Source organism: Brevundimonas sp. (assembly GCF_041648115.1).
GTDB lineage: Bacteria > Pseudomonadota > Alphaproteobacteria > Caulobacterales > Caulobacteraceae > Brevundimonas.
Genome location: NZ_JBAZPR010000004.1, coordinates 112,748 through 167,345, shown reverse-complemented (window position 1 = coordinate 167,345; position 54,598 = coordinate 112,748). Strand labels below are relative to the sequence as shown.

Genomic DNA, 54,598 nt, shown 5'->3' with positions numbered 1-54,598 from the left:
TTGGAAAAGCCGATCATGCCGGCCTTGGACGCCGAATAGTTGGTCTGGCCCGGATTGCCGGTCACGCCCACGACCGAGGTGACGCCGATGATTCGGCCCGAACGGCGCTTCATCATCCCCTTCACCGCCGCGCGGGTCAGGCGGAAATAGCTTTCCAGATTGACGGTCAAGACAGACTGGAAGTCCTCGTCCTTCATCCGCATCAGCAGGCCGTCCTTGGTGATGCCGGCGTTGGCCACCAGAATGTCCAGCGGCGCGCCCGCCGCCGTCTCGGCTGCGTTGACCAGATTGTCGACCGATTCCGGGTCAGACAGGTTCGCCGTGGCGAAATGCGCCCGCTCTCCCAGTTCTTTGGCCAGATCGGCCAGCACGGCCTCGCGCGTGCCCGACAGCACTACGGTCGCGCCTTGAGCGTGCAGCGCCCGCGCCACCGCCCCGCCGATCCCGCCAGTCGCGCCGGTCACCAGCGCGGTCTTGCCTGCAAGATTGAACATTCGAATTTCTCCGCTCATCCCGGCGAAAGCCGGGACCCAGTGCTTTCACGCGCAGGATGGCCGGGATCACCGCTCCAGCGCAAACTCAAACGCTCATCGCCCAAAGATCTGGGTCCCGGCTTTCGCCGGGATGAGCGGTAAATTACAGGCTCTTCGCGAACGCTTCCAGCTCTTCCGGCGTGTTCAGCGGCAGGCTCTCGGCGTCCGGCGCGATCCGCTTGGCCATGCCGGTCAGCACCTTGCCCGAGCCGATCTCGACGAAGCGGGTCACGCCGCCCTCACCCGCCATCCACTCCATGCTCTCGCGCCAGCGCACCCGGCCTGTGACCTGTTCGACCAGCAGGCGGCGGATGACCTCGGGGTCGCTTTCCGGCCGCGCCAGCACGTTCGCCACGACCGGCACGACCGGCGCCAGGATGGTCGCCGAAGCCAGGGCCGTCGCCATCTCGTCGGCGGCGGGCTGCATCAGAGGACAGTGGAAGGGCGCCGAGACGTTCAGCGGGATCGCCCGCGCGCCCAGTTCCTTGGCCTTCTCGATGGCGCGATCCACGGCCGCCTTCTCGCCCGAGATGACGATGTTGCCGTTGTTGTTGTCGTTGGCGACCACGCAGACGCCCACTTCCGAACCGGCCGCCGCCGCCGCTTCCGCCAGCGCCAGATCGGTCTTGGGTCCGATCAGTGAGGCCATCGCGCCGCGCCCCACCGGAACGGCGCGCTGCATGGCCTGGCCGCGCAGCTTCAGCAGCCGTGCGGTGTCCGACAGCGAGATCGCGCCCGCCGCCGCCAGGGCCGAATATTCGCCCAGAGAGTGACCGGCGACATAGGCCGCCGTCCCCACGTCGAAACCGAACTCGACCTTCAGCGCCCGGATCGCCGCCATCGACACCGCCATCAGGGCGGGCTGGGCGTTCTCGGTCAGGGTCAGCTGGTCCTCGGGCCCTTCGCGCATCAGCACGGACAGCTTCTGACCCAGAGCCTCGTCCACCTCGGCGAAGACGTCGCGGGCGGATTGGAAGGCGTCGGCCAGCTGCGCGCCCATACCGACGGCCTGGCTGCCCTGGCCCGGAAACAGAAGTGCGAGGGTCATTGACCGCTCCCTGAATCATTGATCAAGGCGCGGACCCGTAAGGCCAGACTTCCGTCAGGGCAAGCGGCGGGTCACGGAGCGCGGCGAGCCGACACCTCGATCCGCACCCCGATCATTTTCGACACCCAGTCGGCCGTGGCGTCCGACGCCATGCCAAGGTCCAGCGCCGTTCGATCAAGTTCCAGCGCGCCCTCGACGCGGGCGACGCCGTTGGTCTCGGTGAAGCGGAAAGGCAGAACCACGGGAATCGTCGTCGCCTTGATGCGCAGCATTCCCGTCGCTTCATAGCGATCACCGCCCAGCGATCGGAAAGTCGCCGCCTCGAAACGTGCGACGGGATACTGCTCGGGATTCAGCCATTCCGGCCCTTGCAGAGACCCTTCCTGCGTCGGATCGCCCGTCCGCGCGGATGCCGTCTGAACGCTCACCACGGCCTTAGACCCTGTCAGGTCGGCCGGATCGAACCAGACCTGACCTTGCCAACGCTCGAAGCGACCCTCGAAGCGCTTGCCGGCATGGGTTCCACTAAAGGCGATGCTCGACGTCGCTGGATCGATGGTCCACGCTGTCGCCGAGCCTGGCGTGACCGGAGCATCGGCAGGGGGAACAGGGGCCGCAACGGGCGTCTTCGCGGCCACGACCTGGCTCTCAGTCAGGGCATAGGGCTGGGCGGCGATGGCGCCTGCGACGGCGATGGCCAGCACCAGTGCGATACCGACGGCCCGTTCGGCCCAGGGCGACGACGGCGCGCGCCCGACCGCCGCATGGCCACCCTTCAGGCCAGGGACCATATGGCTCAGCACGCCGTCTCGATCGATGAACTGATGCTTCAACGCCGCACCGACGTGCGGCACGATCAGAACGACCGCACCCCAGGCCATCAGCGAATGGGCGCCCATGGCCTTGAACGCCAAGGCCCGCCGCATCTGGATCGACAGTTCGGCGACGCCCGGCAAGTGGGGGATCGGGAACAGGCCAAACCAGCTGGTCGCTACCCCCAGCGCCCGATCCTGAGATACGGCCCAACCTGCCGAGACATACAGCCACCCCGTCAGCGGCAAGGCGAGCAGCAGGGCGTAGAAAGCCACATGGGTCGCACCGGCCGCGAAGGCTTCCCAGCGCTTCATCCCTCTGGGCAGTGTCGGCGGACGGTGCGTCAACCGCCACACGATCCGCACCACGGTCAGGGCCAGGATCAGGAAGCCGATCGACTTGTGGATCTGGAACACCCGATAGGCCAAGGCTTGGCTGTCCGGCCGCTCGATCGCTGCCGTCATCCACAATCCCATCGGGATCATCGACAGGATGAGCAGCGCGATAACCCAATGCAGGGCGATGGCGACGGGCGAATAGCGGGTGCTGGCGTGCGACATGACGGCTTTGATCGTTCGATTACGAATAAGGGCGGCGGACACGTCCGCCGCCCTAGGGTCTTGTTCAGTTCGCCGGAGCAGCCGGGGCGACCTTCTGGATGAACTCGCCGTCGAAGCGGATCGTCACCTCGTCGCCCACGGGGCCAACCGCCATGCCGAAGTCGGAGCGCTTGAACTTGCCCTCGGCCGCGAAGCCGATAGCGGGGACCTGGGCAAAGGGATGACGCTCGATCTCGCCGTTGAACGTGGCGTCCAACGTCACCGGATGAGTCTGTCCCAGGAAGGTCAGGTTGCCGGTCACCTTGGCCGTCCGCGCGCCCGTCTTCTCGACGGCCGTCGAGGCGAAGGTGATGGTCGGGAAACCCCTGGCGTTCAGGAAGTTGGGGCTGTTGGCCATGTCGTCGTCCCAACTGGTGAAGCCGGAACCGCCGTGCGACGCCTGATAGTCGGCCGGATAGGCGGCGCTGACCGAGGTCGGATCGATGGTCGCCGTGATCCTGGAGTTTTCCAGATTGGCCGGGTCCAGCGTCAGCTCGGCCTCGAACTTGTCGAAGCGCGCCGTGTAGTGAGAGATCGTGTTGTGCAGCAGCGACCACTGCAGCGTCGCGTGGGTCGGATCCAGGGTGTAGACGCCGGCCGGAGCTTTCAGCGTCACCGGCGCTTCTGCCTGGGCGGCTGGCGAAGCAGGCGCCTCGCCCGCCTTGTTGCAGGCCGCCAGCACGACCAAGGCCGATAATGCCGCGATGTGTGCGATCTTCATCCAGAAACTCCGTTCAACAAATGACGACCCGATCTAGATCGGCTGGATTTGTTTTGCAACAGTTTCGGTTTCTGATTTCGAGACTGTGCCGAATTACAGAACGACGGCAACGATCCGTTTGCGCGCAGGCCAAGCTTAAAGGCGTCCGGTTTTTCTCAGCAGTCGATCACGCGCCGCATTGACGCGAATGGCCAGGCCTTCGGTGCCGCCCTGATCGGGGTGGGCGCGCGCCATGGTCCGCTTCCACGCCTCGCGTATCTCGGCTTCACTTGCGCCCGATCCGACGCCCAGCACCGCGCGGGCGTCGGCCTCGCTGATCGGTTCGGATCGGATCACGGGCCGGATTCGCGAGGACCAGGCCAGATAGAGACCCACCGCCGCCAGGGCGGCAGCTGTCAGCCACGACCCACGAAACGCCGCCAGCGCGCCGCCCGCCAGCATGACCGCGCCCAGCAGCGTCGCCGTGACGCGCCAGTGCGCCCGCCCATGTCGCTCGGTCTGCCGGCCCAGTCGCACCAGCGCCCAGACGGCGATCGCCGCCAAGGCCAGCCAGATCAGGCCCATGGAGAAATCAGGCCGCTACGTCCAAAGGGCTGAGCGCCTGTTCCAGCCCCATCGCCTTCATCAGGTTGCGCATTTCCTGTCGTGCGGCGACGTGAGCCAGCGACACCGCTACGGGCCGTATGTCGTTCGACAGGTCCGCTACCGTCAGGCCGAACGGGAACAACTCGCGATAGATGACCCGGTCGCGCAGGCCGGGCCCGACGCGGAAGCCGACCCGTTTGGCCAGCTTGTTCATCCGCTCTTCCAGACGCTTGCGGTTGCGCGCCTCGGCGACAGCCAGGCGGTTGGTGACGACAAGCCAGTCGATGGTGGCGTGACGCCCCTGAGCGATGGCCCGCTGCTTGCGCGCCTCCCAGACGCTCTCGGAATAGATCGACGGCTTCAGCAGATCCAGCGTCACCGGATCGACCTCGCCCAACAGGTCGAAATCGACAAAACTGTCGTTCATCGGCGTCACGATCTGGTCGGCGCGGGCGTGGGCGGCGTTAGACACCGCCGTGTCGCCGCCGGGGGTGTCGATCAGGATGCAGTCCACCCCTTGCGCCGCCGCCTCGTCGAAAGCGCGGTCGAATACGGCGATCTGTTCGGCGGCACCCGCCTTGGCCAGAGCCTTGCCGTCGCCCATATCGGGGATGAAGGGCTGAGGCAGCGTTTGACCATTCCCCTCCAGCCAGGCCAGGCGATTGTGGAAGAAGCGCTGCATCGAGCGCTGGCGCAGGTCCAGGTCGATGATCGCCACCGTGCGGCCGGCGTGCAGCAGGCCCGTCACGATGTGGATGGCCAGGGTGGACTTGCCCGCCCCGCCCTTTTCGTTGCCGAGGACGATCACATGCGGCTGCGTCATTCGAGGGAATCCTCTGTGCCGACCGCGCGACTCAAACTGCGCGGTCCTAGGTCCGGCGAGATTCGGCCTCCGCGCCGCAAACGTCAACGGAACCTTAACGCAGACCTGTGGACGGCGAGCGGGCGAGCCTCAGCTGTTGCGGGCGCACCATGCATCCGCGACATCGGCGGATCGGCATACGGCGGCGGCGGTTTCGGTCGAGACCGGCCCGACCTTCAAGCGCGTCAGGCTGCGGCCATTGACCTGAACCTCTTCGAACACAGGCGACAGGCCCGACAGATCCGATTTGGCCCTCAGCCGCGCCCACGCCTGTTGCGCGCCGGCGGGACTGGAATAGGCGCCGAGTTGGATCGTGCGCCCCTGGGTCGGAACACTCAGGCTGGCGGGACGCAACAGGGGCGCCTGGATCCGCGCGACCGCCTCGTCCGCTGCGGCCTTGACGACGGCGGACGCCGCCGCCTGGACCACGGGCTGGGTGACGCGGATGACGGCGTCGCGCAAACCCGTGTCCTCAACCTCGTGGCGGATGCCGGCCTGGGCGTCTCGGGCGTCCCACATGGCGTGCGGGTCCATGACAGCCACCTTGACCGGCGTGAACCGGGCGGGACGCAGACCGGCCTGTTCGGCGGCTCGGTGTCGGCCGTCGGGCTTCAACGGAATGTCGATCGCGGCGACGTTCTCGGCCATCGCGCTGAAGCGATGCGGATTGCTGTCCACCGCGCCGCAGCCGGCCAAGGCCAGGCCGCTGGCGCAGGCCAGGGCGATCAGAACTGGACGGGTCGCTTCTGCGGGCGTCATAAGCACGACCCTAGAGCCCAGACTTTGCGGTCTGGTGCATCAACAGGCTTAAGCGGAAAGGTTAATCGCTTCATAATGATAGACGCCGCCCCCCTCCCCGTCGTCCGAACTGTCGCCGAACTGCGTGCAATCGTCCGGGACTGGAAACGACAAGGCCTGAGCGTCGGCATGGTTCCGACCATGGGCGCCCTCCATGAAGGCCACCTGACGCTGGTGCGAGAGGCCGCGCGCCGCACCGACCGCGTCGTCGCCTCCAACTTCGTCAATCCGACCCAGTTCGCCGCCCATGAAGACCTGGGCAAATATCCCCGTCAGCAGGAAGAGGATGCGCGTCTGCTGGCCGGCGCCGGCTGCCACCTGATGTTCGCCCCCTCGGCCGAAGAAATGTATCCCGACGGCTTCTCCACAAGCATCGCCATGACCGGCCCGGCCTTGGGCCTAGAAGGCGATTTCCGGCCTCAGATGTTCGGCGGCGTCGCCCTGATCGTCACCAAGCTGTTCAACCAGGTTCAGCCCGATGTCGCCGTTTTCGGCGAGAAGGACTACCAGCAACTGATGGTCATCCGCCGCTTCGTGCGCGATCTGGACCTGCCGGTCGAAATCGTCGGCGCGCCGACCGAGCGGGACGGCTGGGGGTTGGCCCTGTCCTCGCGCAACGGCTACCTGACCGAGACCGAGCTGGAGACCGCGAGGCGTCTGAACGGCATTCTGGCCGAGGCAGGGGTCCAGGCCGCCAGCGGCCGCCCCCTGCCCGGCGTCGAGTGCGAAGCCTATGCCGCCATCCTGAAAGCCGGGTTCGAGCGCGTCGACTATGTCGTCATTCGCCACGCCGAGGATCTGACGCCGTTCCGCAACGACATCGTCGACGCCCCCGCGCGCATCCTGGCCGCCGCCTGGCTGGGCAAGACGCGACTGATCGACAATATGGCCGTCTGAAAAAGAAGGGCCGCATCCGTTGCTGGACACGGCCCTCCTCTGCGATCCGATCTCCAAACCGCTTCGGCGACAGCCCCAGGTTGGGCGGCGAATTGCACGCGTGAAAAATGGTGCAATGACGTGCAATTGACGCAGCGGATCATTGTTTTCTTTGAAGAAAACAACAGAGCCCGAGTTGCACTGTGCAACGAAGTGCAATTCGGGTCTGAAAGTTGGACTCGGAAAAACAGTCCAACGAGTCCAATTTTCGTGGAAGGATGGCGATGTCAAAGACCGAGCCGGCATCATAACCGCGTTTGAAATCGGACTCAGGAAAAAGCCGATTCCACCCTTCAAGCCACTGAAAAGATGCGGTTTCGCCTAGATGAAAAGGATGGATGGCGACCGTGACACAGCAGCCGCTGGTCGCGAACCCGGAATTCCATCAAATGCGGACAGGTCTAACCGATCGCGCCGACGCAGCCTTCCGCATCGCCCGGCGCCAGATCGGCTTCGGTCAGGGCTATGGTCCAGCCGTGATGGGTGTTCAGACCCCAGCGCCGCGCGCCGCCGCCGTCACCGGCGTCACCACCGGCCGTCACGACGACGCGACGGCCCTTGGGCAAGGCTGGCGGGTCGATCTTGCCCACGGCCAGAGACGTCGGCGTCTCGCCGCCGTAACCGTCGAACACGCTCAGCATCGACCATTCACGACGCAGGCCCATCCACCAGGCGTCCTCGGTGTTGATCGCCAGCACCGCGATCCCGTGGCCTTCGGCGGCGAAGGCCAGGGCCTTCTGCGGATCGCGCACCATCTTGATGTCGGCGGCGGCGCCGAAACGCAGGCGGGCGCCGTCATAGGCGCGGGTCGGTTCGATCGGCGCCCAGACCTGGACCTGAAGCCGGCCCTGGCGGGCCAAGCCCCAGCCGACGATCTCGCGCCACAGATGCTCGACCGCCTCGGCGTTCTCGGGCTGGGCCTTCGCCAGCATGCGCGAGAGCACGGTCTGCTCGCGGTCGGGACGAAGCTTGGTATGCGGGCCGCTGGGCGCATCCTTGGCGCGGCCCACGGTGGCGGCGACGGCGAGGCGCTGCTCAAACAGGGTCAGGATCTGGTCGTCGATGCTGTCGATTTCGGCGCGCAGGGCGGCGAGCGCCTGCTGCTCGGGCGTCAGGTCGGCCATGTCAGGCCACACTTGCTGGACTTTGGAATTGGGCATGGGATTGGGCTTTCGGCATTCTGGATTTCGATATGTGCAGGGGCGAACAGCCGCTCTGGTTCAGAGCGGTCGCCGGTGAGACTGTCAGGGACGGAGTGCGCCCGACGCCTCAGCCGGCGTATCGAAAGCCGTAAAAGCCGTAGCCGAAATAGAGGCCGGAAACCGCGCGCGAACGGTCGAAAGAAACAGAAAGAGCGCGCTGGCGGGACATGGTCCGGTTCCGGTTATGCGGATCGTTTTGCGATCCGTGCAGGTCTTAAGGACGCAAAGACCGTGCGTCGTCAACCCTCAGGAAAGCTCAACAGGACAAAACGCGTCTGATTATCGCTGGAATCCTGCAAGTCGTTGCGCAGGATCGACAGGCCATAGACCTCGGCCGCGCCGACCGGGGCGATGGCCGCCCGCGTCGGATCGCCCGCTTCGGCGACATCGCGCGCTGCGCCGGCGGTGTCGAAATGTTCGATCACCTCGACGTTCAGCCCCGCCAGCGTGCCCTTGCACTGCGCCAGGGCGATGGGGTGGCTTTCGACCGTTCGGATGTCCGATAACCGCGCGCCGGGCACCGCCATGAGCGCATGACGAATGGGACGCCAGACCACGGCGACCGGCTCCACGCCAAGCCCCCCCACCAGCGTCGCCGCCGGCTCTACGACGCCTATGGTCGAGTTCTCGACTGGGATCAGGGCGCAGCCGCAATCCCCGGCCCGCAGCGCATCCAGCGCCTGGGCGAAGGTCTCGAACGCCACCGCCTCGTCCCATGGCCGAAGGGCCAGACAGGCCTCGTGGCTGAACGAGCCGGGCGCACCCTGATAGGCGACCCGACCGGGCTTGTCTTCAATCTGTGCCGCAACTTCCATCGATCACTACCTCGGAATCGTTCCGATCTGGCGCTGCAGAGATGGCGTCACCGTGACCGGATCGGCCCGCATTTGGGGCGCTGACGGCGGCTAGGCCGCCGCCGACTGCGCCACCCGCCCGGCCTTGAGCCGCTCGGCCACCAGGAAGGCCAGCTCCAACGCCTGATCGGCGTTCAGGCGCGGGTCGCAATGGGTGTGATAGCGGTTGGACAGGTCGTCCTCGGTCACGGCCTGGGCGCCGCCGATGCATTCGGTGACGTTCTGGCCGGTCATCTCCAGATGGACGCCGCCGGGGTGGACGCCCTCGGCCTCGGCTACGTCGATGAAGGTGCGCACCTCGCCCAGAATCCGGTCGAACGGCCGGGTCTTGTAGCCGTTGCCGGCCTTCAGCGTGTTGCCGTGCATCGGGTCGATCGACCAGATCACCTTGCGGCCCGAGGCCTTCACTTCGCGCATCAGCTTGGGCAGACGCTCTCCGACCTTGTCGTGACCGAAGCGGCCGATCAGCGTCAGACGGCCCGAGATATTGTCCGGGTTCAGGGCGTCGATCAGCGGCAGCAGGTCGTCGGACGTCATGGTCGGCCCGCACTTCACGCCGATGGGATTCTTGATCCCCTTCATGAACTCGACGTGCGATCCATCGAGCTGACGGGTGCGCTCGCCAATCCACAGCATGTGCGCCGAGGTGTCGAACCATTCGCCCGAACCGCCGTCCAGACGCGTCAGGGCGCTCTCGACGTTCAGCAGCAGGGCTTCGTGGCTGGTGAAGACCTCGACCCGGCTCAGGTCAGGATGGGTCTCGGGCGTGACGCCGACGGCCTCCATGAAGGCCAGGGCCTCGGTGATCTTGTCGGCAAGCTCGCGATACTGGGCGCCGGCGGCGTTGTCGCCAGCGAAGCCCAGGGTCCAGCGGTGGATGTTGTACAGGTCGGCATAGCCGCCGCCGGCGAAGGCCCGCAGCAGGTTCAGCGTCGAGGCCGATTGGTTATAGGCCCGGATCAGGCGCTGCGGGTCGGGCACGCGCTCTTCGGGCGTAAACCCCATGCCGTTGATGATATCGCCGCGATAGCTGGGCAGTTCGACGCCGTCGATCTCCTCCAGCGGCGACGAGCGCGGCTTGGCGAACTGGCCGGCGATCCGGCCGACCTTCACCACCGGCTTGCGGCCAGCGAAGGTCAAGACCACCGCCATTTGCAGGATCAGGCGGAAGGTGTCGCGGATATTGTCGGTCGAGAACTCCTTGAAGCTCTCGGCGCAGTCGCCGCCCTGGAGCAGGAAAGCGTCACCGCGTTCGACCTGAGCCAGTTTCGAGGTCAGGCGACGCGCCTCGCCGGCGAAGACGAGCGGCGGCAGGGCGCGCAACTCGTCCTCGACGAGCGCGAGGGCGTTGGGATCCGGATAGTCCGCCGGCATGTGCAGGGCGGTCTTGGTTCTCCAGCTTTCGGGGGTCCAGCGTGTCATCGTGCAAGAATAGGGCTTTGCGCCTATCCAAACAACGAAAAGACGGATGGATTTTGCCGCAAAACGTCAGTCTTCGGCGGGCGGCGCCTTTTCAGTCGCGGTTTCGGCCTTGCGTTCGGCCTTGGCCGCCGCCTTCTCGGCTGCCTTGATGGCCGCTGCGCGCTCGCGTTCCTGGCGTTCGAAGCTGTAGTTGGGTTTGCGGGCCATTGGCGTCCTCGTCTTGTGTCCTAGTCTGACGGCGAAGGTGGCGATGCATCGCGTTCAACGCAATCGCCAAATCCTGCCGCGCACGGATTGCTCGTCAGAGCAGCCGTTCCTTGCGGGTCAGAATCTTCGTCGTGGCGTCCAGCGTGATCAATATGCGAGCAAGAAGTGTCATGGCCGATAAACGCCTGACGGCATTCCGCGTTCAGTCTCGCGAACCTTCGTCGCACCCAACAGGGGATCAAAAATGACCCATCCCGTCCTGCTCGGCGGCGTCGAGGCCGGCGGCACCAAATTCATCTGCGGCGTCGCGGACGCCAGCGGCAGGATCATCGACCAGATCCGAATCGCCACCACCACGCCTGACGAGACATTGGACGCCGTCTCCGCCTTCTTCGTCGAGGCCCAGGCGCGCCACGGCAAGCTGGCGGCGTTGGCGATCGGCAGCTTCGGTCCTCTTTCCCTGCGCCCCGATGCGGCCGATTACGGCGCGATCACCACGACGCCCAAGCACGGCTGGAGCAACGTCAATCTGCTCGCCCATCTGCGGCGCACGCTGGATGTGCCGATGACACTGGACACCGACGTGAACGGCTCGGCCATCGGCGAACGCCTGTTTGGCAGCGGACAAGGGCTGGAAAGCTTCTGCTACGTCACGATCGGGACCGGCGTGGGTGTCGGCGTGATGATAGAGGGCGCGCCTCATGGCGGGGCGAACCATCCCGAAGCCGGTCATATTCGCCTGCCCCGCGCAAAGGGCGACGAGACATTCGCGGGCGCCTGCCCCTTCCACGGCGACTGCTTGGAAGGCCTGACCAGCGGCCCTGCCCTCCACGTCCGCTGGGGCGCACCGGCCGAGACCTTTGCAACAGACCATCCCGCCTGGGCGATGGCGGCCGAATACATCGCCGGCCTCTGCACCAACCTGACCTACACGCTGCGACCGGAGCGAATCATCATCGGCGGCGGCGTGATGCAGCCGCATATGTATGACTTGGTTCGGCAGGCGCTGACACGGCAGTTGGGCGGCTATGACGCCAGCATCCGCAATCTCGACATGGAAGCCTATGTCGCGGCTCCGAGCGCCGGCGCATCAGCCGGCTTGATCGGCGCCTTCGCCCTGGCCTATCGCTCGGTCACAGGCCAATGGCCGCAAGACTGGGCGACGCAAGGCTAGGTTCAAAATGGGAGAAGATGGTGGACGCGACAGGGATTGAACCTGTGACCCCCTCGGTGTGAACGAGGTGCTCTCCCGCTGAGCTACGCGTCCTTGCCTTGCGGAGGCGGCGACATAGCCCGCTCGCCATCCCTGCGCAAGGGTCCGTTTCAGATTCCGGCTGCCCGAACGCCTTCGGGCGTGTCGGTTTCCGGGTCGCCTGGCAGCCAGGCGACGTGACCGTTGTAGATGTCCTCGTTGAGGATGCCCTCCTCCTTTGCCACCAGCACCGGGACCAGCATCTGGCCGGTGACATTGGTCGCGGTGCGCATCATGTCGATGATCCGGTCGATGGCGACAATATAGCCGATGCCTTCCAGGGGCAGGCCGGCGGTGGACAGGGTCAGGGTCAGCATGACGATACTGGTGCCCGGCACGCCCGCCGTCCCCAGCGAGCCCAGCACCGCCGTCAGGCCGATCAGGACATACTGGGTCAGCGTCAGGTCGATCTTGAAATACTGGGCGATGAAGATCGAGGCGATGGCCGGATAGATGGCGCCGCAACCGTCCATCTTCACGTTCGCTCCTAGGGGCACGGCGAAGGCTGCATAGGCCTGGGGCACGCCCAGCCGTTCGACCGTCTGGCGAAGGGTGATCGGCAGGGTGCCCAGTGAGGACGAGGTCGCAAACGCCGTCTGCTGCGCCGCGAAGGCGCCGCGGAAGAAGCTGGTGACCTTCAACCCGTGAAGCTTCAGCAGGCCCGAATAGACGATCAGGATGTGGAACAGGCAGGCCGCGTAGATAGCGAGAATGAACTTCAGCAGCGGCAGCAGCGCCTCCCAGCCGTAACCGCCGACGACCGATCCGATCAGGCCGAACACGCCGATGGGCGTCAGCTGGATCACCCAGCGGGTGATGCGGAAGATGACGGCAGCGCCCTCGTCCACCAGCCGACGCACGCCTTGAGCCCGGTCGCCCAGCGCCACCAGCGCCATGCCGACAAGGGCCGAGAAGAAGATGATCTGCAGCACCTTGCCCTCGGCCAGGGCCGCGAACGGATTGGTCGGCACGACGCCGATCAAAACTTCCAGCGGTGTCGGGATCACCCGCTCACGCACTTCGCCCAGCGGCAGGTTGGCGAGGCCGACGCCCGGATTGATGATGTGTCCGAACGCGAATCCGACCAGCACGGCCAGCAGCGAGGTGATCGCGAACCAGACAATAGTCCGCACGCCCAGCCGCACGGCGCCCGTCCCCTCGCCCAGCTTTGCGATCGAACTGGCGATGGTGAACAGCACCAGAGGCGCCACCACCATGCGGATCAGGTTCAGATAGACGTCGCCGATCGGCTGCAGCCAAACCTCGGCCCGCTCACGCAAGATCAGCCCGGCGATGATGCCCAGAATGAAGCCGGCGGCGGTGCGCTGCCAAAGCGGGATCTTGAAAAATCGGGCGAGCATGGAGTTGCTTTCAACAGGGGTGCGCCAATCTGTCCATCGCCATGTCGATCCGCAACCGCGCCGGCGATTATTCAGCCGTCAGATTTCCTGTCGGCGCCCCTCAGAATTTCAGCGCCTTCATGACGTAGAAGTCTAACAGTATGCCGTCGATGGCCTCTTCGACGTCCTCGAAATCGTCGATCAGCACGTCGGCCCCCAGCTCCTCGACCGGCACGGGCGTGAAGCCGAAGGTGACGAGGATGCACGGCATGCCTGCATCCTTAGCCGCATCCGCGTCCGGCGCCGCATCCCCGACCATGATGGCGCGTTCGGGATCGCCACCACCCTTGACGACTGCCTCCTTCAGATGCGCCCCCGAAGGCTTGCGCGCGCTGACCCGATCCGGCCCGACGATGGCGGCGAAATGCCGGGTCAGGTCCAGCTTCTCCAGCAGAAGCTCCGACAGGTCCGACCGTTTGTTGGTCGCCACAACGAGTATGGCCCCGCGTTCTGTCAGCCGCTCCAGCGTCTCGACCACACCCTCGAACGGCTGCGACCCGTCGGCGATGTGGTCGGCGTAATCGACCAGAAACCGCTCGAACAGTTCGTCCGATTGCGCCCGCTCGACCGATGCCCCGGCGGCCTCGAAGCCGTGCGCCAGCAGCGCCCGCGCGCCAGACCCGATCAGGGTCGAGGCGGATTCCATCGGCACGGGCGGCAAACCCTCCTCGACCAGCAACCGGTTCAGGGTTCCGATCAGATCCGGCGCGGAATCGACCAGCGTCCCATCCAGATCGAAGGCGATGGTCCAGCCTTCCAGGTCGCGATCGGTCATCCACATCTCCCGCTGGCCCGCATGATGGGCTAGATCGCAGGACGACTAGACCGCGAGACGATTCATGACCAGCCAGACGCGCCCCCGCGCCGCCATCATTCTTGCCGCCGGCCAAGGCACGCGGATGAAGTCGCCCCTGCCCAAGGTGCTGCACCCGGTCGCCCATCGCGCCATGCTGGACCACGCCATCGACGCGGCCGAAGGGCTGGGCTGCGAACGGATCGTCGTCGTCGTCGGCACCCACTCGCCCGAGGTCCGTGCCCATGTGGTCAAACGCCTGGGCGAGGCCGCCATTGCCGTCCAGGACCCGCCGCTGGGCACCGGCCACGCCGTCCGCGCCGCCGAACAGGCGCTGGCCGGTTTCGACGGCGAGGTTGTCGTCACGTACGGCGACGTGCCCCTGCTGAAGGCCGCCGACATCGAGCCGGTGTTCAATGCGGATGGCGTGACCGTGATCGGCTTCGAAGCCCGCGATCCCGGCGCCTATGGCCGTCTGATCCTCGACGGCGAGACCCTGATCGCCATCACCGAGGCCAAGGAAGCGTCGGCTGACGTGCTCGCCATCACTGCCTGCAACTCCGGCGTCATGGCGGCGCCTGCCGCCCTGCTGTTCTCGTTGCTTGCCGATGTGACCAATACAAACGCCAAGGGCGAGTATTATCTGACCGACGTGGTCGAACTGGCGCGCAAGGGCGGCCATCCGACCCGCGCCGTCTTCGCCGCCGAGAACGCCGTCATGGGCGTCAACTCCCAGGCCGAACTGGCCCAAGCCGAGGCCCTGTTCCAGAGCGTCCAGCGCGACGCCTTCCTCGCGGCCGGCGTCACGATGGCAGCACCGGACACCGTCCACTTCGCCTGGGACACCCAGGTCGGCGGCGGGACCGTGATCGAACCCTTCGTCGTCGTCGGCCCCGGCGCGGTGATCGAGGGCGGCGCCCGCATCCGCAGCTTCAGCCACATCGAGGGCGCCCATGTCGCCTCCGGCGCCGAGGTCGGCCCCTACGCCCGGCTGCGCCCCGGCGCGGACCTGGCGACAGGCGTCAAAGTCGGCAATTTCGTCGAGGTCAAGAACGTCAAGATGGCCGAGGGCGCCAAGGCCAACCATCTGGCCTATCTGGGCGACGGATCGGTCGGCGCGGGCGCCAACATCGGCGCCGGGACCATCTTCTGTAACTACGACGGCTTCAACAAGGCCCGGACAGAGGTGGGGGCCGGCGCCTTCGTCGGTTCAAACTCTAGCCTGGTCGCCCCCGTCGTCATCGGCGACGGCGCCCTGATCGCCTCAGGCTCCGTCATCACCGAGGACGTGCCCACCGACGCCATGGCCTTCGGCCGCGCCCGCCAGACCGTCAAACCCGAAGCGGCCGCTGCCTTCCGCGTAGAGGCCAAAGCCAAGAGGCAGAAATCCTGAATCTGTCCGGTAGTCAGATCACCTTCAAGCCGACGCCATCTGCACCGATTGGCGGCGCAACCAACAGATCCAGCGGTTCGCCTCCAAAATCGAGACCCTCGACCGCCGCCTGAACGCGTTCGCGAACTGTGGCTGCATCAATATCTGCACGAACCTCCAGTCGCCATCCCTGAACACCCGTTCCACGGTTAGCAGATCGAGCCAACCATGCAGCCTTGATCGCGTCATCATCCAGAGCGATCTTCAGCCTTGCGACCAAGAGATGAGGTTCAGGATCAGGATTGGTCAAAACGACATCGGCGGAATCGGTGAACGGTTGAGCATCGCCGGCCGCAACCAGGATTGCGCTCATGTCTTCGGGTGTAAGCACCAGGCCCTGAGTCTGACCTGGATTCAGCACCACATACCCGTCACTGAAGCCTTCCAGCAGGTGTCGGCCGCGCATGATCATGCTGGCAGGCTCTCCGAATACGGGAGTGGCGAATTCGGGACGACTGAATACCGCCGTCGCCTTCTGTCCGCTTTTCAGAACTACGCCGTCCAATCGCAACGGCACATCGAAGCCGGGAATGAGATGCGGCGCCGGGGCGCCTCCCGTTGGGCAGACATAAAGCTCTGCCGCCAGAAACGCCGTCTCAAATCCGCCTTGCCGAGCGGGATCCGCCAATGCTGTGGCGAGCGCGACTTCGAGCGCATTGTCCTGGCGCATGATCAAGAATCCTCAGTCTGGTCGAAAACAGCGAATAGCACGGACGCAGTCTGGGCCAAGTCCCAATGCCTCTTCACGCACCATAGCTGACAGCTTATGGACCACGCATGAGCGCAGAAGATCAGAAACGCCTCGCCGGCGAAGCCGCCGCCGCCCACGTCGAGGCCGGCATGGTGGTGGGGCTAGGGACCGGGTCCACGGCCGCCTGGTTCGTCAAGGCGCTGGCGGCGCGCGGCCTGTCTGGGCTGCGCTGCGTCCCGACCTCGGAAAAGACCGCCGATCTGGCGCGCGAGCTTGGCTTGACCCTGTCCACATTGGAAGACACGCCCCGCATCGACCTGACCGTGGACGGCGCCGACGAGGTCGGCCCCGGCCTGGCCCTGATCAAGGGCGGCGGCGCGGCCTTGCTGCGCGAGAAACTGGTGTGGGAGGCCTCGGCCCGCTGCATCGTCATCGCCGACGCGGCCAAGGTGGTGCCGGTGTTGGGAACCTTCCCCCTACCCATCGAAGTCGTCGCCTTCGGTCACAAGACCACGGCGAACCGCATCGCCGACGTGCTGATCGATCACGACATCAACCAGCCGGCCCGCGTGCGCCAGGCGGATCGCGGCCTGGTCCGCACCGACGGCGGCAATCTGATCTACGACGCCGGCTGCAAGGCCATCCATGATCCGGTTCGTTTGGCGGACGATCTGAAGCTGATCACCGGTGTGGTCGAACACGGCCTGTTCCTGGACCTTGCCGACCTGGCCATCATCGGCACGGATGACGGTTTCGAGGAACGCCTGCCCTAATAGACGCCCTTGCGGCTCAACACCGCAGGGATCGTGCGCGCCAGGATCGTCAGATAGACACGCACCGTCCGGTTCCTGACCAGCCAGACATCCATTGCCACCCGACGCGGGTAGTGTACGTTGTTGCGGCCGGACACCTGCCACAACCCCGTCAGGCCCGGCCGAACGGCGCAATAGTCGGCCAGCCGTCGCCCATACAGCGTCGCCTCGTCCATCACGATCGGGCGCGGTCCGACCAACGACATCTCGCCCCTCAGCACGTTCAACAGCTGCGGCAGTTCATCCAGGCTGGAAAGCCGCAAGACGCGGCCGAGGCGGGTGACCCGCGCATCACGTCGAAACTTGCGCGCCGTTTGCCATTCCGCGTTCACGAGTGCTGGCAGACTGGCCTCGGCGTCAATGCTCATGGACCGGAACTTCAGGCAGTCGAACACCTGCCCGCCGCGCCCGATCCTTTGCTGGCGGAACATCGCTGGTCCCCCATCCTGCGCCCTCACCGCCAGGGCGGTCAGCACCAACAGAGGCAGCAGGAACACCAAAGCGCAGAGCGACAAGACCACATCCAGCAGGCGGATCAACCAGGCGTCATCGACTCCACGCCGTACCGCGATGCGACGCGCAGGTTCAACCTGACGCTCGGCAGCCTCCACTGTCGACATTCATCCGCCCTCTCAGGATCACTATTCCTTAGGGTTGTGAAATTATCAACCTCAATGCGCCCACTGCCGCATGAACATTGACCATCTGCGAGCGTGCTACCATAAGTTGATTGTGACCAAGAAATCTTCTCGATCCAGCGAACCTCACCCCAATGACTCCGAACCGCGCTGGTCCGGCCTCCGGTCTGTCGGCTTTATCGCCGGCCTCAGCGTGCTTCTTTGGATCCTGATCGCGACCGGGGTCTATCTGGCCGTCCGCGCCATCCTCTGATCAGTCGCCGCCCCACCAACTCAGGGTGAAAGGCGTGCGCTGCCCGTCCACCGAAACCGTTCCGGTGATGACGGGCGTCTGGTCGCCGAGATTGCGCCGCGCCGTCGCCAGCGCCCCCTGGTCGATCCGCCCCTGCAGGCGCACGACGCCGCCGCCCGGCGCCGAGCCCGTCATCTGCACCGTGTCGTCGGTGATCGCATAGGCGTCGGTCGTCACCCGCATCGGCCCTTGCGGTCCGGTCAGCGACAGTATCAGCGGCGCCGCGTCGCCTCGTCCCGCCTCCCAGGCCGTGAACGCCGCCGCCTGACCGACGAACAGCGACGCCACCTGGCTGCTCCCCTCGCCGACGGGGCGATAGTCGCCCGAGATGTCGGCGCTCAGTCGATGGCTGAACCGTGCGGTTTCAGGCGGCGGCGCGGCCGCCTCGCGACGCTCGCAGGCGCTGAGGGCCAGCACGCCCATGACGACGATCGCTCCAAGACGGCGGCTCATTGATCCAGTGCCTGATCCAAGGCGCGGAAGCCGGCGATGGCGATCTCGGTCGCGCTGGTGAAGACCGACGGCGTGATTCGCTCAAACGTGTCGCTGGGGCGGTGATAATCGGGGTGATAGTCCACGCCCATGTAGAGAAACGGCACGCCCGCCGCGTGGAAGGCGGCATGGTCGGACGCCTCGACCCAGTTGTTCTCGCCCGTATCCTGCGGCGTATCCTTGCCGAAGACGAACGATACCACCCCATTCGGCTGCACGCCCTCCAGAATGGGCCGCAGATTGGGATGCTGATATGTACCTGTGACCCATAGATGGCCGTCGGTCTCCGCCCGCGCCGTCATGTCGAAGTTCAGATTCAGACTGATCGAGGACAGCGGCACCGGCGGCGCCTTGACGAACTCGCGTGCGCCCAACAGGCCACGCTCCTCCCCGTCCAGCGCCACGATCAGCACGCTGTGCTCCGGCGGCTGGGCCTTCAGCCGCGCGGCCAGTTCCAGCAGGGTCGCCACGCCCGAAGCGTTGTCGTCCGCGCCATGGAAAATCTGGCCGTCATTGACCCCGACATGGTCGTAGTGCGCCGTCACGACGATGTAGCGGTCGGCGGCGCGCCGTCCGGGGATCAGGCCGACGATATTGACGCCGCTGAACGTCTTGACGCCTTCGCGCGTGCGGCCGGACGCCTCGAACGGTTGCAAGCGCCCGAACGGCGGCGCCTGCACGCCGATGGCCTCCAGCCGGGCCACGATATAGGCGCGGGCGCGCTCGCCGCCCGGCGATCCGGTGTCCCGCCCCTGCATGTCGTCCGTCGAGAGCATGCGAACATCCTCCAGCAGTTGGCTCGGCCCCGCCGCGATGGGCGCGGGCGCGACAGAAGTCGGGCCAACGGGAACAGCGGTGCAGCCGCCTATGACCAGGGCGGCGCCGGTCAGGACAAGGCAAAGGGTCGAACGATTCATACAGGCTCCAACACAGAACCCGGACCCTAGCGCCCACAGATCGGGCCGTCAGCCTACGGTTCTGTCATCATCGGCTTTGCGCGATGCACGGCCGCCGCGACAGATGATATGACGGCGGACATGGCCCCCGCGATTCCTCTCGAAATCCCCGTTGACGACCTGACGCCTGAAACGGCAGCCGAGGCCCTGGCCTGGCTGGCTGCCGAGATGGCGCGCCACGACGCCCTCTACAACGAGGCGACGCCCGAGATTTCCGACGCCGACTATGACGCCCTGCGCGCGTGGAACCTGGAGATCGAGACCGCCTTCCCCGACCTGATCCGCCCGGATTCGCCATCGCACAAGGTCGGCGCCGTCGCCTCCAGCCAGTTCGCCGAGGTCCGCCACGGCGTGCCCATGCTATCGCTGGACAACGCCTTCGACGAGGGCGAGGTGCGCGACTTCGTGGCCCGCATCGCGCGCTTCCTGAAACTGCCGGCCGACGAACCCATCGCTTTCGTCGCCGAGCCCAAGATCGACGGCCTGTCCGCTAATCTGCTCTATGTGGACGGCCGGCTGACCATCGGCGCCACGCGCGGCGACGGTCGCACCGGTGAGAATGTCACCGACAATCTGAACACTATCGCCGATGTCCAACAGAGCCTAGCCGGCGACGTCTGGCCCGACCGGATCGAAGTCCGGGGCGAGGTCTACGCCCCCAACGACGCCTTCGCCGCCTTCAACGCCGCCGCCGAGGCGGAGGGCCGCCGCACCTACGCCAACCCCCGCAACTTCGCCGCCGGCTCCCTTCGCCAGAAGGACGCCCGAATCACGGGCAAACGCCCGCTGAAATTCTTCGCCTACGCCTGGGGCGAACACTCCACCGACTTCGCCGAGACCCAGTGGCAGGCCCTGCAAAAGCTCAAGGCCTGGGGCTTCCCGGTCAACGCCCGCTCGCGCCGGGTCGAGGGCGCCGAGGGGCTGATCGCGGTCTATCGCGAACTGGAACGCGACCGCGCGACCCTGGGCTATGACATCGACGGCGTGGTCTACAAGGTCGATCGCATCGACTGGCAACGCCGCCTGGGCTTCGTCGCCCGCAGCCCCCGCTGGGCCATCGCCCACAAGTTCCCGGCTCAACAGGCGACCACGGTGCTGGAAGGCATCGACATCCAGGTCGGCCGCACCGGCTCCCTGACCCCCGTCGCCCGGCTCCACCCCGTCACAGTCGGCGGCGTAGTGGTGCGTAACGCCACCCTGCACAATGAAGACGAGATCGAACGTCTGGACGTCCGCATCGGCGACACGGTGCGCCTGCAACGCGCCGGCGACGTCATCCCCCAGATCCTGGGCGTCGTCCCCGACCTGCGTCCCGCCGACGCCGCCCCCTATGTCTTCCCCGACAAATGCCCGGTCTGCGGCTCCGAGGCGGTGCGCGAGGGCGACGAGGTCAAGCGCCGCTGCACCGGCGGCCTGATCTGCGACGCGCAAATCGTGGAACGGCTCAAACATTTCGTCGGCCGCCGCGCCTTCGACATCGAAGGCCTGGGCGAGAAACAGCTGGTCGCCTTCAACGCGCGCGGCTGGATCAAGGAGCCCGCCGACATCTTCCGCCTGGCGCGGGACGAGGCACGGCTGAAGGAACTGGAGAAGGACGACGGCTATGGCGAGACCAGCATCCGAAACTTGGTCGCCGGCATCGACGCCCGCCGCGTCATCGCGCTGGACCGCTTCCTGTTCGGCCTGGGCATACGCGACATCGGCGAACAGACCTCCATCGTCCTGGCCCGCGCCTTCGAGAGCTGGCACGCGCTGAAGACCGCCTGCCTCCAGGCCGCTTCCGGCGTGCCGTCCGACGCCTGGACCGCCCTCGCCGCCGCCCACGCCATATCGCCCCGCGTCCTGACCCTGATGGCCGAGGCGAGGCCCCCCGCCGCCGATCCCTGGCCCGAGGCGACAATGGACATGAAGATCAGCCAGGCCTTCCCCGGCATGGCCGCCCCCGCCCGCCGCTCGCTGGCGACGATGACCGACGATTGGTCCGGCCTGGTCGAACTGGCCCGCGTGGCGCGCGAGGAAGGCCCGTCCGAAATGCTGAACCAGATCGCTGGCGTCACCGGCGTCGGCCCCGTCGCCGCCCTGGCGCTGGCCCACTTCTGCCACGAGCCGCACAATCTGGAAGTCGTCACTGCCCTTGAGGCCGAGATGACCGAGATCATCGACGCCGAACGGCCCAAGTCCGACACCCCGGTCGCCGGCAAGACCGTCGTCTTCACCGGCGCCCTCGAACGCTTCACCCGCGACGAAGCCAAGGCCCGCGCCGAAGGCCTGGGCGCCAAGGTCTCGGGCTCGGTGTCGAAGAAGACCGACTATCTGGTCGCCGGCCCTGGCGCGGGATCAAAGCTCAAGGACGCCGAGAAGCATGGCGTCCAAGTTTTGACCGAGGACGAATGGCTGACGCTGGTTGACGGCCAAAGTTGACTTAAGGTCCGGTTTTCGTTGGCGATACCCGCTGTTTCAGCCTTGTTTTCAACTGAAACCGGGATCAACGTCGCCTTCAACGGGCGGTCAACCGACCCGACGAAAGGGAACGACTATGAAGATCAAGATCATGCTGGCCGCCGCCACGCTGGCGGCCGCCCTCGCCTCCCCGGCCCTGGCTGGCGATCCGACCGGCCTGTGGCAGACGCCCACCAACGGCGGCCAGGTGCGGATTGCGCGCTGCGGTCAGGCCCTGTGCGGGACGCTGGTGACTTCGGATCATATCCGCGCCGACGCCAATGCGCGCGACCAGAACAATCGCGACGCCGCCCAGCGCAGCCGCACCCTGCGCAATCTGCCCATGCTGACCGGCTTCACCGGCGGCCCGACGGAATGGCGCAACGGATCGGTCTACAACCCGGCGGACGGCCGCACCTATCGCGGCACCATCACCATGACCGGGGACAACAGCCTGAACCTGCGCGGCTGCGTCGTTGCCCCCCTGTGCAAGACCCAGACCTGGACCCGCATCCAGTAGGATCGACGCGCCAGACAGACGAAAGGCCCGGCCGGAGCGATCCGACCGGGCCTTTTTCATGTCCGCCTCGGCCTTAGCGGTTCAGGGCCGCTCGCGCCGCCTCGGCGTAGCGATGCCCCGTCGCGGCGCCCTTGGGGAAGACCGCCTCGATCCGAGCCAAATCCTCGGGCGTCAGGGCCACATCCGCAGCCGCCGCATTCTGCTCCAGGGTGGTGATGCGACGGGTGCCGGGGATCGGAACCAGATCCTCGCCCTGCGCCAGGACCCAAGCCAGGGCCAGTTGGGCGGCGGTGACGCCCTTGTCGGCGGCGATGGTCTTCACCGCCTCGACCAGATCCAGGTTTTTCTGGAAGTTGTCGCCCATGAAGCGCGGATTGGTGCGACGGAAATCATCGGCGTCCAAATCATCGATCGAGGTGATGTCGCCCGACAGGAAGCCGCGGCCCAGCGGGCTGTAGGGCACGAAACCGATGCCCAATTCGCGCACGACCGCGAACAATTCGTCCTCGGGATCGCGCGTCCACAGTGAATACTCGGTCTGAAGCGCCGTGATCGGATGGGTCGCATGGGCCTTGCGCAAGGTCTCAGGCGAGGCCTCGGACAGGCCCAGGAAGCGGACCTTGCCCTCCTGGACCAGTTCGGCCATCGCGCCGACCGTCTCCTCGATGGGCGTGTCCGGATCGACGCGGTGCAGATAGTAGAGATCGACGTGATCGACGCCGAGGCGTTGCAGACTGCCCTCGATGGCGCGGCGCACATTGGCGGGGCTGCCGTCGGTCATCAGTTTGGTGCGGTCGGCATTGTAGTTGATGCCGAACTTGGTGGCGATGAAGGCCTGATCGCGCCGGTCTTTCAGCGCCTTGCCGACCAGAACTTCGTTGGTGTGGGGGCCGTACATCTCGGCGGTGTCGAACAGGGTGATCCCCAGATCGAGCGCGCGGTGGATGACGGAAATCGATTGGGCCTCGTCGGAGCCGCCGTAGAAGGCGCTCATGCCCATGCAGCCCAGGCCGATGGCTGAAACCTCGGGACCGTTCGGACCCAGCTTGCGCGTCTTCATGAGGCCTTCTCCTGTCGATGTGGGAGATCGGCCGATGGCCGACGATCAGGAGATGGTCGCTGCGGCGGCCGGCTTCAAGCCCGGCCGCGCTTTGCGATGGTACCGCCTCTCAGGCTTGAACTGAGGACCTCCGGTTCCACAAACCGGCGCTCTAACCAACTGAGCTAAGGCGGCCCGCGCATCGCGAGGCGCGTTCTCTACCGAGGCCTTACCCTCCAATCAAGCATAGAGTTCGGCACGGACAAACAAAAACGCCCCGGCGGATGCCGGGGCGTTCTGTCGGATAGAAGATAAGACCTACTGGAGGCGGAAGCGAACCGTGAAGCGCGCTTGTCCACCTTGAGCGACCCCGTCCACCGTGCCTGGCGCAAAGCGCGCAGACCGCATGGACGCAACCGCTTCGCGACCGAATCCGGCTCCAGACGGAGTTTCGGATACGATGCTGCAGTTTGTGGCCGAACCATTGGCCTGAACCGAGCAAAGCAGAACGACCGTTCCTTCCTCGATCCCACGCTCTTGAGCGCGGGCGGGGAATTCGGGACGCGGTTGACGCGACCACGACACGTTCGTGATGGTCGCCGGCCGAGCCGGAGCCGGCGGCGCGGGTGGAGGCGGCGGTCCAGGAATATTGACGGGCGGACCCGTGTATTCGACGCGGTCTTCCTTCTTCGTCGGCGTGATGTTCACCGGCGGAGGCGGCATGACGTTGGGGACCGGAGCCGGCACTCGCACCTGAAGCTTCGGCGGCGGAGGCGTATCCGTCGGCGGAGGCGGCGGCGGCGGAGGCGGCGGAGGCGGCGGAACCGGCTCGACCAACTCGACCTCGACGGACTCGTCGACGTAGTTGAACTCCTTCAGCTTGAACTTCGACTGTTGCAAGAAGAAGATCAGCAAAGCGAACAGGATGGTGACGACCAGAAGGCAGACGATCAGCACGGGGTAGGAAACCCCCATGAAGCCCTTCTTCTTGGGTACGTCGTAACGACTGCGATGATATTCGACGTCTGTCATACTATCTCCGCACCCTAACTCGTCGCCTGGTCTTCGCCGACCAGTGCAACGCTATAGAAGCCGTTATCCTGAAGCGCGTTCATGACCTGCATGAAGTCGCCGTAACGGGTGTTCTGGTCGCCCCGAATGAAGATCCGCTCATCAGCCGGGTTCCGGGCGCCGATCTGTTCTTTCAGATCTTCACCCAGGGATCCGACGTCGGTCTTGAAGTCGCCCACATAGACGTCGCCGTCGTTCTGGATCGAAATATAGACCGGCTTGGGCGGGTTCGGGGCCGCCTTGGCGACGGCGATTGGCAACTCGACGGGCACCGACACGGACGCAAGCGGAGCCGCGACCATGAAGATGATGAGCAAGACCAGCATGATATCAACGAAAGGCGTAACGTTGATATCGCTGTTGGCCTCGACCTGGTTGCCGCCGCCGCCCGATTTAATCTTGGCGGCCATCCGTCTTACGCTCCCTTGTCGAGCTGACGCGAGATGCCGTTCAGCAGCTCAGCAGCGAAGCCGTCGGCGCGGGTGCCATAGGCGGCGATCCGCGTGTTGAAGTAGTTGTAGAACACAACGGCCGGGATAGCGGCGAACAGACCGATACCGGTAGCCAGCAGGGCTTCAGCGATACCCGGAGCAACGACGGCCAGGTTGGTCGTGTTGGACTGCGCGATGCCGATGAAGGAGTTCATGATGCCGTAAACGGTGCCGAACAGACCGACGAACGGACCGATGGAGCCGACCGAAGCCAGGAACTGCTGTCCGCCCGACAGGCGCAGGGCCAGACCGGATTGAACGGCGGTGACGGCGGCGGCGGCGCGGCCCAGAGCCGAGTCCAGGTGATCGCCCGTGACGGACAGACCGGCCTGACGCGACAGCTCGACTTCCTCGGTGGCGGCGGCGGCCATATCGGCCAGCGGGTTGCCGTCGAACTCTTCCTGGGTCGAGACGGCGCGCATGTCAGCGATGGTGCGGGCGCCGCGGAAGTTTTCGAGGAAGTTGTCGGTCTTACGGTTCAGAGCGCCGAACTCGAACAGTTTGATGAGCAGCAGGGTCCACGACAGGATCGAGGCCAGCAGCAGGCCGGCCATGACGACCTTAACGACGACCGTGGCTTCCATGAACATGGAGATCGGCGTGATGTCGCCGTGACCGCCGCCGACGGCGTCGTTGACCGTTGCGGGGTCGGCTTCCGGGGTCGCCGGGGCTGCGGCGGGGGCCGCAGTCGAGGCAGCCGGGGTGGGCTCGGCCGGGGCCTGGGCCAGAACCGGCGAGCTCGCCATCAGCGCGGCGGCGCCGGCCATGGCGAGAAGGATGTTCGTCTTTTTGCTGTTCAGCATAATTCGCCAGTTCCTGCTTGGTCTGACTCGTGGAACCAAAGGTGCGGCCATAGTCAGCGACCGCCCCCCAACCTGAAATGTTTCCTTCAACGCGTCCCGTCCTTTCGAGGATCAGAACCCGCTGAAATCTTCGGTAGAGACTGTCCGGTCGCCCGCCCAGCCTCTGATGATCGAACCGTCGGAGAACGCGTCTCCTGTAATCCGTATTAACGCCTCCTTGGGAAGGCGTCTCAACCCTTTGACGAACCCTTACCGGAGCGTCAAGGGACAAGAGCGGCTTTTAACCCGCCGCGCGAGGTGGAGAAAAGTTCCACCTAACCTTGTCATTAAAACCTGCGGGCGCGACGTTTTCATGATGATTGCGCATCATTTGGAGCAAGCTTGTCGCAGATCGCTTCGATGTGGCGAAATCTTACCAGATCGTCCAAAACAACGACCAATCAAGCCTCACCCCTCACATAAGATTAGGCGACATCCAGCCGCAGAAGCATCGGATGATGCCTCAAACGCATAACAATCAATATGAGGAGGAGAAGATGGTGCCTGGAGGCGGGTTCGAACCACCGACACGCGGATTTTCAATCCGCTGCTCTACCAGCTGAGCTATCCAGGCGCCGACGCGGCGTCGCGAGAGGCGGGTCTATAGGGGAGGCTTTTCCGCCTGTCCAGCGCCCAATCAGTCCTTTTCGCCATCATCTTCGGCGCCCTCGTCCAGGGCGGCCGGAATGGCATAGCCGCCTGTGAACCAGCGCTGCAGATCGACCTCGGAACAGCGGCGCGAGCAGAAGGGCTTGTACTTGGGATCGGCGTCGGCCTTGCGGCAGATGGGACAGGTCGCCATGGCTCAACTCTCTTCTATACGGCCGTGGCCGACGGGGATTGCGACATCGGCCTGCACATGGGCTCGCGGCCCCAGTCTCACTGCTAGCGGGCCCGCGATGGCGGCTTCCTCCGGCGCGCAGCGTGCGGTGATGCGCGCGGATCCAGTGTCGGACAAAAGTTGTCGCCGCAGCGCCCGCACCAACGACAGAGCGCGCGTCTGGGCCGAGGGGCGTCCATCGACACCGCGTAACAGTTCCTCGATGGGCGTGCGCCGCCACGGCAGCGACAACTGCAGAAGACCGAATCGACTGACCGGTCCGAAGACGGCCTGAGGTTCGTGGGCGAAGGCGGCCCTGGCGCCCTTGAACTGCGCCTCGGCGTCCTGACCGTCGCCGACCAGGTCGATGACGACCAGACCGGCCCAGCTTCGCAGACCAATCAGGCGCGCCGCCTGTATCAGACCCTCGCGATTCGCGACCGCCCTCGCCTGTTTCGGATCGCGTCCCGGCATGGAGGCGAAATCGATATCGACGGCCACCAGGGCGCGGGTGCGTTCGATGGCCAGGTCGATTCCGTGCGAAGCGAAAGCGCTCGACCGGGCCAGGGCCTCCTCCTCCGCCTCGATCACCGCGTCGATGGCTGCGATACCGACGATTGATTCCTCGCCTGGCGCGAGTTCGCGTAACTGTTCGGCGACGCTGGACGCGGCCTCAAGCAGGCGCGGCGCGCCCTCCCCCGGCCCCAGACGGCGAATAACGGCCCCCTTCCCGGCCCGAGGCTCGGCGGTGACGACGACTTCCAATCGTTCGCCCTGGCTCAATTTGTCGTTGCGGGGAAAGGGCAGAAAGGCTGCGGCGTCCGCGCCGATGTCGACGAAGGCGCCGCGCAGGCCCTGATTCACTTCGGTCACCCGCCCGATCGACCGGGCGCCGAGCCGCGTCTGGGCCGGGTCGCCGTCGCGCTGGATCAGAAGATGGGTGTAGCGCCCGTCGCGCATGACCGCGCCGCGCGTCTCGCCCGGCGTCTCGTCGAGGAAGACCTCGACCACGCCGTTCATGCGCGCCAGCCGACGCCGTTCAACAGCTGGACGGCCTCATAGACCGGCAGGCCCATCACCGACGGATGGCTGCCGACGATCCGCTGGACGAAGGCCCCGGCCGGCCCCTGAATGCCATAGCCGCCGGCCTTGCCGCGCCAGTCGCCGGTCGCAACATAAGTCGCGATCTCGTGGTCCGACAGCGGTTTGAAGGTCACGCGCGTCTCGTTGACCCGCGACGACAGCTTGCCGTCGCACACCACGGCCACGCCGGTAAAGACGCGGTGATTGCGGCCGGACAGCAGTTTCAGGAAACGGATCGCCTCGGCCTCGTCCGCCGCCTTCTCCAGGAAGCGACGACCGACCGACACGACGGTATCGGCGGCGATGACCACGGCCTCGGGACGCCGTGCGGCGACCACCTGAGCCTTGGAGGTCGCCAGACGTTCGGCGAGACGCGGCGGCGTTTCGCCTTTCAACGGCGTCTCGTCGATATCGGCGGGATCGATATGGTCGGGCGTGATCCCGACCTGCGCCAGCAGTTCGATGCGGCGCGGGCTGGCCGAGGCCAGCACCAATTCAGGACGCGCCGTCGTCACTTACTTGAAGCGATAGGTGATGCGACCCTTGGTCAGGTCGTAGGGTGTCATTTCGACCAGCACCTTGTCGCCGGCCAGCACGCGGATGCGGTTCTTGCGCATCTTGCCCGCCGTGTGGGCGATGATCTCGTGGTCGTTCTCAAGCGTCACGCGGAAGGTGGCGTTCGGCAGCAGTTCGCTGACGGTGCCGGGAAACTCAAGTAGTTCTTCCTTAGCCATGCGGCCTCTCACGCCCGATTAAAATGCGTTCGACCCCACGCCGGGCGGGCGCGAGGGGCGGAATGGAGGGGCCTAATGCCCGAAAACGCAGAGATAGTCGAGGTCAGCCGCGACGGTAGAGGGCGCACAGCAGCGTAAACAGCCGTCGCGCCGTCTCGTGATCGACGACGATCTTGCCATCCAACCGTGTCTTGAGCTGATCGGCCCCCTCGTTGTGCAGGCCACGCCGGCCCATGTCGACCGATTCGATCTGACTGGGGGACGAGCCGCGCAGGGCCTCATAATAGCTGTCGCAGATCAGCAGATAGTCTTTGATCACGCCCTTCAGCGGCGTCAGGCTGATGGCGTAGGTGCGGCTGAAGTTGTCGCCGTCGATGTCGAACACCAGCCGGTTGTCCTGCAGCGACAGCTTGAGCTTATAGGGCCCGCCCTCGGCCCCGACCGGCTCGAAGCTGTTCTTCTCGACCAGATCGAAGATTGCGACCCGACGCTCGTGCTCGATCTCGGCCGTCGCGGCGGGCAAGGTCACCGCGTCCAGTTCGACAGAGGCCAGCTTGTGGGGACCGCTCATGCCGCATTCCCTTCATCGCGTTTGGGGGCATCCAGGTCCGGGCCGTCGAGGTGGGTCGGCGCCACACGCGCTGGCCACCGCTCTGAAATGTCGGTGACCACGGCGTCCAGGCATTCGACGTCGATACGCAGATCGCCGCCGCCAGCGAACATCAAGATGACCTTGCCGCCGGGCGTCTCCGTCGGGATGAAATCGAGCGCCAGCAATTCCAGCGAGGCGTCCGGGCTGCGCGACAGGCGACGGCTCTTGACCGCCAGCACGTCGCCGAACTGCATGGCGCACATCACCCGCGTACCGCCGCATTCCCAGCAGAAGCGGCTGAAGGCGATGGTCAGCGTCCGCGCACTCTTCTCCCACACGATATCGACCGGCCGCAGGATGGCGTCCTGCAGCGCGGCGGAGATGATCTGAAGATCGTCGGCGTCCTCGGCCAACAGGCGCAGCGGCTCGACCGGCGCCTTGGCTTCAGAGATGACGCCGTCGATCTCAGTGCTCATCACCTGTTCCCTTGATCCGTCGAATGTCCGCGCCGCACGCGCCGAGCTTTTCTTCCAAACGCTCGAAACCGCGATCCAGATGATAGACGCGTCCAACCGTCGTCTCACCTTCGGCGACCAGGCCTGCGATGACCAGGCACATCGAGGCCCGAAGATCCGTCGCCATCACCTGGGCGCCATGCAGCGCCTCGACGCCATTGACGTGCGCTTCGCCGGCATGGACCGATATGTCCGCCCCCAGCCGCGCCAGTTCCGGCACGTGCATGAAACGGTTCTCGAAAATGGTCTCGCGCACCGTGCTGACGCCCTCGGCCGTGGTCATCAGGGCCATGAACTGGGCCTGTAGGTCGGTGGCGAAGCCCGGATAGATGGCCGTCTCCACGTCCACGGCCTTGAGCCGCTGCTTCGGATCGCGCTTGATCAGCACGCCGTCGGCGGTAGGCGACACCTTGACCCCGGCCTCGATCATCTTGTCGGTCAGCGAGCCGATCAGTTCGGCCCGCGCCTTGGTCAGGCGCACCTCGCCGCCAGCCATGGCGGCGGCGACGGCATAGGAGCCCATCTCGATCCGGTCGGGAATCACCGACCAGGTCGTCCCGTTCAGCGACGAGACGCCGGTGATGGTCAGGACGTCGGTATCGATGCCCTCGATCTTGGCGCCCATGGCCGTCAGACAGTGGGCCAGATCGCCGATCTCGGGCTCGCGCGCGGCGCGGCGCAGCACGGTCGTCCCTTGCGCCAGCACGGCGGCCAGAAGCGCGTGTTCGGTCGCTCCGACCGAAACGAACGGAAACTCGATCTCGGCCCCTCGCAGACCCTTGGGCGCACGGGCGGTGACATAGCCCTCGTCCAGCTCGATCTCGGCTCCCAGCGCCGTCAAGGCCTGGAGGTGCAGATCCACCGGACGCGCCCCGATGGTGCAGCCGCCGGGCAGCGAGACCTTGGCCTCGCCGGTGCGCGCCAGCAGCGGCCCCAGCACGTTGAACGACGCTCGCATCTGGCGAACCAGATCATAGGGGGCGAAGGTCGAGGTCAGGTCCTTGGCGTGGAACAGGCTCTCCTGCCCGTCCGCGCCGTCGCGCTCGGTCACTTCTATGCCGAACTGGCGCAGCAGTTGGCCCAGGAACCGGGTGTCCGCCAGGCGCGGCATATTGGTCAGCAGCAAGGGCTGATCCGTCAGGATCGAGGCGGCCATCAGCTTGATGGCGGAGTTCTTGGCGCCACTGACGGGAATGTCCCCGAAAAGCTGGGCGCCGCCCTGAATGGCGATGCTGTCCATGTCGTCCTTGAAGCGCGCCCGAAGGAAACGCCTCGGGGGATGGTTCTCTAGCAAGCCGGCGGGCGCTTGCCAAAGGGCTGGACCGTCGCGGTCCGATGACTTTCCGTTGCGAGGATCAGTTGCTGTCGCGTGGCGTCGCCGGCGTCCGCGCCGGGGCCTTGCGGCGGCGCAGGTTGGCGCGAAGGGCCGAGGCCAGACGGATCGCCTTTTCCGCCTTGGCGCGTTCCCTTTCAGACTGGGCGATCTCGAACTCCGGCCCCGATTCGACGGGCGGCGTCACCGATGCAGCGGCGGAAGGCGTATCGGCGTCATGCGGCGTGCGAGTCATGGCGCGATGATGCCGTGATCGCGGGCCATGTCCAAACTTTCTTTCGGAGGATCAAAAAGGCGCTTCCCTCCCCGGAAGGGTTTGGCTATACGGCCGCTTCCTCAGTCGGGGCCGCCGTAGCTCAGTGGTAGAGCGCATCCTTGGTAAGGCTGAGGTCGTGGGTTCGATTCCCCCCGGCGGCACCATCTGAGACCTGAAAAGGCCCGGCTTTCGCCGGGCCTTTTTGAGTTTGCGGAACAGACTTAGCGGCCGCTCAGTCGTAGCCGTATGACCCACGACGATACGGATTGCGCTGATTTGCGTCGCCGTTCTTGTTCCAGGTGAAGCCCATGGACAGCGACTGGGTGGTGGTGTCCGCGCCATAGCTGTGACCGCGCCAGCCGCCGTACGGCGAATAGGAGCCCGGTCCACGCAGACCGTGGCCGCTGTAGCCATAACCCCAAGGCTCATTGCGGCCCTCACGATAGGCGAGGTTCAGGCGGCCATTCTCGCCGACAGGCAGGGAGACGGCCGCGCCATAGCTGCGATAGCCGCCGGTGCCGATTCCCACCTCGACCATGCTGTATGTCTTACGCTCGGCCGGAGGACCGGCCACAGCGCCTTCGTCGAAACTGGCGCCCGGCGTGCGCGCGCTGATCCAGTTCTGGATTTGCTGTTCTGTGGTCAGGCCGTGGGGAGCGGCATCCTGGGCGGTGGGGGCGGTCACCGACGTCTGTGGCGCCGCCGTCATGGCCTGGGCCAGGGTCGGCGCGTTGAGCGGCGCTGTCGTGATGACGCCGTCGGGATCACCCCCCGCCGCGACCATGGCCGCACTCGCCAAAAGACTTGCGATCAGCATCGTCCACCTCCGTTCGATATCATCCTAGCACAGCGATTGAGGCCAAGGTCAGGCGACGCCGTCGCCACGGTGCAACGGGTCGGGTAGGGCCTCGCCCTCCGCCACGAAACTGAGGGCGACCGAGTTGATGCAGTAACGATGTCCGGTCGGCGGCGGGCCGTCGGGGAAGACGTGGCCCTGGTGGCTGCCGCAGCGTGCGCACTGCGTCTCGATGCGGACCATGCCGTAGCTGGTGTCGCGAATCTCGTGGACGTGGCTCTCGTCCACCGGCTTGGTGAAGCTGGGCCAGCCGGTGCCGCTCTCGAACTTGGTCCCGCTTTTGAACAGCGGCAGGCCGCACTCACGGCAGCAGAACACCCCTGCACGCTTCTCGCCCAGCAGAGTGCCGCAGAAGGGCGCCTCGGTGCCGTGCGACAGCAGGACGCGTTTCTCCTCGGGGCTCAGGTCGGCCTCCAGACGAGCGCGTTCGGCATCGTCGGGCGGGGTCAGGTCGAAGCCCGACGCCGAACGCAGGCTTTCGTGTGTTTGGGCGAGATCGGTCATGGTCTCCAAATGGGAAGGGGCGGGCCGGGGTTCCAGCCCTGCCCGCCCCTCGATCCATCAGACGCAGAAATTTCCTATTGGAACAGCGTACCGACCCAGGCGCGCACGGCAGTCTCGTCGGTCGCCACACCGGTGTAGGCCAGGCCCTGCGCCGGAGTGAAGGGGGCGTCGTTGCCGCGCTGACGCGTCGTCCAGGCCTTGTGGCCATAGCTGAGCTCGGCGTAGTTCGACGGCAGGCGCAGCACGGTGGGCTCGATGAAAATCGAGTCTTCGGCCGTGACCGATCCGGCCAGACGCACGTTCGGCAGGCGGGTCAGCAGGTCCAGCGTATCCAGGCAGCCGCTGGTGCAGCCGCTATCGACCAGCACCACCACCTGGCCCGTGACGGGGTTGGCCGCACCCGTATCCGGCACCGACGCGCGGCCCGGCATGGTGAAGGTCGGCTGGTTGGCCGCCAGCGCCGAATCGAAGGCCGCGACGATGGCCTGGGTCTGTTCGATTACCGGGCCGGACTCAGCGACGAAGCGCGGATCGGCCTGCATCCGGGCCAGGGTGTCGGCGAACCACTGACGGTTCGCCTGGGTGGCGCGATAGGTGATCGAGCCGGCTTCCGGCTGGCGGCTGACGGTGAACTCCGGCGTCCAGATGCGGTTGGCCAGGCCATAGCCCTTGCCCGTGGCGTTCAACGATGCGCCGTTGGCGCCGCGCAGATCGATGACGAGGCCTTGCGCGCCTCGAATGGCGGGCAACTGGCCCTCGACAGCGGCGAAGAAGGCGTCCCATCCGGCATCGTCCGCCAGGGTGTGGACGTTGATCCAGGGACGGCCATCGACCGTCTCGACCGACAGCGGATTTGCGCCCGGCGCATAGACGGTGGCACGATAGGCGGCTTCCAGGCTGGCAGCGTCGGCCGGCTGGGGCTGCATCTGGAAGTCACGGTCGCGACGACCGACCTTGAAGGTGCACAGCGACGGCACACCGCCGGTGAAGGGGTTGTTGCGGTTCCACAGCAGATAGGGGGCGGTGCGCACGCGACCTGCTTCGGTCGTCAGGTCGCCTTCCCAGCGATCCAGCCGCTCATCGGCCAGTTGGGCGGCGGTCTTGTCGCCGCACTTGACCAGGGTCGCGCCGACCGGCGGCACGTTGCGCACGCCCGGCTTCACATAGGAGACGACATATTCACCGTTGCGCCACGCTGTGGCGACGCCTGGCCAGCTGGTCGCGAAGAAGGGACCGAGGCCCTCGTATGTCGGGCGGATCGAGATGTTCGAATCGCGGAAACCGTTGGCGTAGTAGCGCATCAGATAGGCGTGGCTGTCGCCGCTGTTGACGCGACCGACCTTGCCCTTGGCGTCGATCAGGCCGGCGTCGATCCACGTACGGAAGGCCTCGCTAGGCGCGCCGGGGATCACGGCTGCAGGGTGGTTGGCCGCCAGGGCGTCATGCGCCGTCTGAAGGTCCTGTTGCGCCAGGGCGCGAAAATCCTGTGCGACTGCGGCGCCAGCGGCGACGGTCAGCGACAGGACGGCGGCCGATGCGGCGGCGATAATGCGGTTCATGGAGGTTTCCTGCGGCCTTTGATTTTCAAGCTCGTGATGAGGGTTAAACCTCATGCGTCACGCGCTTGCCAACCCCGGCGGACAGGATTTCGCCCGATTGTCACACGACCTGCGGCGATGCGGCGCGCTCAGAACGGCGCGTCAGCCTCGACCGCCGCGCCGAAGATCCGGCCAAAGCTGCGTCTCAGGGCCTCGTCCGCCTCATCGATCGTCGCCAGCACGCCCAGATCGACCAGGCTGGTGACCCCATGCTCCTGAATGCCGCACGGCACGATGCCGCCGAAATGGTCCAGGTCGGGCTCGACGTTCAGGCTGATGCCGTGGAAGCTGACCCATTTGCGGACCTTGACGCCGATGGCGGCGATCTTGTCCTCGCGCGACCAGCCCGGCCCCTTGCGCGCGACCCATACGCCGACGCGGCCCGGCCGGATGTCGGCTTCGATGCCGAACTGGTCCAGCGCGCCGATCAGCCACAGTTCCAGCCCGCGCACGAAACACCGCACGTCCTTGCCGCGCCGGTTCAGGTCCAGCATCACATAGGCCACCCTCTGGCCGGGTCCGTGATAGGTGAACTGCCCGCCCCGTCCCGTCCGATGCACCGGGAACCGGCCAGCATCCAGCAGATCCTCGTCCCTGGCCGAGACACCGGCGGTGTAAAGCGGCGGATGCTCCAACAGCCAGACCATCTCCTGCGCCTCGCCGGCGGCAATGGCGGCGACGCGCGCCTCCATGAAGGCTTCGGCGGCGGCGTAATCGACATAGCCCTGCGACACGGCCCATTCGACGGGCCGCCCGTCGTCGAGACGCAGTTTCTGAAGGGACGGGCTTAACGGCTCAGCAAGCATGACGCTTCAATGTGGTCGGCGAGGCGTTTGCGCAAGGGACGGCCTTTCAGTGATCGAGAGCTTTACGTGACCCAAATCAACGCCGTCGACGTCGAAATCTCCGTGGTTCTAGGTCGATCGGTGCTGCCGATGTCGCAACTGCTGCGCATGGGCCGTGGCGCGGTGATTCCTTTGGACGCCGCAGAGGGCGACGAGGTCTGGATTCTGGCTAACAACTATCCCGTGGCGCGCGGCGAGATCGAGATCCGCGACGACCGAATCGCCATCACCGTCACCCGCCAGGCCGACGTCTATGACTTCATGGCCGGGTCCGCCTGACGCTTGTATCCTCGGCTCTCCACGAACCGTTCAATTCCCGCTTTCCTTTTCCAGCGGCTTCGTCTATTCGCCGCCGCTCCGATGCGAGCGGTCGTGGCGGAATTGGTAGACGCGCAGCGTTGAGGTCGCTGTGGGGCAACCCGTGGAAGTTCGAGTCTTCTCGACCGCACCATCTGGCTAAACAGGGCGATTCATCGGCTAACTACGGCTGGACATACCAAGGGAGGCGACCACGTGAACACCACGGACTCCGCCTTCGCTCCAGCCGAAGCGCCTGATAACGAAGACCACGCCGCCCTGGACGAGGACTATGTCCTCACCCCTCAATTCGTCGAGAAAGTCGTGGACGCCGCCGACGACGGCGATGGGGTGCGACTGCGGTCGCTGCTGGAAGATCTGCACCCCGCCGACGTCGCCGACCTGATGGGCTTCCTGACGGCCGAGCACCGCGCCGTCGTCGTGCTGTGGCTGCCGCCGGAGCTTCTGGCCGAGACCCTGCCCGAGTTGGACGACAACATCCGCGAAGAGGTGCTGGAGCGGGTTCCGCACGGCACGCTGGCCGTGGCGCTTCAGGAACTGGATTCCGACGACGCCGCCGCCGTGGTCGAGGATCTGGAAGACGACCAGCGCGAACGCGTCCTGGCCGCCATGCCCGAGGTCGACCGCGCCGCGATCGAAAGCAGCCTGGGCTATGACGAGGAGTCCGCCGGCCGCCTGATGCAGCGCGAGGTGATGGCCGCGCCCCAGTTCTGGAGCGTGGGCGACACCATCGACCACATCCGCAAACAGGGCGACGACCTGCCCGAGCTGTTCTTCGACATCTATGTGGTCGATCCGGTCAACCGCCCCGTCGGCGGCGTGCCGATCAGCGGCCTGTTGCGCGCCGCGCGCAGCACCGCCCTGACCGAGCTGATGGAGCCGATCAACGAGATCGCCGTCGATCAGGATCAGGAAGAGGTCGCCTACATCTTCGAGAAATACCACCTGATCTCCGCGCCCGTCGTGGACGCGGCCGGCCGTCTGGTGGGTCAGATCACCGTCGATGACATCGTCAACATCATTCAGGAAGAGAACCGCGAGGACATCCTGCGTCTGGCCGGTGTCGCCGACGAGGATCGCGGTTCGTCCGTGTCCGAGATCGTGCGCGGCCGCGTGCCGTGGCTGGCGATCAATCTGGCGACGGCGGCCCTGGGCGCCAGCGTCATCGGCCTGTTCGAAGGTACGATCCAGCAGATCGTCGCCCTGGCCGTCCTGATGCCCATCGTCTCGGCCATCGGCGGCAACGCCGGCACCCAGGCCCTGACCGTGACCGTGCGCGCCCTGGCGACGCGCGAACTGAACAGCTCGAACGCCCCTCGCACCTTCTGGCGCGAGATGGCGGTGGGCCTCGCCAACGGTCTGATCCTGGCGCCCCTGATCGGCATAGCGGCCGGTTTCTGGTTCCGAGATGAAGACTGGAAGATCGGCCTGGTCATCGGCGCCGCCATGATCCTGAACCTGCTGATCGCCGCCTCCATCGGCGTCCTGACGCCCCTGACCCTGTCAAAGCTGAAGTTCGACCCCGCCGTTTCGTCGGCCGTGTTCGTGACAGCGACCACCGACTTCTTCGGCTTCCTGATCTTCCTTGGTCTGGCCACACTGGTGCTGCTCTAGACATCATCCACGCCGATCCGGCGCGGGCCTTGCTGATGATCGTGCGAGCGCCGCGCGCCTGTTTCCAATTGGGTCAACTGTGTCTGACGTCCTCCCCCAACCCGGCCCCAAACCGAGCAAGGTGTCCCGCGAGGGCGTCCTGCTGATCAAGAGCTTCGAAGGTTTCCGCCCGCGCGCCACGCAGCGCAGCGACGGCCGCTGGGTCATCGGTTACGGCCACACCCATTCGGCCCGCGAGGGCGCCACGGTGTCCGAGCAGGACGCCGAACTGCTGATGCAATACGACCTGATCCCGGTCGTGAAGGCGGTCAGCGCCAATGTCACCGCGCCGCTGAACCAGCATCAGTTCGATGCGCTTGCCAGTTTCGCCTTCTCCATCGGCGCCGAGCGTTTTGCGACCTCCGACGTGGTCGAGCGGCTGAACGCCGGTGCAAGCCGCCAGGCGGCGGCGGCCCTCAGCCAATGGGCCGACGACGCCGCCGCCGAAAAGCCGACCCGCCGCCGTTCGGCCGAGCATGCGTTGTTCAACGCCGCGCCGGACGCGCCGGTGACTCTGGCGGACCTGTTGGCTGCGCCTCTGCCCTCTCCTTTCGAGACGGAGGCGCCGACCCTTGCGGCGGTCGAGGGTGCGCTTGACGACGCTATCGCCCCCTTCCCTTCTCAAGACGTTGATTCATCCCCGAACGCGGCCTCCCAAATCCATTCGACCTATGCTGCGACGGCGGTCGGCCCGGTCGCAGACATCGCGCCTCTGGTCGGCCAGATGGAAACCGTGTCTGCTGTTGCGCCCATCGTCGCCGCCAACGATCTGCAGGCGCCGCTCAAAGCCACGCCGTCCGTCGCGCCGACGGGTTTTGCGCCGCCTGAGAAATCCAGCGTCGTCCTGACTGCGCCCGGCCTGTCGGAACCGGAAGCCGTGGCGCCCCCCGATCCTGACCCGGTGACCGCCGAGCCGGACGCCACGCCTGATCAAACGCCAAGCACCCGCGAAATCGTCGCCCGCGGCCGGGCGAAACGACAGGGTCGCGGCGAACTGATCACCTTCCTGATCATGGGCGGGCTGGGCATGCTGTCGCTGGGCGTCGCCATGGCGGCGTTTCGCCGGGCATCGGTGTCGGACAGCAGCGACACGGCGACCGTCGCCTGGGTGCTGGCCTTGATCGCCGTCGCCTGCGTCGGGGTGTCGGGCTATAATTTGTATCGTCGATGGGGACGGGCCGACCGCGTCTGACAACGCTTGGCGAACAGCCGTGCGCGATGCTACGCCCTAGCGCATGAGCATTCCCTTCGCGCCCCAATCCATGGAATTCGGCCTTGGCGAAAACGCCGACGCCATCCGCGACACGACCGCCCGCTGGGCCGCCGACCGTCTGGTCCCGCTGGCCGCCGAGATCGACGAAAAGAACGAGTTCCGCCGCGAGCTGTGGCCCGAGATGGGCGAACTGGGCCTGCATGGCATCACCGTCGAGGAAGAATACGGCGGCTTGGGCCTGGGCTATCTCGAACACGTCGTGGCGATGGAAGAAGTGTCCCGCGCCTCGGCCTCGATCGGCCTGAGTTACGGCGCCCACTCCAACCTGTGCGTCAACCAGATTCGTCGCTGGGGCACACCCGAGCAGAAGCAGAAGTATCTGCCCAAACTGATCAGCGGCGAACACGTCGGTTCGCTGGCCATGTCCGAGGCCGGGTCCGGTTCCGACGTCATGTCGATGCGCACCCGCGCCGACAAGAAAGGCGACCATTACGTCCTGAACGGCACGAAGTTCTGGATCACCAACGCGCCCCACGCCGACACCCTGGTCGTCTACGCCAAGACCGATCCCGAAGCAGGGTCGAAGGGTTGCACCGCCTTCCTGATCGAAAAGGGCATGAAGGGGTTCAGCGTTTCCAAGAAGCTGGACAAGATGGGCATGCGCGGCTCTGACACCGCCGAACTGGTGTTCGAGGACTGCGAAGTGCCGGAGGAAAATATCATGGGTCCGCTGGGCGGCGGCGCCGGCGTGCTGATGAGCGGCCTGGACTATGAGCGGGCGGTCCTGTCGGCCGGCCCCCTGGGCATCATGCAGGCCGCGCTGGATGTGGTCCTGCCCTATGTTCGGGACCGCAAGCAGTTCGGCAAGCCCATCGGCTCGTTCCAGCTGATGCAGGCCAAGGTGGCCGACATGTACGTCGCCCTGAACAGCGCCCGCGCCTACGTCTATGCCGTCGCCCGCGCCTGCGATCAGGGCAAGACCACCCGCTATGACGCGGCGGGCGCCATCCTGCTGGCCTCGGAAAACGCCGTGAAGGTCACGCTGGAAGCCGTTCAGGCCCTGGGCGGCGCAGGCTATACCAAGGAATGGCCGGTCGAACGTCTGGTCCGCGACGCCAAACTCTACGACATCGGCGCCGGCACCAACGAAATCCGTCGCTTCCTGATCGGCCGGGAACTGCTGGGAAGCTGACGGCTTGTCTCCGCAGAAGGAGACAACCGATGCCCGCCAAGTCCGCAGCACAGCAGAAGGCCGCCGGCGTCGCCCTGTCGGCCAAGCGTGGCGACACGCCGAAGTCCAAGCTGAAGGGCGCGTCCAAATCCATGGCCGCGTCCATGACCGAGACCCAGCTCGAAGAGCTTGCCGCCACAGGGCGCAAGGGCAAGCCCGAACATGTGCAGGACTGAGACATAGGCGATTTATCTGACCGCCTTTCCGTTCTGTAAGTGGCGATCCGCACGCCGACCGCCTAGATGGGCGCAATCTCCAGCCGAGCGCCCCGCCTGATGCCCGCCCAACCGCCTCCGAACGACGACCTGCGGCGGTTCTCCGACGTCCTCGAAGATCTCGGCCACGCCCCCGAACCCAAACTAAGCATGGCCGAACTGGTCGCGTCCTTCGGCGAGCGCGGGTTCGGGGCCATGATCCTGATCCTGTCGCTGCTGGCGCTGCTTCCCTGGCCGCCGGGCGGCAAGGCGGTCTTCGCCGTGCCGATCATTCTGATGTCATTGGAGCTGGCCTTCCAGAGACGAAGCGTCTGGTTGCCGCGGTGGATGCTGAAGGCCTCGGTGTCACGCGCCGCCTACAACGCCCTGATCGCCACGCCCTTAGCGGCCCCGGCCTGGCTGCGTCGCTGGGTGTTGTCGGCAAAGGTCCGGATCGCAGGGCGTCGCTACATCTTCTCCGACCGCATGCGGCGCGCCGTGCGCAGAAGGCCCAATGGCGTCAGCGTCCTGAAGCTGGTTCGCGCCATCGAAAAGCTGACCCGTCCGCGACTGCCCCTCCTGACCGGGGATATCGCCGACACCTTCACCGGCCTTGTCTGCGTGGTGTTGGCGCTGATCATGGCTCTGCCTATCCCGTTCGGAGACGCCCTGCCCGGCATCGCCCTGGTCCTGTTTGCTCTGGGCATGATGCAGCGTGACGGTGTCGCGATCCTGTTGGGCGTCCTGGCGACGGCCGCCAGCGCCCTTTACCTGTTCCTGATCTGGGCGACCGTGGTCGAGGTGGGCCATCACGTCGCCGGCTGGTTCGCCCGCCTGCTCCACTGAGCCTAACAAAAAGGGCCGCCGGGTTTTCCCGGCGACCCTTCATTGCCTGACCGCGAACGGTCGGGCCGCAACTCAGTCTGAAAGGATCAGACCAGGCCCTCTCCGAGGACCAGGGTCGCGGCTGCCGCTCGCGATTGATGACAATGAGACACTGGATCACCTCCTTTCGACTGTTGAACAGGGAGATGAAACATAAGACGCCTCAACGCCTTGCGCCAAGAGGCTTCGCGCTTTCGTGAACCGAGCGGCTTATTGCGTCGGCGATACCCCGCCCGACAGGCCCTGCATGATCATCCGATTGATGTCGATCAGGTCCTGGAACGTCTCCTCGCCCCGCATCACCGCCGAGGAATGGCGATTGATGAACAGGCTCAAGGAAATGATCTGCGCCCGCATCGGCCCTCCCAGGGCGTTTGCGGGATCGCTGCAGTCACCGGCCAGCGTCGACCAAAGACGCCGGTTCCAGTCCAGCGCGTCGATACGCGTGGCGATGTCGGATGGATCGACGGTCGAGGCGTGAACCAGAGCGCGCGTGACCTGACCGAACAGACGGTACTCCAGGTCGCGCGGGCTCTCAGCTCTCGCTGTCGCCGCTGTGTAGGCCTGAAGCGACATTCAGCACTCTCTCTTCATACTCGACAATCTTACGCGCCGACATCAGGGCCTTGTAGTATTCGCGCGCCAGCACGTGACGCGAAGCCGAGACACATTCCGCCAGGATGTCGGGGTTCTGCGTCGCGCCCATGAACTCGGTGATCCGCAGCGCCAGCTCGTCATAGAATTTCGCCGCTGCGCTCTCTTCCAGATACATCATCATGATCGGGAAATAGATCCGCCGGCCGGGCGTGGTGACGTCCTCGGCCTGCATGATGTCCTTCTCGCGCAGCACGCTGGCGCGGTTCTGAAGGATTAGCACGCCGCGACGGTCGCCGTTCTGGACCACGGCGCCATTCAGGACGAACTTTTCGCCGGGTTTCAGCGACAGCTTCAGGGCCATTGAGCACCGAACTCCAGACAGGGGGCGAGCCGGTCACGCGTGGACCGGTCCATTTGAGTCGAACCTTAGCCCGCCATCAGTTAACCATCCCTTGTCCGCCGCCTCCGCTGGAACGCGTATCGTCGCCGTTGCGTTGATTTCCCGAAGAGGAGATCCCCATGCCGGACAACGATTATCAGGACGACCAGGAACAGTCGGAAACCTTTGACGAAACCCACTTGGACGACGAAGGCGATGGCGAGTTCTTGTTGGATGAGGCCGACCAGGTTCTGGATGTGACCCAGGCCGATGGCGACGCCGACGAAGAGGAGTTCGACGAGGACGCTGAGGTCGATCTGGACGATCAACTGGCACTGGACGGGATCGAACGCGAAGCCGACGCCCTGCTGGGCGTGGACGGCGAAACCCGCAGCCAGTCCGACGCCGACGGCGAACCCCAGTCAAGCCCGGACGAGATCGAGCTGGTCTATTCCGGCCTGATGGAAAACGAACGCGGCGCCCAGGCCAGCGCAGCCCACTGGGAAGCCAAACGCCTCTCCGACGACGATATCTCCGAGCTGGGCTATGGCCCGGACGGCGATCAAGACAGCTCCGCGCGATAAGGGAGAGATCGACATGGATCACACCAAAGCCCGCAACGACTCCTCGTCAGATGCCCCGCACGCCAAGCGTTGCGCTTCAGATGATGGAATGCCCGATCAACTGGACAAGATCGACAAGACCGAAAGCCGACAGGAGGCCTTGGTCGACGAAGGCCTGGAGGAAACCTTCCCCGCCAGCGACCCCGTCTCGGCCAAACGCATCACCTGATCGCTGTTCACACGGATTGCGATCCGCTACCCACTTCGTGAAGACACGGAGTGGGTTTTTTCATGAGCCGGTTCGAAGGCACAGACCGATACATCGCCACCAGCGACCTGAAGGTGGCGGTCAACGCCGCCGTCGCGCTGGAGCGCCCCTTGTTGATCAAGGGCGAGCCCGGCACGGGCAAGACGGTGCTGGCCTATGAGATCGCCAAGGCCTTCGACGCGCCGCTGATCACCTGGCACGTCAAGTCCACGACCAAGGCTCACAGCGGCCTCTATGAATATGACGCCGTCAGCCGGTTGCGCGACAGCCAGTTGGGTGAGGAGCGCGTCCACGACGTCCGAAACTATTTGAAGAAGGGCAAGCTGTGGGAAGCCTTCACCGCCCCTGCCCGCCCCGTCTTGCTGATCGACGAGATCGACAAGGCCGACATCGAGTTCCCCAACGACCTCCTGCAGGAGCTCGACCGGATGGAATTCTATGTCCAGGAAACCGACGAGACGATCCGCGCGGAGGTGCGCCCCATCGTCATCATCACATCCAACAACGAGAAGGAACTGCCCGACGCCTTCCTGCGCCGATGCTTCTTCCATTTCATCCGCTTCCCCGATCCCGAAACCCTGTCGGCCATCGTCGATGTCCACTTCCCCGGCATCAAGCCGCGACTGGTGTCCGAGGCGCTGAAGACCTTCTACGAGATCCGCGACACGCCTGGCCTGAAGAAGAAGCCATCAACGTCCGAACTGCTGGACTGGTTGAAGTTGTTGCTGGTCGAGGACATCGACGCCGAGACCCTGCGCGAGAAGACGCCGAACAAGCTGATCCCGCCCCTGCATGGCGCCCTGCTGAAGAACGAGCAGGACGTGCATCTGTTCGAACGCCTGGCCTTCCTGAACCGCCGCGAAGGCTCGCGCCCCGGCGGCTGATCCCGTGATTACCGCGATTTCACTGGATCGAGCGCCCCTAACGCGCAGAATGGAGCCAACAGAGGTTCGACCATGCGTCACATCCTGCTTTATCTAGCCCTGAGCGTCAGTCTGGCCGCCTGCGACGGCGACAACTCGGTCCGCATCACCACCACCTCGTCCAACGACGACCAGGATGCGGGTGTGCTGAAGGTGATCGACGCCCTGCAATGCCCCGACAGTCTGGGCGTGCTGACGCGCAAGGGTCTGATCGCGGCCGGCGGCACGAGCTGCGTTTATGGCGGACCCAAGGGCGCCGACGTGGTGCTGCATCTGGTCAAGCTGGACGGACGCTCCGTCGATGACGTGCTGCGCGACTTCGAAGATCGCGCCAGCACCGACCTGCCCCACACTGTGGCGCGTCTGGCTCCCGGCGCCGGCAACGCCCCGCCCGCGCCATCGACGACAGAGCCGACCGAGACCGCCTCGGTCCAGGCGCCCGGCGTCGATATCCGGGCGCGTGGCGACGATGCCTCGGTCAATCTTCCCGGGCTGAAAATCGAGACCCAGGGCGATAACGCCAGCGTCCGTATCGGCGGCATCAACATCCAGTCCAAGGACGGACAGAATACCCGCACCGAAACCTCCAGCGTCAGCATCGACACCAACGACAACTCCACACGCGTGCGCACCCGTGCGCCGGGCGCCGCCACGCGCATGACCTACATCCTGGCCGACGATCAGCCTAGCAACGCCGGATGGCGCCAGGTGGGGTTCGAGGCTAGAGGGCCCAGCGGCGGCCCTATCGTGGTCGCCGTGGTCCGGTCCAAGGATCGCGAGAATGGCCGCATCTTCGACGACGCCAAGGATCTGGTGGCGCTGAACGTCGGCCGCTGACGCCTGTCGAAAGGCCCGGTTTTCCTCGCCCATCGGCGCGGATAAGGCCGTGCGGCTTGATCCCGGCGCGTCTTTGCGTCACCTGACCCCCCGACAAGCGATCAGGACACGCCCTTTGGCCGAGCGCACACCCAAGAAGAACGCCCCCCGCGCGTGGCAGCGCATGCTGTCAGGCCGTCGTCTGGACCTGCTAGACCCCTCGCCCTTCGACATCGAGATCGAAGACATCGCCCACGGCTTGGCCCGCGTCGCCCGCTGGAACGGCCAGACCATTGGCGAGCACGCCTTTTCGGTCGCCCAGCACTCGTGCGTCGTCGAAGAGATCGCCGCCCACATCAAACCCGGCCTGGACCCCAAATGGCGCCTGGCCGCCCTGCTGCACGACGCCTCCGAATACGTCATCGGCGACATGATTTCGCCGTTCAAGGCGGCCCTGGGTTCCGGCTACAAGGACTTCGAGGCTCGGCTGGAGGCCGCCATCCACCTGCGATACGGCCTGCCGCCCAAGACGCCGCAGACGATCAAGACCCTGATCAAGAAGGCCGACAAGGCCTGCGCCTTCTTCGAGGCGACGCAACTGGCCGGGTTCACCGAAAAGGAATCGCTCGGCTTCTTCGGCAGCCCGCCCGAGGGCTACAGCCTGACCATCGAGCCCCAGCCCGCTCCGGTCGCGCAAGCTCGCTATCTGGAACGCTACCGCGTCCTCGCCGGGGCCGTCGGCCTGATCCCCGCCGACGACGCCTGGCACACGGAATAGAACCATGACGCAGGGGGCGGAGGGCGGCGTTCGCATCGGTCTGTCGGCGGTCGTCATGACCCTGAAGGCCCGCCAGGCCGTCGTCCTGACCACCCCGGCCGAGGACTGCGCGCGCGCCCTGCCCTTCGGCCCGTTCGATCCCGTTCGCGATCGCACGTTCGAACGCGCCCTGCGTGACTTCGTGACAGCCCAAACTGGGTTCCGCCTGGGCTTCGTCGAACAGCTCTACACTTTCGGGGATGCGGGCCGCGCCTCCCCCCGCGCTACGCCCGGCCCCGGCCGCCACCGCGAGGTCTCCGTCGGCTATCTGGCCCTGACGCCCGACGCCGCAGAGGGCCAGACCCACGACGCACGCTGGGACGCCGTCTTCGATTTCTTTCCCTGGGAAGACCGCCGTGGCGACCATTCCGCCGTACTGACCAACGGCCTGCTCGCCTGGGCCGCCGGCGACGAACACCGCCTGGCCCGCGCCCGCGCCCTGTTCGCCCTGACGCCCGAGCACCGCTGGAACGAGGAAAGGGTGCTGGAGCGCTACGAACTGCTCTACGAGGCGCGCCTGGTCGCCGAGGCCTGGCGCGACGCCAGTCAGCCCCCGCCCCAGCCGATGCCCGGCCGCATCATGACCTCGGATCACCGACGCATCCTGGCGACCGCTCTTGGCCGCCTGCGCAGCAAGCTGAAATACCGCCCGGTCCTGTTCGACCTGACCCCCGGCGTCTTCACCCTGTCCCAGCTTCAGGCGGGCGCCGAGGCCGTCTCGGGCCTCAGCCTGCACAAGCAGAATTTCCGTCGGGGGGTGGAGCGAACGGGCCTGGTCGAACCCACCGGACAGCTCTCCTCAACCACCGGCGGCCGTCCCGCCGAACTGTTTCGATTCAAGGGCGTGGACGCCCAAACCGGCGCCGCGCCAGGCCTGTCCCTGCCCGCTCAAAGATAGCGTCGGATTTCTTTCACAGACGGGTTGCGAAGCGCTGCGGCTCCGATTAGAGAAGCCCCTCGCTCGACCAAGCGATATCGGCGCCGCGGAGAGGTGGCAGAGTGGTCGAATGTACCGCACTCGAAATGCGGCGTGCCTGGAAGGGTACCGTGGGTTCGAATCCCACCCTCTCCGCCATCCGTCAGCCCGCCGCTGACAAACGCCAAGATTCCGAAATCGTTGAAGTTTGAAGCGTGCCGCGACAGCACGTCGCGCGCGCTGTCGCCTTTCCCCGCACAAGGAAAAGAGGCGGCCTTTCGACCGCCTTTTCCAGAATGATTCTTGATTCAAAAGACGAGCCGCCTCAGCGGCTCGTCATTCCGATCAGAAGCGATACCGCGCGCCGACGTAAACCTGGCGACCGGTGTGGTGATAGACATAGGTGCTGTCACGCGGTCCACCGATGTCGCCGTGGTTCTGACGGTTCTCCTCGTCCGTCAGGTTCAGCCCTTCGATGGAGACGCTGAGTTTTTCCGTCAGGTTGTAGGACGCCGAGGCGTCGATGGTCGTCGTTTCCGACTTGCCTTGATAGGGGATCAAGCCGAGAGCGCCGTTCGAGCCTGGCACGTTCTGGAAATAGGAGTCGCGATAAGCGGCCGAGACACGGGCGTTGAGCTTGCCGTCGTCATAATAAAGCGTGGCGTTCCACGCCTTCGGCGACAGGTTGACCAGATCCGCAGTGACGAAGACGGTGCAGGCTGGCGTCGTGCAGTAGTCGATTTCCGATTCGACATGGGTATAGTTCAGCTGTGTGCCGAAGTTCGAGAACAGGCCCGGCAAGAAGCTGAAGGTTTGTTGATAGCTGACCTCAAAGCCCTTCAGGGGGCCGCCGGGCGTGTTGGACGGCGTGCTGAACTGGAAGGTCGCGCCCGCCGGGCGCGCTCCAGCGGGGAAGGCGATGGGATTCAAAGCCGTCAGATCGCTGTAGAGCACCGGCTCCGCCGTGGTCTGCACATAGGTCGAGATGTCCTTGTAGAAATAGGCGAAGGACAGCAGGGCCTCGGGCGCGAAATAATACTCGATGGACAGGTCATAGGTCTTGGCCCGGAACGGATCGAGCTCGACATTGCCCAGCGAGGCCGTGTTAGTCGCGGCATTGGCGGCGCTGAGCGCGAAGACAGGCGGCAGGCTGGTGACCGGCGGACGCGACATCACCTTGGCCGCGGCAAAGCGGACGATGAGGTTCTCGTAAGGCTCGATGGACAGGTTCAGCGACGGCAGGGTGTCTTTGTACTCGTTCACACCGATGACCGGTGTCGCGACACCGCCGACATTGGAGTAGCCAATAGCTTCGACCTCGGTCTTCACCTGACGAACACCGACGTTCCCGCGGAAGGGTACGCCCATGACCTCGGTATTCCAGTCGGCCTGGATGTATCCGCCAGTGTCCTTCTCTGTCACTTCGCGCCAGTTGCCGTAGGTGGTGGGGTTGCCGTTCAGTCCGATCAGGCGGAAATCACCACCCGCGACGCCGGTGTCGCAGTTGCAGTTATAGTTCCAGACGCCGGCAAGCGCAGCCAGATCCGGTCGAACCCAGGACGTGGCGGAGCCGGCGGGAAGGTCCAGGTTCTTGCCGAACCCTTGAAGCAGGTTCGTCACGGAAGCCATGGTCACACCTGTAGGCAAGGCCGGAGCGCCATTGGTCAATCGCGCGAAGTTGCGACTGTTGGATTCGAATTCCTTGCGGCTGACACCAGCCTTCAGCGTCAGCCAGTCGTTGACCTCGAACTTGAAGCTGGCTTCGCCCGTCGTGTAGATATTTTCTTGGAAGTTTGAGCTGGATCGCAGTTCCGAACGTGGTTGCGCACCCGTCGGTCCCACGATCGTCCATTGCGCCGGGTCGGCGACGTCGAAGCCCCAGTTGATGGCCGGCAGGTTCCGGTTCTCGCGGAAATCGTAGGAATAGCCATCGACGTTCTGGCGATCGATGATGGCGCTGACCTGCACCGGGTTGCCGAAGGTCGATTCCGCACGTCCGATCAGACCGCTGAAGCTCAAGCGATCCGAGAACTCGTGCTCGACCCCAAAGGTCATTTGCTTGAACTCGGTCTTCAGGACATCGAATCGCTGCTCACTGCGGATGTCCATGTCGTCCAGCTGAGCGTAGACCATCTCATTGGTGGCGGGATCGATCTCGAAGTCGATGATATCGACCTGAGGCTTGCCGCCCTGATCGGCGCCGCGGCTGAGCGACCAGGCCTGAAGAAAATTCTCGCTGCGGGTCGAGTCGAGCTTCGAATACAGCATGTCCATGGTGAACAGCGTGGGGCCGTTGCCTGGGCGCGCCTGCAGCGAGAGGGTCGCGCCCAGACGTTCCTGGCTGTGTTCAAGGCTGCCGTAACGGGGAATGCGCGGGTGATAGACGAGGTTCGCGTTTGGAAGCACGCCGACGTTCTGGAAGCCGCCGTCGTTGGATGTCGGGAATCCGGGGTTGGGACCCGCCGGCCCCCAGCGAACCGAGCTGAAGCCCTCTTCCAGGCTGTCGCGCTCGCTGTAGGCGATGGAGAACAGGGCGCCGAGTTGGTCGTCGGCCCAAGTGTTGGAGACCAGGGCGGCGAAGCGCGGGCTCCAGTCCTCGGACAGGTCGTTGTAGCCGTACTGGCCAGACACGGCGCCCTGGAAGCCGGGCTTGTCGAACGGGCGGCTGGTGGTCAGATCGACGGTTGCGCCCAGAGACCCTTCCTCGACCTCGGCCGAGGCAGTCTTGCGGACCGTGATGTTGTTGAACAGCTCGGAGGCGAAGACGTTGAAGTCGAAGCCGCGACCACGGTTCACGCCGCCCGAGGAATCGGTCGCGCCGGTCGAGGACTGGGCCTCGATGCCGTTGATGCGGGTGCGAGTGAACTCCGAGCTCAGGCCACGCACGGTGATCGAACGCCCCTCGCCCGCATCGCGGTCGATGGAGACGCCGGGGATGCGCTGGATGGATTCGGCCAGGTTGGTGTCGGGGAAGTCGGCGATGTCTTCGGCCGAAATAGCGTCGACGACGCCGGCTTCGCGGCGCTTGATGTTCAGGGCGTTCTGCAGGCTGGCGCGGAAGCCGGTGACGACGATGTCGTCGACTTCGGCGGCGTCGGCGTCCTGAGGCGCGGCGGCCTCGGGGGTCTGTTCGGCCGTCTGGGCGGCGGCGTCATGCGCCATCATGGCTAAAGCGAGCGCGCCCAGCGAGGCGGTGGCGACCAGCGCATGGCGCGCAAATTTATGGCGTTGGGTCATTCTCGTGTCTCCTCCCAAGTGTGGCGTATCGAGGATCGGAATGTCCTCGTTCAAGCCGCCCGCTGCTGGCGGACGACACCGGTGTCAGCGCTCGTTTGCCAAGCTGCTGCTACCGGTGTCATAAATGTTTTAGGCACAGTTGCCGGCGTGTGGCAAGAACGTGGCCGTCTTGATCTCCAATTTGTAATCTACCGGCGACGACGGTGATCCACGGCGTCTGAACCAAGACCAAACGCGCAAGACGCTGGCGACGGGAGGAAATAATGTCCATTAATATCCGCATCTTGAATGCCGGCTTGCTGATCTTGGATCATGCCGCGCTCCACGATTGCTCGCGATGATCACGCGACGTTCCGCCATCGTCGCGGGCCTTGCCGGCGCCGCCCTGCCCCTCGCCGCAAGGGCCGATTCTCGCGATCCCCAAGCCCAGACCACGACAGGTCCCGTCGTCGGGGTTCGACGCGAAGGAATCAGCGTCTTCAAGGGCGTGCGTTACGGCGCGCCGACGCGACGTTTCCAGCCGCCGGAGCGCCCGACGCCGTGGCGCGAGCCGATGCGCACGACGGCCTATGGCGCGGCCAGTCCCCAGCGAGGCGACGAGGCGAATCAAAGCGAGGACTGCCTGTTCCTGAACGTCTGGACGCCGGGGGGCGACGCCGCCCGACGGCCGGTGATGGTCTATATCCACGGCGGCGCCTATTCGAGCGGATCGGGATCGGACCCGCTGTATGACGGCGCACGGCTGGCGGCGCGGGGCGACGTGGTGGTGGTCACGCTGAACCACCGGCTGAACGTCTTCGGCTATGCCTATCTGGCGCGGTTGGCGCCGGGGTTCGAGGACTCGGGCAATGTCGGTCAGCTGGACCTGATCCTGGCGCTGCAATGGATGCGGGACAATATCGCGGCCTTTGGCGGCGACCCGTCACGGGTCATGCTGTTCGGCCAGTCGGGCGGAGGCGCAAAGATCGCGACCCTGATGGCGACGCCCGCAGCCCAAGGCCTGTTCCATCGCGCGGCGACCATGAGCGGTCAGCAGGTGACGGCGTCCGGCCCGATCAATGCGACGACGCGGGCGACGACCTGGCTGAAGGCGCTGGGTCTGACGCCGGATCGGGCGACTGAAGCGGCGACCATGCCGGTCGAGCGGTTGCTGGAGGCGCAAGGCGCCGAGGATCCGATCCTGGGGTTCGGCGGCCTGTATTTCGGGCCTGTGCTGGATTTCCGCACCCTGCCCCGCCACCCCTTCTATCCCGACGCCGCACCGCTGGGCCGGTCGATCCCGATGATCATCGGCAATACGCGCGAAGAGACGCTGGGCTTCATGGGCGACGATCCTCGGAACGTAGGCCTGACGTGGCAGACCCTGGCGGCACGACTGTCGCCCGGCGTGATGCGGATCGACATCACGCCCGAGGCGGTGATCGCCGGCTATCGCGCCATGCATCCCGACTGGTCGCCCGATCAGGTGCTGATCGCCGCGACGACGGCGGGCCGGTCCTGGCGCGGGGCAGTGATCGAGGCCGAGGAGCGGGCCAAGGCCGGGGCGCCCGCGTGGGTCTATCAGCTCGACTTCCCAGGCGAGTTGGCCTCGGGCCGCAAGGGCGCCTTCCACACCGCAGACATCCCTCTGGTGTTCGACAATGTCGAGGCAGCCGGCTCGCGGACGCGGGGACCGGGCGCGCAAGGTCTGTCGGACCGGATGAGCGACGCCTTCATCGCTCTGGCCCGCGACGGCGATCCGAACAATGCCGGCCTGCCGCGCTGGCACCGCTACGAACTGCCGCGCCGCCAGACCATGCTGATGGACGTGCAGCCGCGCATGGCCGACGACCCGCGCGGCGACGAACGGGCCTTCTTCTCGGCCATCCCCTACATTCAGCCGGGAACCTAGAGCGCGAAATCCAGACGACCTGCCCAGGCGCGAACCAGATCAGGCCAGACCTGGGCGGGCTTGCCCTGGATCAGGCGGACGCCAAAGCCGTGGCCGCCTTCCTGGAACAGATGCGCCTCGACCGGGACGGCGGCGGCCTTGAGCGTGGTCAGCAGTAGCAGACTGTTTTCGACCGGCACCGAGGCGTCGTCGAGGGCGTGCAACAGGAAGACGGGCGCCGCGCCGCGCCAGTCCATCCGCTCCAGCGAATAGGCCGCGATCCGCGCCGGCGACGGCGTCTCGCCCAACAGGTGGGTGCGCGATCCGGCGTGGACATGCGGGTCCGCCATGGTCGCCACCGGATACATCAACACGGTCAGGTCGGGGCGGAGAGACACAGCATCGGCGGCGTCCTCGGCCGCATAGGTCGCATCCGTCCGCGCACTGGCCAGACCCGCCAGGTGTCCACCGGCCGAGGCGCCAAGGACCGCGATCTTCTGCGGATCGACGCCATAGTCGGCGGCGCGGCTGCGGATCAGGCGGATCGCGCGCTGGGCGTCCTGAAGCGGCGCGTCGGCTCCAGCGGCCCATCCGTCGGCCGGCAGGCGATAGCGCAGCACGAAACAGGTCGTGCCGCTGGCCGCGAAGACGCGCGCGACATCGTAACCCTCCTTGTCCAGCACCGCCCAGCGGTAGCCGCCGCCGGGGATCAGCAGCATGGCCGATCCGCTCGGCCGCTCCGGTCGGAAAACGGTCAGGATCGGGTCGGTCGTATATTGGGCGTAACGGTCGTGGAAGGCGGGATCGGTCGAGCGCTCGGGCACGATCGGCGTGACCGTCACCCCCTGCCCGCCCGGCGCCCCGTCGGGCCACAGGTGGATGATCTCGGTCGGATCGGGCGGGCCGGCGCGTCCGCCGTCGGCGATCGTCTGCGCCCGTGCGCCGTTGACGCTCAAGGCCATCCCGGCCCCTGCGGCCAGACCCAGAAGCGTCCTGCGTTCCATATCCATCGTCATGCTCACATGCTGAAAAGACGACGGCCGGACGATCGCTCGCCCGGCCGCCATCCTCGATACGTCGGGGCCTATGCCCCAGCGCCGTTCGTCAGACCTTGGCCGGCTCGTACTTCGGCATGATCAGGTGGATGACCAGAAGCGCGATCAGATAGACCGAACCCGCCACGATGAAGATGGGCGTATAGGTGCCGATCTTCTCCAGGATCTGGCCGACGTATTTCGAGAAGACCATCCCCCCGATACCGCCCAGCATCCCGCCGATGCCGACCACCGATCCCACGGCCTTGCGCGGGAAGACGTCGCCCGGCAGGGCATAGAGGTTGGCCGAGAAGCCCTGGTGAGCCGCTGTGGCCAGGCCGATGATCAGGACCGCGACCCACAGGTTCGACGCCTCTGCGGCGAACATGACCGGCACAGCCAAGACGGCGCACAACAGCATGGTCATCTTGCGCGCCTTGTTCAGGCTGATGCCCATATGCATCATCCGCGACGACAGCCAGCCCCCGCCAACGGAACCCACGTCCGACAACAGATAGATGGCGACGATAGGCGGACCGAAGGTCTTCAGGTCCAGACCGTAACGCTTGCCCAGGAAGTCCGGCAGCCAGAACAGGAACATCCACCAGATCGGATCGATCAGGAACTTGCCCGCCGCATAGGCCCAGGTTTCCTTGACGGTGAGCAGCTTGAGCCAGCCCACCTTCTCGTCCGTGTCGGCGGGATCCTGTTCGATATAGGCCAGTTCAGTCGCGGACAGGCGCTTTTGCTCGCGCGGCTTGCGATAGACCAGCAGCCAAATCGGCAGCCAGATCAGACCCAATGCGCCGGTAATGACAAAGGCCATTTGCCAGCCGAAGGACAGCACCAGGATCGGCACGATCAGGGGCGTGACGATGGCCCCGATATTGGTGCCCGCATTGAACAGGCCGGTCGCCAGCGCGCGTTCCTTCTTGGGGAACCACTCGGTTACGGCCTTGATACCGCCGGGGAAGCCCCCGGCCTCACCGGCGCCCAGCACCATCCGTGCCATGATGAAGTGGGACAGATCGCGCGCCCCGGCATGCAGGATATGGCCCACCTGCCAGATGGCGAACGCAATCCCCAGGCCCCAACGGGCGCCGATCTTGTCCATAAGCCGGCCCCAGATCGCATAAAACAGCGCGTAGGTGGCCTGGAAGTAGAAGACGATGTCGGCATAGTCGGTCTCCGACCAGCCCATCTCGACGGAGAGGGTCGGCTTGAGGAAGCCGATCATCTGCCGGTCGACGTAGTTGATGACCATGGCCGCGAACAGCAGCCACATGATCAGCCACCGGTATTTGCCCGGTGAAGGCGCCTTGATCTGAATCGGCGGCGCGACGGAAGCGTCTGACATGGTTATGAAAACCCGTTCCTAAATTTCCTCGACGCGTCCCTTGCTCTTTCCGTCCCTGAACGGCGGCGGGGTTGACGTCCGATGATGTTTACTTGGCCTCGGCCCTGACGACCGAACAATGAAGTTCTGCGATACCCTTGAAGATGCACACGGCCTCGTCGCCCGCGTGGACACGGTGGACGCCGGTGACGGCGCCGGTCGAGACCAGCGTGCCCGCCTTCAGCGGACGGCCCCAACGCGCGCAATGCTCCAGCAGGAAGCGCACCGATTCCATAGCGCCGCCGGCCAGCGAGGGCGAGCCGCCCGTGCCGACGCTGGCGCCGTTGATGACGGTCTCGACCTCGATGCCGTCCAGGCGCTCGCGCCAATTCTCGACCTCGGGACCGATCATCAGCCCACCGTTGTTGCCGAAATCGGAGGCGACGACGGCCGAACCCAGCTCATTGATCGCCGACAGCGGGCTGCCAGCCAATTCGACGCCGACGAAGACCTTGTCCACGGCGGCCGTGGCTTCTTCAATGGTCCAGTCCGTCTTGGCGGGATCGGCGTCTGCGCCGATGCGGGCGATGAACTCCGATTCGACGGCGGCGAACCCGCCCTCGATCTCGGGCAACGGCACGACGGTGTCGCCGGGCGCGGGCCAGACGTTGCGGGCGAAGATCGCGCCGGCCAGGCGGTGAATGCCCAGTTTCGGCTGCTGCGCCGGCGGCACGCCGCCCACCTTCCAACCCACGACCTCATCGGGGAATAGGCCGATGGCGATGTCCTGAATGGCGTAGGATTCGGCCATGCTCTGAGGAATCACGCCTGGATAATCGGGTGTGTTGCGCGCAGCTAGGCGCGCTGCGACGAACTGCTGTGCGATCGCGGCGGGATCTGCCGACAGCGCATCGGCTTGGCTCGCGAGAGAAGGGGTCGAAGTCAAAAGGGTCGCCTCGTGAATAAGCTTCGATAAGAGCGACGAAGGAAACCGGTGTCAATGCGCTTTAGCAACGCCCCATGGCGCTGACGGCGAGTCGCGGCTATGCCTTTGCGTTGCACAGAGGGAAGGAGCCGAACCTTGGCTCAAGACGATCCGCGATCCGGCAAACCGGGCAAGCGGGCCACGATCAACGATGTCGCCAGAGAGGCGCAGGTCTCCAAGAAGACCGTCTCGCGGGTCATCAACCAATCGCCGTTCGTCAAGGAAGACACGCGCGAACGGGTCAACGCCGTCATCAAGACCCTGGGCTTCACCCCCGATCCCCAGGCGCGCGGCCTGGCGTTCCGGCGCTCGTTCCTCGTTGGCCTGATTTACGACAACCCCAGCCCGACCTATGTCGTGAACATGCAGCAGGGTGTGCTGGATGCGCTGAAGGGTTCGGGACTGGAGCTGGTCGTCCACCCCTGCAACCGCAACTCCCCTACCCTGCTCGAGGACATTCGAGGCTTCGTCGAGCGCCAGCGTCTGT

Annotated in this window: 58 protein-coding genes and 6 tRNA genes (2 of these 64 cut by a window edge); 22 read left to right on the top strand and 42 right to left on the bottom strand. The window is 65.6% G+C overall.

Annotated elements, in window-relative coordinates; genetic code table 11:
- From fabG to WC597_RS05245, 7 genes are all read right to left on the bottom strand, one after another.
- Positions 1-494 carry the 5' portion of a 3-oxoacyl-[acyl-carrier-protein] reductase gene (gene fabG / locus WC597_RS05275; protein ID WP_372692227.1) on the bottom strand. Its footprint begins 247 nt before the window's first position, so 494 of the gene's 741 nt are visible here — the first part of the coding sequence; the start codon lies at positions 492-494; its stop codon lies off the left edge, out of view.
- Positions 495-636: 142 nt separating this feature from the next.
- On the bottom strand, positions 637-1,581 hold the full coding sequence (gene fabD, locus WC597_RS05270) for an ACP S-malonyltransferase (protein WP_372692226.1): 945 nt from the start codon (positions 1,579-1,581) through the stop codon (positions 637-639).
- Positions 1,582-1,652: 71 nt separating this feature from the next.
- Positions 1,653-2,954, bottom strand: a complete 1,302-nt coding sequence (locus tag WC597_RS05265; protein ID WP_372692225.1) for a cytochrome b/b6 domain-containing protein — start codon at positions 2,952-2,954, stop codon at positions 1,653-1,655.
- 64 nt (positions 2,955-3,018) lie between these two features.
- A complete protein-coding gene (locus WC597_RS05260; protein ID WP_372692223.1) occupies positions 3,019-3,714 on the bottom strand; it encodes a YceI family protein in 696 nt (231 codons plus the stop codon).
- Positions 3,715-3,849: 135 nt separating this feature from the next.
- Positions 3,850-4,278, bottom strand: coding sequence for a molecular chaperone DnaJ (locus WC597_RS05255; RefSeq protein ID WP_372692222.1), 429 nt, complete (start codon positions 4,276-4,278; stop codon positions 3,850-3,852).
- A gap of 7 nt (positions 4,279-4,285) precedes the next feature.
- On the bottom strand, positions 4,286-5,122 hold the full coding sequence (locus tag WC597_RS05250) for a division plane positioning ATPase MipZ (RefSeq protein WP_372692221.1): 837 nt from the start codon (positions 5,120-5,122) through the stop codon (positions 4,286-4,288).
- Positions 5,123-5,251: 129 nt separating this feature from the next.
- The gene (locus WC597_RS05245; protein ID WP_372692220.1) at positions 5,252-5,920 is read right to left on the bottom strand and encodes an SPOR domain-containing protein; all 669 of its coding nucleotides are present in this window, start codon (positions 5,918-5,920) and stop codon (positions 5,252-5,254) included.
- Positions 5,921-5,995: 75 nt separating this feature from the next.
- Between WC597_RS05245 and panC the strand changes: the two genes are divergently transcribed.
- The gene (gene panC, locus WC597_RS05240; RefSeq protein WP_372692219.1) at positions 5,996-6,856 is read left to right on the top strand and encodes a pantoate--beta-alanine ligase; all 861 of its coding nucleotides are present in this window, start codon (positions 5,996-5,998) and stop codon (positions 6,854-6,856) included.
- A 440-nt stretch (positions 6,857-7,296) separates the two neighbouring features.
- Here the strand turns inward: panC and WC597_RS05235 are convergent, their stop codons facing one another.
- From WC597_RS05235 to WC597_RS05220, 4 genes are all read right to left on the bottom strand, one after another.
- Positions 7,297-8,055 (bottom strand): chorismate mutase, encoded by a 759-nt coding sequence (locus WC597_RS05235; protein WP_372692217.1) that lies wholly within the window; start codon positions 8,053-8,055, stop codon positions 7,297-7,299.
- Between the two features lie 281 nt (positions 8,056-8,336).
- A complete protein-coding gene (locus WC597_RS05230) occupies positions 8,337-8,912 on the bottom strand; it encodes a prephenate dehydratase domain-containing protein (RefSeq protein WP_372692216.1) in 576 nt (191 codons plus the stop codon).
- 90 nt (positions 8,913-9,002) lie between these two features.
- Positions 9,003-10,373, bottom strand: coding sequence for a class II 3-deoxy-7-phosphoheptulonate synthase (locus WC597_RS05225; protein WP_372692215.1), 1,371 nt, complete (start codon positions 10,371-10,373; stop codon positions 9,003-9,005).
- 66 nt (positions 10,374-10,439) lie between these two features.
- Complete coding sequence (locus WC597_RS05220) at positions 10,440-10,580, bottom strand: hypothetical protein (RefSeq protein WP_201304447.1); 141 nt, start codon at positions 10,578-10,580, stop codon at positions 10,440-10,442.
- A gap of 244 nt (positions 10,581-10,824) precedes the next feature.
- On the opposite strand from WC597_RS05220, the gene WC597_RS05215 reads away from it, so the two are divergent.
- Complete coding sequence (locus WC597_RS05215; RefSeq protein WP_372692214.1) at positions 10,825-11,754, top strand: ROK family protein; 930 nt, start codon at positions 10,825-10,827, stop codon at positions 11,752-11,754.
- An 18-nt stretch (positions 11,755-11,772) separates the two neighbouring features.
- On the opposite strand, the gene WC597_RS05210 is transcribed toward WC597_RS05215, so the two are convergent.
- The 3 genes from WC597_RS05210 to WC597_RS05200 all read right to left on the bottom strand — a co-directional run bounded on the left by WC597_RS05210 (position 11,773) and on the right by WC597_RS05200 (position 14,013).
- Positions 11,773-11,847: transfer RNA gene (locus WC597_RS05210), tRNA-Val, on the bottom strand.
- 56 nt (positions 11,848-11,903) lie between these two features.
- Complete coding sequence (locus WC597_RS05205) at positions 11,904-13,193, bottom strand: dicarboxylate/amino acid:cation symporter (protein WP_372692213.1); 1,290 nt, start codon at positions 13,191-13,193, stop codon at positions 11,904-11,906.
- A 100-nt stretch (positions 13,194-13,293) separates the two neighbouring features.
- Positions 13,294-14,013 carry an HAD-IA family hydrolase gene (locus WC597_RS05200; protein WP_372692212.1) on the bottom strand — a complete coding sequence of 240 codons (720 nt, stop codon included), beginning with the start codon at positions 14,011-14,013 and terminating at the stop codon, positions 13,294-13,296.
- Positions 14,014-14,071: 58 nt separating this feature from the next.
- On the opposite strand from WC597_RS05200, the gene glmU reads away from it, so the two are divergent.
- Positions 14,072-15,418, top strand: a complete 1,347-nt coding sequence (gene glmU, locus WC597_RS05195) for a bifunctional UDP-N-acetylglucosamine diphosphorylase/glucosamine-1-phosphate N-acetyltransferase GlmU (RefSeq protein WP_372692211.1) — start codon at positions 14,072-14,074, stop codon at positions 15,416-15,418.
- 13 nt (positions 15,419-15,431) lie between these two features.
- On the opposite strand, the gene WC597_RS05190 is transcribed toward glmU, so the two are convergent.
- A complete protein-coding gene (locus tag WC597_RS05190; RefSeq protein WP_372692210.1) occupies positions 15,432-16,127 on the bottom strand; it encodes an SseB family protein in 696 nt (231 codons plus the stop codon).
- Between the two features lie 107 nt (positions 16,128-16,234).
- On the opposite strand from WC597_RS05190, the gene rpiA reads away from it, so the two are divergent.
- Positions 16,235-16,921, top strand: coding sequence for a ribose-5-phosphate isomerase RpiA (gene rpiA / locus WC597_RS05185; protein WP_372692209.1), 687 nt, complete (start codon positions 16,235-16,237; stop codon positions 16,919-16,921).
- Here the strand turns inward: rpiA and WC597_RS05180 are convergent.
- The 3 genes from WC597_RS05180 to WC597_RS05170 form a co-directional block, all read right to left on the bottom strand.
- The gene (locus WC597_RS05180) at positions 16,918-17,580 is read right to left on the bottom strand and encodes a sugar transferase (protein ID WP_372692208.1); all 663 of its coding nucleotides are present in this window, start codon (positions 17,578-17,580) and stop codon (positions 16,918-16,920) included. The two genes, rpiA and WC597_RS05180, sit on opposite strands and share 4 nt — an antisense overlap.
- A gap of 271 nt (positions 17,581-17,851) precedes the next feature.
- Positions 17,852-18,343 carry a hypothetical protein gene (locus WC597_RS05175; RefSeq protein WP_372692207.1) on the bottom strand — a complete coding sequence of 164 codons (492 nt, stop codon included), beginning with the start codon at positions 18,341-18,343 and terminating at the stop codon, positions 17,852-17,854.
- Positions 18,340-19,299: a M28 family peptidase gene (locus WC597_RS05170; protein ID WP_372692205.1), complete on the bottom strand. Its 960-nt coding sequence runs from the start codon at positions 19,297-19,299 to the stop codon at positions 18,340-18,342. The genes WC597_RS05175 and WC597_RS05170 overlap by 4 nt, the downstream gene beginning before the upstream one ends.
- A gap of 120 nt (positions 19,300-19,419) precedes the next feature.
- On the opposite strand from WC597_RS05170, the gene ligA reads away from it, so the two are divergent.
- A complete protein-coding gene (gene ligA / locus WC597_RS05165) occupies positions 19,420-21,759 on the top strand; it encodes an NAD-dependent DNA ligase LigA (RefSeq protein ID WP_372692203.1) in 2,340 nt (779 codons plus the stop codon).
- Positions 21,760-21,874: 115 nt separating this feature from the next.
- Positions 21,875-22,297 carry a DUF2147 domain-containing protein gene (locus WC597_RS05160; protein ID WP_372692202.1) on the top strand — a complete coding sequence of 141 codons (423 nt, stop codon included), beginning with the start codon at positions 21,875-21,877 and terminating at the stop codon, positions 22,295-22,297.
- A 73-nt stretch (positions 22,298-22,370) separates the two neighbouring features.
- On the opposite strand, the gene WC597_RS05155 is transcribed toward WC597_RS05160, so the two are convergent.
- The 14 genes from WC597_RS05155 to WC597_RS05090 form a co-directional block, all read right to left on the bottom strand.
- Positions 22,371-23,357, bottom strand: coding sequence for an aldo/keto reductase (locus tag WC597_RS05155; protein ID WP_372692201.1), 987 nt, complete (start codon positions 23,355-23,357; stop codon positions 22,371-22,373).
- Between the two features lie 97 nt (positions 23,358-23,454).
- A tRNA-His gene (locus WC597_RS05150) sits at positions 23,455-23,531 on the bottom strand.
- A 123-nt stretch (positions 23,532-23,654) separates the two neighbouring features.
- Entirely contained in the window at positions 23,655-24,368 is a 714-nt protein-coding gene (locus WC597_RS05145) for an energy transducer TonB (RefSeq protein WP_135195744.1), read from the bottom strand.
- 14 nt (positions 24,369-24,382) lie between these two features.
- Positions 24,383-24,817, bottom strand: coding sequence for a biopolymer transporter ExbD (locus tag WC597_RS05140; protein WP_372692199.1), 435 nt, complete (start codon positions 24,815-24,817; stop codon positions 24,383-24,385).
- Positions 24,818-24,822: 5 nt separating this feature from the next.
- Positions 24,823-25,701, bottom strand: a complete 879-nt coding sequence (locus WC597_RS05135) for a MotA/TolQ/ExbB proton channel family protein (RefSeq protein ID WP_372692198.1) — start codon at positions 25,699-25,701, stop codon at positions 24,823-24,825.
- Positions 25,702-26,238: 537 nt separating this feature from the next.
- Positions 26,239-26,314 (bottom strand) — tRNA-Phe (locus WC597_RS05130).
- 63 nt (positions 26,315-26,377) lie between these two features.
- The gene (locus WC597_RS05125; RefSeq protein WP_135195741.1) at positions 26,378-26,542 is read right to left on the bottom strand and encodes a DNA gyrase inhibitor YacG; all 165 of its coding nucleotides are present in this window, start codon (positions 26,540-26,542) and stop codon (positions 26,378-26,380) included.
- 3 nt (positions 26,543-26,545) lie between these two features.
- Positions 26,546-27,580 carry a ribonuclease E/G gene (locus WC597_RS05120; protein WP_372692196.1) on the bottom strand — a complete coding sequence of 345 codons (1,035 nt, stop codon included), beginning with the start codon at positions 27,578-27,580 and terminating at the stop codon, positions 26,546-26,548.
- Positions 27,577-28,158 carry a nucleoside triphosphate pyrophosphatase gene (locus WC597_RS05115; RefSeq protein WP_372692195.1) on the bottom strand — a complete coding sequence of 194 codons (582 nt, stop codon included), beginning with the start codon at positions 28,156-28,158 and terminating at the stop codon, positions 27,577-27,579. Before WC597_RS05115 ends, WC597_RS05120 begins: the two co-directional genes overlap by 4 nt.
- Complete coding sequence (gene infA, locus WC597_RS05110; protein ID WP_008261544.1) at positions 28,159-28,377, bottom strand: translation initiation factor IF-1; 219 nt, start codon at positions 28,375-28,377, stop codon at positions 28,159-28,161.
- 103 nt (positions 28,378-28,480) lie between these two features.
- Positions 28,481-28,948 carry a UPF0262 family protein gene (locus WC597_RS05105; RefSeq protein WP_372692194.1) on the bottom strand — a complete coding sequence of 156 codons (468 nt, stop codon included), beginning with the start codon at positions 28,946-28,948 and terminating at the stop codon, positions 28,481-28,483.
- Positions 28,945-29,445, bottom strand: coding sequence for a DUF2948 family protein (locus WC597_RS05100; RefSeq protein WP_372692193.1), 501 nt, complete (start codon positions 29,443-29,445; stop codon positions 28,945-28,947). Before WC597_RS05100 ends, WC597_RS05105 begins: the two co-directional genes overlap by 4 nt.
- Complete coding sequence (gene murA / locus WC597_RS05095) at positions 29,435-30,724, bottom strand: UDP-N-acetylglucosamine 1-carboxyvinyltransferase (protein ID WP_372692192.1); 1,290 nt, start codon at positions 30,722-30,724, stop codon at positions 29,435-29,437. Before murA ends, WC597_RS05100 begins: the two co-directional genes overlap by 11 nt.
- A 115-nt stretch (positions 30,725-30,839) precedes the next feature.
- Positions 30,840-31,052 (bottom strand): hypothetical protein, encoded by a 213-nt coding sequence (locus WC597_RS05090; protein ID WP_372692191.1) that lies wholly within the window; start codon positions 31,050-31,052, stop codon positions 30,840-30,842.
- Between the two features lie 110 nt (positions 31,053-31,162).
- Between WC597_RS05090 and WC597_RS05085 the strand changes: the two genes are divergently transcribed.
- Positions 31,163-31,237 (top strand) — tRNA-Thr (locus WC597_RS05085).
- Between the two features lie 68 nt (positions 31,238-31,305).
- On the opposite strand, the gene WC597_RS05080 is transcribed toward WC597_RS05085, so the two are convergent.
- The 4 genes from WC597_RS05080 to lipB all read right to left on the bottom strand — a co-directional run bounded on the left by WC597_RS05080 (position 31,306) and on the right by lipB (position 34,837).
- The gene (locus tag WC597_RS05080) at positions 31,306-31,890 is read right to left on the bottom strand and encodes a hypothetical protein (RefSeq protein WP_372692189.1); all 585 of its coding nucleotides are present in this window, start codon (positions 31,888-31,890) and stop codon (positions 31,306-31,308) included.
- Between the two features lie 48 nt (positions 31,891-31,938).
- Entirely contained in the window at positions 31,939-32,433 is a 495-nt protein-coding gene (gene msrB / locus WC597_RS05075; RefSeq protein WP_372692188.1) for a peptide-methionine (R)-S-oxide reductase MsrB, read from the bottom strand.
- A gap of 74 nt (positions 32,434-32,507) precedes the next feature.
- On the bottom strand, positions 32,508-33,992 hold the full coding sequence (locus tag WC597_RS05070) for a hypothetical protein (RefSeq protein WP_372692187.1): 1,485 nt from the start codon (positions 33,990-33,992) through the stop codon (positions 32,508-32,510).
- A 128-nt stretch (positions 33,993-34,120) separates the two neighbouring features.
- Entirely contained in the window at positions 34,121-34,837 is a 717-nt protein-coding gene (lipB, locus tag WC597_RS05065) for a lipoyl(octanoyl) transferase LipB (protein ID WP_372692186.1), read from the bottom strand.
- A 9-nt stretch (positions 34,838-34,846) separates the two neighbouring features.
- Here lipB and WC597_RS05060 point away from each other — a divergent pair, with 9 nt between their 5' ends.
- The 7 genes from WC597_RS05060 to WC597_RS05030 all read left to right on the top strand — a co-directional run bounded on the left by WC597_RS05060 (position 34,847) and on the right by WC597_RS05030 (position 40,331).
- On the top strand, positions 34,847-35,155 hold the full coding sequence (locus WC597_RS05060) for a FliM/FliN family flagellar motor switch protein (protein ID WP_346495501.1): 309 nt from the start codon (positions 34,847-34,849) through the stop codon (positions 35,153-35,155).
- An 87-nt stretch (positions 35,156-35,242) separates the two neighbouring features.
- Positions 35,243-35,327: transfer RNA gene (locus tag WC597_RS05055), tRNA-Leu, on the top strand.
- Between the two features lie 62 nt (positions 35,328-35,389).
- Positions 35,390-36,808: a magnesium transporter gene (gene mgtE / locus WC597_RS05050; RefSeq protein ID WP_372692185.1), complete on the top strand. Its 1,419-nt coding sequence runs from the start codon at positions 35,390-35,392 to the stop codon at positions 36,806-36,808.
- Positions 36,809-36,887: 79 nt separating this feature from the next.
- Positions 36,888-38,039, top strand: a complete 1,152-nt coding sequence (locus tag WC597_RS05045) for a glycoside hydrolase family protein (RefSeq protein ID WP_372692184.1) — start codon at positions 36,888-36,890, stop codon at positions 38,037-38,039.
- A 43-nt stretch (positions 38,040-38,082) separates the two neighbouring features.
- The gene (locus WC597_RS05040; protein ID WP_372692182.1) at positions 38,083-39,252 is read left to right on the top strand and encodes an isovaleryl-CoA dehydrogenase; all 1,170 of its coding nucleotides are present in this window, start codon (positions 38,083-38,085) and stop codon (positions 39,250-39,252) included.
- A gap of 29 nt (positions 39,253-39,281) precedes the next feature.
- Positions 39,282-39,467 (top strand): DUF3008 family protein, encoded by a 186-nt coding sequence (locus tag WC597_RS05035; protein WP_372692180.1) that lies wholly within the window; start codon positions 39,282-39,284, stop codon positions 39,465-39,467.
- Between the two features lie 99 nt (positions 39,468-39,566).
- Positions 39,567-40,331, top strand: coding sequence for an exopolysaccharide biosynthesis protein (locus WC597_RS05030; RefSeq protein WP_372692178.1), 765 nt, complete (start codon positions 39,567-39,569; stop codon positions 40,329-40,331).
- A gap of 249 nt (positions 40,332-40,580) precedes the next feature.
- Here the strand turns inward: WC597_RS05030 and flaF are convergent, their stop codons facing one another.
- Both flaF and flbT read right to left on the bottom strand, forming a co-directional pair.
- Positions 40,581-40,946: a flagellar biosynthesis regulator FlaF gene (flaF, locus tag WC597_RS05025; RefSeq protein ID WP_372692177.1), complete on the bottom strand. Its 366-nt coding sequence runs from the start codon at positions 40,944-40,946 to the stop codon at positions 40,581-40,583.
- Complete coding sequence (flbT, locus tag WC597_RS05020) at positions 40,906-41,328, bottom strand: flagellar biosynthesis repressor FlbT (protein WP_372692176.1); 423 nt, start codon at positions 41,326-41,328, stop codon at positions 40,906-40,908. The genes flaF and flbT overlap by 41 nt, the downstream gene beginning before the upstream one ends.
- 158 nt (positions 41,329-41,486) lie before the next feature.
- On the opposite strand from flbT, the gene WC597_RS05015 reads away from it, so the two are divergent.
- The 6 genes from WC597_RS05015 (at position 41,487) to WC597_RS04990 (ending at position 45,808) form a co-directional block, all read left to right on the top strand.
- Positions 41,487-41,930, top strand: a complete 444-nt coding sequence (locus WC597_RS05015) for a hypothetical protein (protein WP_372692175.1) — start codon at positions 41,487-41,489, stop codon at positions 41,928-41,930.
- Positions 41,931-42,200: 270 nt separating this feature from the next.
- Entirely contained in the window at positions 42,201-43,061 is an 861-nt protein-coding gene (locus WC597_RS05010) for an AAA family ATPase (protein WP_372692174.1), read from the top strand.
- A 72-nt stretch (positions 43,062-43,133) separates the two neighbouring features.
- A complete protein-coding gene (locus WC597_RS05005) occupies positions 43,134-43,937 on the top strand; it encodes a methyltransferase type 11 (protein WP_372692173.1) in 804 nt (267 codons plus the stop codon).
- A gap of 115 nt (positions 43,938-44,052) precedes the next feature.
- The gene (locus WC597_RS05000) at positions 44,053-44,694 is read left to right on the top strand and encodes a YfbR-like 5'-deoxynucleotidase (RefSeq protein ID WP_135195719.1); all 642 of its coding nucleotides are present in this window, start codon (positions 44,053-44,055) and stop codon (positions 44,692-44,694) included.
- Between the two features lie 4 nt (positions 44,695-44,698).
- Positions 44,699-45,631 carry an NAD regulator gene (locus tag WC597_RS04995; protein ID WP_372692170.1) on the top strand — a complete coding sequence of 311 codons (933 nt, stop codon included), beginning with the start codon at positions 44,699-44,701 and terminating at the stop codon, positions 45,629-45,631.
- Between the two features lie 87 nt (positions 45,632-45,718).
- Positions 45,719-45,808, top strand: a tRNA-Ser gene (locus WC597_RS04990).
- 186 nt (positions 45,809-45,994) lie between these two features.
- Here WC597_RS04990 and WC597_RS04985 read toward each other — a convergent pair.
- Positions 45,995-48,886 carry a TonB-dependent receptor gene (locus WC597_RS04985; RefSeq protein ID WP_372692169.1) on the bottom strand — a complete coding sequence of 964 codons (2,892 nt, stop codon included), beginning with the start codon at positions 48,884-48,886 and terminating at the stop codon, positions 45,995-45,997.
- A gap of 337 nt (positions 48,887-49,223) precedes the next feature.
- Here WC597_RS04985 and WC597_RS04980 point away from each other — a divergent pair, with 337 nt between their 5' ends.
- Entirely contained in the window at positions 49,224-50,777 is a 1,554-nt protein-coding gene (locus WC597_RS04980) for a carboxylesterase/lipase family protein (RefSeq protein ID WP_372692167.1), read from the top strand.
- Here WC597_RS04980 and WC597_RS04975 read toward each other — a convergent pair.
- The 3 genes from WC597_RS04975 to WC597_RS04965 all read right to left on the bottom strand — a co-directional run bounded on the left by WC597_RS04975 (position 50,774) and on the right by WC597_RS04965 (position 53,937).
- A complete protein-coding gene (locus WC597_RS04975) occupies positions 50,774-51,772 on the bottom strand; it encodes an alpha/beta hydrolase (protein ID WP_372692166.1) in 999 nt (332 codons plus the stop codon). The two genes, WC597_RS04980 and WC597_RS04975, sit on opposite strands and share 4 nt — an antisense overlap.
- Before the next feature lie 88 nt (positions 51,773-51,860).
- A complete protein-coding gene (locus WC597_RS04970) occupies positions 51,861-53,147 on the bottom strand; it encodes an MFS transporter (protein WP_372692165.1) in 1,287 nt (428 codons plus the stop codon).
- An 88-nt stretch (positions 53,148-53,235) separates the two neighbouring features.
- Positions 53,236-53,937 (bottom strand): 2-keto-4-pentenoate hydratase, encoded by a 702-nt coding sequence (locus tag WC597_RS04965; protein WP_372692163.1) that lies wholly within the window; start codon positions 53,935-53,937, stop codon positions 53,236-53,238.
- 234 nt (positions 53,938-54,171) lie between these two features.
- Here WC597_RS04965 and WC597_RS04960 point away from each other — a divergent pair, with 234 nt between their 5' ends.
- Positions 54,172-54,598: the 5' end (the start) of a LacI family DNA-binding transcriptional regulator gene (locus tag WC597_RS04960; protein ID WP_372692162.1), read on the top strand. The gene runs 659 nt beyond the window's last position; the window shows 427 of its 1,086 coding nt (coding positions 1-427); it begins with the start codon at positions 54,172-54,174; its stop codon lies off the right edge, out of view.

Bases quoted from the DNA above. Each gene is read 5' to 3' on its own strand.
- WC597_RS05190 (WP_372692210.1), bottom strand. From the start codon at position 16,127: ATGCGCCAGGACAATGCGCTCGAAGTCGCGCTCGCCACAGCATTGGCG.
- WC597_RS05160 (WP_372692202.1), top strand. From the start codon at position 21,875: ATGAAGATCAAGATCATGCTGGCCGCCGCCACGCTGGCGGCCGCCCTC.
- WC597_RS05175 (WP_372692207.1), bottom strand. From the start codon at position 18,343: ATGAGCCGCCGTCTTGGAGCGATCGTCGTCATGGGCGTGCTGGCCCTC.
- WC597_RS05245 (WP_372692220.1), bottom strand. From the start codon at position 5,920: ATGACGCCCGCAGAAGCGACCCGTCCAGTTCTGATCGCCCTGGCCTGC.
- WC597_RS05170 (WP_372692205.1), bottom strand. From the start codon at position 19,299: ATGAATCGTTCGACCCTTTGCCTTGTCCTGACCGGCGCCGCCCTGGTC.
- glmU (WP_372692211.1), top strand. From the start codon at position 14,072: ATGACCAGCCAGACGCGCCCCCGCGCCGCCATCATTCTTGCCGCCGGC.
- WC597_RS05030 (WP_372692178.1), top strand. From the start codon at position 39,567: ATGCCCGCCCAACCGCCTCCGAACGACGACCTGCGGCGGTTCTCCGAC.
- WC597_RS05225 (WP_372692215.1), bottom strand. From the start codon at position 10,373: ATGACACGCTGGACCCCCGAAAGCTGGAGAACCAAGACCGCCCTGCAC.
- murA (WP_372692192.1), bottom strand. From the start codon at position 30,724: ATGGACAGCATCGCCATTCAGGGCGGCGCCCAGCTTTTCGGGGACATT.
- WC597_RS05155 (WP_372692201.1), bottom strand. From the start codon at position 23,357: ATGAAGACGCGCAAGCTGGGTCCGAACGGTCCCGAGGTTTCAGCCATC.
- WC597_RS05040 (WP_372692182.1), top strand. From the start codon at position 38,083: ATGAGCATTCCCTTCGCGCCCCAATCCATGGAATTCGGCCTTGGCGAA.
- WC597_RS05080 (WP_372692189.1), bottom strand. From the start codon at position 31,890: ATGCTGATCGCAAGTCTTTTGGCGAGTGCGGCCATGGTCGCGGCGGGG.
- WC597_RS05100 (WP_372692193.1), bottom strand. From the start codon at position 29,445: ATGAGCACTGAGATCGACGGCGTCATCTCTGAAGCCAAGGCGCCGGTC.
- WC597_RS05070 (WP_372692187.1), bottom strand. From the start codon at position 33,992: ATGAACCGCATTATCGCCGCCGCATCGGCCGCCGTCCTGTCGCTGACC.
- WC597_RS04995 (WP_372692170.1), top strand. From the start codon at position 44,699: ATGACGCAGGGGGCGGAGGGCGGCGTTCGCATCGGTCTGTCGGCGGTC.
- WC597_RS05205 (WP_372692213.1), bottom strand. From the start codon at position 13,193: ATGCTCGCCCGATTTTTCAAGATCCCGCTTTGGCAGCGCACCGCCGCC.
- WC597_RS05255 (WP_372692222.1), bottom strand. From the start codon at position 4,278: ATGGGCCTGATCTGGCTGGCCTTGGCGGCGATCGCCGTCTGGGCGCTG.
- WC597_RS05145 (WP_135195744.1), bottom strand. From the start codon at position 24,368: ATGACAGACGTCGAATATCATCGCAGTCGTTACGACGTACCCAAGAAG.
- WC597_RS05035 (WP_372692180.1), top strand. From the start codon at position 39,282: ATGCCCGCCAAGTCCGCAGCACAGCAGAAGGCCGCCGGCGTCGCCCTG.
- WC597_RS05105 (WP_372692194.1), bottom strand. From the start codon at position 28,948: ATGAGCGGTCCCCACAAGCTGGCCTCTGTCGAACTGGACGCGGTGACC.
- WC597_RS04970 (WP_372692165.1), bottom strand. From the start codon at position 53,147: ATGTCAGACGCTTCCGTCGCGCCGCCGATTCAGATCAAGGCGCCTTCA.
- ligA (WP_372692203.1), top strand. From the start codon at position 19,420: ATGGCCCCCGCGATTCCTCTCGAAATCCCCGTTGACGACCTGACGCCT.
- WC597_RS05140 (WP_372692199.1), bottom strand. From the start codon at position 24,817: ATGGCCGCCAAGATTAAATCGGGCGGCGGCGGCAACCAGGTCGAGGCC.
- WC597_RS04985 (WP_372692169.1), bottom strand. From the start codon at position 48,886: ATGACCCAACGCCATAAATTTGCGCGCCATGCGCTGGTCGCCACCGCC.
- WC597_RS05260 (WP_372692223.1), bottom strand. From the start codon at position 3,714: ATGAAGATCGCACACATCGCGGCATTATCGGCCTTGGTCGTGCTGGCG.
- WC597_RS05005 (WP_372692173.1), top strand. From the start codon at position 43,134: ATGCGTCACATCCTGCTTTATCTAGCCCTGAGCGTCAGTCTGGCCGCC.
- WC597_RS05200 (WP_372692212.1), bottom strand. From the start codon at position 14,013: ATGTGGATGACCGATCGCGACCTGGAAGGCTGGACCATCGCCTTCGAT.
- WC597_RS04975 (WP_372692166.1), bottom strand. From the start codon at position 51,772: ATGACGATGGATATGGAACGCAGGACGCTTCTGGGTCTGGCCGCAGGG.
- infA (WP_008261544.1), bottom strand. From the start codon at position 28,377: ATGGCTAAGGAAGAACTACTTGAGTTTCCCGGCACCGTCAGCGAACTG.
- panC (WP_372692219.1), top strand. From the start codon at position 5,996: ATGATAGACGCCGCCCCCCTCCCCGTCGTCCGAACTGTCGCCGAACTG.
- flbT (WP_372692176.1), bottom strand. From the start codon at position 41,328: ATGGCCCTGAAGCTGTCGCTGAAACCCGGCGAAAAGTTCGTCCTGAAT.
- WC597_RS05010 (WP_372692174.1), top strand. From the start codon at position 42,201: ATGAGCCGGTTCGAAGGCACAGACCGATACATCGCCACCAGCGACCTG.
- WC597_RS05060 (WP_346495501.1), top strand. From the start codon at position 34,847: ATGTGGTCGGCGAGGCGTTTGCGCAAGGGACGGCCTTTCAGTGATCGA.
- WC597_RS05180 (WP_372692208.1), bottom strand. From the start codon at position 17,580: ATGTCGACAGTGGAGGCTGCCGAGCGTCAGGTTGAACCTGCGCGTCGC.
- msrB (WP_372692188.1), bottom strand. From the start codon at position 32,433: ATGACCGATCTCGCCCAAACACACGAAAGCCTGCGTTCGGCGTCGGGC.
- WC597_RS05090 (WP_372692191.1), bottom strand. From the start codon at position 31,052: ATGACTCGCACGCCGCATGACGCCGATACGCCTTCCGCCGCTGCATCG.
- WC597_RS05125 (WP_135195741.1), bottom strand. From the start codon at position 26,542: ATGGCGACCTGTCCCATCTGCCGCAAGGCCGACGCCGATCCCAAGTAC.
- WC597_RS05230 (WP_372692216.1), bottom strand. From the start codon at position 8,912: ATGGAAGTTGCGGCACAGATTGAAGACAAGCCCGGTCGGGTCGCCTAT.
- WC597_RS05235 (WP_372692217.1), bottom strand. From the start codon at position 8,055: ATGCCCAATTCCAAAGTCCAGCAAGTGTGGCCTGACATGGCCGACCTG.
- WC597_RS05120 (WP_372692196.1), bottom strand. From the start codon at position 27,580: ATGAACGGCGTGGTCGAGGTCTTCCTCGACGAGACGCCGGGCGAGACG.
- WC597_RS05135 (WP_372692198.1), bottom strand. From the start codon at position 25,701: ATGCTGAACAGCAAAAAGACGAACATCCTTCTCGCCATGGCCGGCGCC.
- WC597_RS04980 (WP_372692167.1), top strand. From the start codon at position 49,224: ATGATCACGCGACGTTCCGCCATCGTCGCGGGCCTTGCCGGCGCCGCC.
- fabD (WP_372692226.1), bottom strand. From the start codon at position 1,581: ATGACCCTCGCACTTCTGTTTCCGGGCCAGGGCAGCCAGGCCGTCGGT.
- WC597_RS05265 (WP_372692225.1), bottom strand. From the start codon at position 2,954: ATGTCGCACGCCAGCACCCGCTATTCGCCCGTCGCCATCGCCCTGCAT.
- flaF (WP_372692177.1), bottom strand. From the start codon at position 40,946: ATGTCGCTTCAGGCCTACACAGCGGCGACAGCGAGAGCTGAGAGCCCG.
- lipB (WP_372692186.1), bottom strand. From the start codon at position 34,837: ATGCTTGCTGAGCCGTTAAGCCCGTCCCTTCAGAAACTGCGTCTCGAC.
- rpiA (WP_372692209.1), top strand. From the start codon at position 16,235: ATGAGCGCAGAAGATCAGAAACGCCTCGCCGGCGAAGCCGCCGCCGCC.
- WC597_RS05215 (WP_372692214.1), top strand. From the start codon at position 10,825: ATGACCCATCCCGTCCTGCTCGGCGGCGTCGAGGCCGGCGGCACCAAA.
- WC597_RS05015 (WP_372692175.1), top strand. From the start codon at position 41,487: ATGCCGGACAACGATTATCAGGACGACCAGGAACAGTCGGAAACCTTT.
- WC597_RS04965 (WP_372692163.1), bottom strand. From the start codon at position 53,937: ATGGCCGAATCCTACGCCATTCAGGACATCGCCATCGGCCTATTCCCC.
- WC597_RS05250 (WP_372692221.1), bottom strand. From the start codon at position 5,122: ATGACGCAGCCGCATGTGATCGTCCTCGGCAACGAAAAGGGCGGGGCG.
- WC597_RS05220 (WP_201304447.1), bottom strand. From the start codon at position 10,580: ATGGCCCGCAAACCCAACTACAGCTTCGAACGCCAGGAACGCGAGCGC.